Source organism: Streptomyces sp. NPDC003635 (genome assembly GCF_053587635.1).
In genome coordinates, this window is record NZ_JBSFOK010000012.1 from 114,702 (window position 1) to 171,043 (window position 56,342).

General features: G+C 71.4%; 51 protein-coding genes and 1 riboswitch. Of the genes, 35 read left to right on the forward strand and 16 right to left on the reverse strand.

Annotated elements, in window-relative coordinates; all coding sequences use genetic code 11:
* Positions 1-128: 128 nt before the first annotated feature.
* Positions 129-650 carry a DUF6082 family protein gene (locus ACWDRW_RS14405; RefSeq protein WP_451723103.1) on the reverse strand — a complete coding sequence of 174 codons (522 nt, stop codon included), beginning with the start codon at positions 648-650 and terminating at the stop codon, positions 129-131.
* 323 nt (positions 651-973) lie between these two features.
* Here ACWDRW_RS14405 and ACWDRW_RS14410 point away from each other — a divergent pair, with 323 nt between their 5' ends.
* Positions 974-2,020 carry a CobW family GTP-binding protein gene (locus tag ACWDRW_RS14410; protein WP_451723105.1) on the forward strand — a complete coding sequence of 349 codons (1,047 nt, stop codon included), beginning with the start codon at positions 974-976 and terminating at the stop codon, positions 2,018-2,020.
* On the opposite strand, the gene ACWDRW_RS14415 is transcribed toward ACWDRW_RS14410, so the two are convergent.
* Positions 2,017-4,473, reverse strand: coding sequence for a DNA gyrase/topoisomerase IV subunit A (locus tag ACWDRW_RS14415; protein ID WP_451723107.1), 2,457 nt, complete (start codon positions 4,471-4,473; stop codon positions 2,017-2,019). The two genes, ACWDRW_RS14410 and ACWDRW_RS14415, sit on opposite strands and share 4 nt — an antisense overlap.
* 284 nt (positions 4,474-4,757) lie before the next feature.
* Between ACWDRW_RS14415 and ACWDRW_RS14420 the strand changes: the two genes are divergently transcribed.
* The 4 genes from ACWDRW_RS14420 (at position 4,758) to ACWDRW_RS14435 (ending at position 9,563) form a co-directional block, all read left to right on the forward strand.
* A complete protein-coding gene (locus ACWDRW_RS14420) occupies positions 4,758-6,149 on the forward strand; it encodes a M16 family metallopeptidase (protein WP_451723109.1) in 1,392 nt (463 codons plus the stop codon).
* Positions 6,146-7,534, forward strand: coding sequence for a M16 family metallopeptidase (locus ACWDRW_RS14425; protein WP_451723110.1), 1,389 nt, complete (start codon positions 6,146-6,148; stop codon positions 7,532-7,534). The genes ACWDRW_RS14420 and ACWDRW_RS14425 overlap by 4 nt, the downstream gene beginning before the upstream one ends.
* A 214-nt stretch (positions 7,535-7,748) precedes the next feature.
* A riboswitch (cyclic di-AMP (ydaO/yuaA leader) is annotated at positions 7,749-7,910 on the forward strand.
* A 13-nt stretch (positions 7,911-7,923) separates the two neighbouring features.
* Positions 7,924-8,688: a M23 family metallopeptidase gene (locus tag ACWDRW_RS14430; protein WP_451723112.1), complete on the forward strand. Its 765-nt coding sequence runs from the start codon at positions 7,924-7,926 to the stop codon at positions 8,686-8,688.
* Between the two features lie 188 nt (positions 8,689-8,876).
* Entirely contained in the window at positions 8,877-9,563 is a 687-nt protein-coding gene (locus ACWDRW_RS14435; RefSeq protein WP_451723113.1) for a GntR family transcriptional regulator, read from the forward strand.
* Positions 9,564-9,701: 138 nt separating this feature from the next.
* Here ACWDRW_RS14435 and ACWDRW_RS14440 read toward each other — a convergent pair whose 3' ends face one another.
* The gene (locus tag ACWDRW_RS14440) at positions 9,702-9,983 is read right to left on the reverse strand and encodes an HPr family phosphocarrier protein (protein WP_030021209.1); all 282 of its coding nucleotides are present in this window, start codon (positions 9,981-9,983) and stop codon (positions 9,702-9,704) included.
* Between the two features lie 177 nt (positions 9,984-10,160).
* Here ACWDRW_RS14440 and ACWDRW_RS14445 point away from each other — a divergent pair, with 177 nt between their 5' ends.
* The 4 genes from ACWDRW_RS14445 (at position 10,161) to ACWDRW_RS14460 (ending at position 16,172) form a co-directional block, all read left to right on the forward strand.
* Positions 10,161-13,592, forward strand: coding sequence for a bifunctional acetate--CoA ligase family protein/GNAT family N-acetyltransferase (locus ACWDRW_RS14445; RefSeq protein WP_451723114.1), 3,432 nt, complete (start codon positions 10,161-10,163; stop codon positions 13,590-13,592).
* Between the two features lie 111 nt (positions 13,593-13,703).
* Positions 13,704-14,291: a DUF5998 family protein gene (locus ACWDRW_RS14450; protein ID WP_451723115.1), complete on the forward strand. Its 588-nt coding sequence runs from the start codon at positions 13,704-13,706 to the stop codon at positions 14,289-14,291.
* Entirely contained in the window at positions 14,291-15,487 is a 1,197-nt protein-coding gene (locus ACWDRW_RS14455) for an alkaline phosphatase family protein (protein ID WP_451723116.1), read from the forward strand. Before ACWDRW_RS14450 ends, ACWDRW_RS14455 begins: the two co-directional genes overlap by 1 nt.
* A gap of 43 nt (positions 15,488-15,530) precedes the next feature.
* A complete protein-coding gene (locus ACWDRW_RS14460) occupies positions 15,531-16,172 on the forward strand; it encodes a thymidine kinase (RefSeq protein WP_451723117.1) in 642 nt (213 codons plus the stop codon).
* Between the two features lie 17 nt (positions 16,173-16,189).
* On the opposite strand, the gene ACWDRW_RS14465 is transcribed toward ACWDRW_RS14460, so the two are convergent.
* Complete coding sequence (locus tag ACWDRW_RS14465; protein ID WP_451723118.1) at positions 16,190-16,993, reverse strand: VOC family protein; 804 nt, start codon at positions 16,991-16,993, stop codon at positions 16,190-16,192.
* 295 nt (positions 16,994-17,288) lie between these two features.
* On the opposite strand from ACWDRW_RS14465, the gene ACWDRW_RS14470 reads away from it, so the two are divergent.
* On the forward strand, positions 17,289-18,140 hold the full coding sequence (locus tag ACWDRW_RS14470; protein WP_451723120.1) for a sulfurtransferase: 852 nt from the start codon (positions 17,289-17,291) through the stop codon (positions 18,138-18,140).
* 142 nt (positions 18,141-18,282) lie between these two features.
* Here the strand turns inward: ACWDRW_RS14470 and sepH are convergent, their stop codons facing one another.
* The 3 genes from sepH to ACWDRW_RS14485 form a co-directional block, all read right to left on the reverse strand.
* A complete protein-coding gene (gene sepH / locus ACWDRW_RS14475; protein WP_451723121.1) occupies positions 18,283-19,329 on the reverse strand; it encodes a septation protein SepH in 1,047 nt (348 codons plus the stop codon).
* Between the two features lie 603 nt (positions 19,330-19,932).
* On the reverse strand, positions 19,933-21,252 hold the full coding sequence (locus ACWDRW_RS14480) for a D-arabinono-1,4-lactone oxidase (protein WP_451723122.1): 1,320 nt from the start codon (positions 21,250-21,252) through the stop codon (positions 19,933-19,935).
* Complete coding sequence (locus tag ACWDRW_RS14485; RefSeq protein ID WP_451723123.1) at positions 21,212-22,456, reverse strand: MFS transporter; 1,245 nt, start codon at positions 22,454-22,456, stop codon at positions 21,212-21,214. The genes ACWDRW_RS14480 and ACWDRW_RS14485 overlap by 41 nt, the downstream gene beginning before the upstream one ends.
* 173 nt (positions 22,457-22,629) lie before the next feature.
* On the opposite strand from ACWDRW_RS14485, the gene ACWDRW_RS14490 reads away from it, so the two are divergent.
* Positions 22,630-23,751: a ferrochelatase gene (locus ACWDRW_RS14490; RefSeq protein WP_451723125.1), complete on the forward strand. Its 1,122-nt coding sequence runs from the start codon at positions 22,630-22,632 to the stop codon at positions 23,749-23,751.
* A gap of 359 nt (positions 23,752-24,110) precedes the next feature.
* Positions 24,111-24,926, forward strand: coding sequence for an inositol monophosphatase family protein (locus ACWDRW_RS14495; protein ID WP_451723127.1), 816 nt, complete (start codon positions 24,111-24,113; stop codon positions 24,924-24,926).
* Between the two features lie 97 nt (positions 24,927-25,023).
* Here ACWDRW_RS14495 and ACWDRW_RS14500 read toward each other — a convergent pair whose 3' ends face one another.
* On the reverse strand, positions 25,024-25,197 hold the full coding sequence (locus ACWDRW_RS14500) for a hypothetical protein (protein ID WP_210576912.1): 174 nt from the start codon (positions 25,195-25,197) through the stop codon (positions 25,024-25,026).
* A 362-nt stretch (positions 25,198-25,559) separates the two neighbouring features.
* Between ACWDRW_RS14500 and ACWDRW_RS14505 the strand changes: the two genes are divergently transcribed.
* From ACWDRW_RS14505 to ACWDRW_RS14520, 4 genes are all read left to right on the forward strand, one after another.
* Positions 25,560-26,213, forward strand: coding sequence for a response regulator transcription factor (locus ACWDRW_RS14505; protein ID WP_007385219.1), 654 nt, complete (start codon positions 25,560-25,562; stop codon positions 26,211-26,213).
* Positions 26,214-26,219: 6 nt separating this feature from the next.
* Positions 26,220-27,455, forward strand: a complete 1,236-nt coding sequence (locus ACWDRW_RS14510) for a sensor histidine kinase (protein ID WP_451723128.1) — start codon at positions 26,220-26,222, stop codon at positions 27,453-27,455.
* 394 nt (positions 27,456-27,849) lie between these two features.
* The gene (locus ACWDRW_RS14515; protein WP_005481602.1) at positions 27,850-28,146 is read left to right on the forward strand and encodes a DUF4193 domain-containing protein; all 297 of its coding nucleotides are present in this window, start codon (positions 27,850-27,852) and stop codon (positions 28,144-28,146) included.
* Positions 28,147-28,159: 13 nt separating this feature from the next.
* A complete protein-coding gene (locus ACWDRW_RS14520) occupies positions 28,160-29,134 on the forward strand; it encodes a hypothetical protein (RefSeq protein WP_451723131.1) in 975 nt (324 codons plus the stop codon).
* Between the two features lie 49 nt (positions 29,135-29,183).
* Here the strand turns inward: ACWDRW_RS14520 and ACWDRW_RS14525 are convergent, their stop codons facing one another.
* Positions 29,184-29,642 (reverse strand): DUF3093 domain-containing protein, encoded by a 459-nt coding sequence (locus ACWDRW_RS14525; protein WP_451723133.1) that lies wholly within the window; start codon positions 29,640-29,642, stop codon positions 29,184-29,186.
* A gap of 58 nt (positions 29,643-29,700) precedes the next feature.
* Between ACWDRW_RS14525 and ACWDRW_RS14530 the strand changes: the two genes are divergently transcribed.
* The 6 genes from ACWDRW_RS14530 (at position 29,701) to ACWDRW_RS14555 (ending at position 36,255) form a co-directional block, all read left to right on the forward strand.
* Complete coding sequence (locus ACWDRW_RS14530; RefSeq protein ID WP_451723134.1) at positions 29,701-30,285, forward strand: PaaI family thioesterase; 585 nt, start codon at positions 29,701-29,703, stop codon at positions 30,283-30,285.
* On the forward strand, positions 30,282-30,833 hold the full coding sequence (gene dut / locus ACWDRW_RS14535) for a dUTP diphosphatase (RefSeq protein WP_451723136.1): 552 nt from the start codon (positions 30,282-30,284) through the stop codon (positions 30,831-30,833). The genes ACWDRW_RS14530 and dut overlap by 4 nt, the downstream gene beginning before the upstream one ends.
* A 1-nt stretch (position 30,834) precedes the next feature.
* On the forward strand, positions 30,835-31,596 hold the full coding sequence (locus ACWDRW_RS14540) for a DUF3710 domain-containing protein (RefSeq protein WP_451723137.1): 762 nt from the start codon (positions 30,835-30,837) through the stop codon (positions 31,594-31,596).
* A 136-nt stretch (positions 31,597-31,732) separates the two neighbouring features.
* A complete protein-coding gene (locus tag ACWDRW_RS14545; RefSeq protein WP_451723138.1) occupies positions 31,733-32,929 on the forward strand; it encodes an alginate lyase family protein in 1,197 nt (398 codons plus the stop codon).
* Positions 32,930-33,037: 108 nt separating this feature from the next.
* Positions 33,038-35,575, forward strand: coding sequence for a DUF4118 domain-containing protein (locus ACWDRW_RS14550; RefSeq protein ID WP_451723140.1), 2,538 nt, complete (start codon positions 33,038-33,040; stop codon positions 35,573-35,575).
* Complete coding sequence (locus tag ACWDRW_RS14555) at positions 35,572-36,255, forward strand: response regulator (protein ID WP_451723142.1); 684 nt, start codon at positions 35,572-35,574, stop codon at positions 36,253-36,255. Before ACWDRW_RS14550 ends, ACWDRW_RS14555 begins: the two co-directional genes overlap by 4 nt.
* Here ACWDRW_RS14555 and ACWDRW_RS14560 read toward each other — a convergent pair.
* Together ACWDRW_RS14560 and ACWDRW_RS14565 are read right to left on the reverse strand one after the other, a co-directional pair.
* Positions 36,252-37,391 (reverse strand): GDSL-type esterase/lipase family protein, encoded by a 1,140-nt coding sequence (locus ACWDRW_RS14560; RefSeq protein WP_451723143.1) that lies wholly within the window; start codon positions 37,389-37,391, stop codon positions 36,252-36,254. The genes ACWDRW_RS14555 and ACWDRW_RS14560 overlap by 4 nt on opposite strands.
* An 11-nt stretch (positions 37,392-37,402) precedes the next feature.
* A complete protein-coding gene (locus ACWDRW_RS14565; protein ID WP_451723145.1) occupies positions 37,403-37,972 on the reverse strand; it encodes a TetR/AcrR family transcriptional regulator in 570 nt (189 codons plus the stop codon).
* Positions 37,973-38,108: 136 nt separating this feature from the next.
* On the opposite strand from ACWDRW_RS14565, the gene ACWDRW_RS14570 reads away from it, so the two are divergent.
* Positions 38,109-38,507, forward strand: a complete 399-nt coding sequence (locus ACWDRW_RS14570; RefSeq protein WP_315882050.1) for an OB-fold nucleic acid binding domain-containing protein — start codon at positions 38,109-38,111, stop codon at positions 38,505-38,507.
* 3 nt (positions 38,508-38,510) lie between these two features.
* Positions 38,511-39,236 carry a DUF3159 domain-containing protein gene (locus ACWDRW_RS14575; protein ID WP_451723147.1) on the forward strand — a complete coding sequence of 242 codons (726 nt, stop codon included), beginning with the start codon at positions 38,511-38,513 and terminating at the stop codon, positions 39,234-39,236.
* A gap of 67 nt (positions 39,237-39,303) precedes the next feature.
* On the opposite strand, the gene ACWDRW_RS14580 is transcribed toward ACWDRW_RS14575, so the two are convergent.
* The gene (locus ACWDRW_RS14580; protein ID WP_451723148.1) at positions 39,304-39,981 is read right to left on the reverse strand and encodes a potassium channel family protein; all 678 of its coding nucleotides are present in this window, start codon (positions 39,979-39,981) and stop codon (positions 39,304-39,306) included.
* Positions 39,981-40,652 (reverse strand): potassium channel family protein, encoded by a 672-nt coding sequence (locus ACWDRW_RS14585; RefSeq protein WP_451723150.1) that lies wholly within the window; start codon positions 40,650-40,652, stop codon positions 39,981-39,983. Before ACWDRW_RS14585 ends, ACWDRW_RS14580 begins: the two co-directional genes overlap by 1 nt.
* A gap of 406 nt (positions 40,653-41,058) precedes the next feature.
* Between ACWDRW_RS14585 and ACWDRW_RS14590 the strand changes: the two genes are divergently transcribed.
* The 11 genes from ACWDRW_RS14590 to ACWDRW_RS14640 all read left to right on the forward strand — a co-directional run bounded on the left by ACWDRW_RS14590 (position 41,059) and on the right by ACWDRW_RS14640 (position 53,505).
* Positions 41,059-43,107, forward strand: a complete 2,049-nt coding sequence (locus ACWDRW_RS14590) for an APC family permease (RefSeq protein WP_451723152.1) — start codon at positions 41,059-41,061, stop codon at positions 43,105-43,107.
* 54 nt (positions 43,108-43,161) lie between these two features.
* A complete protein-coding gene (locus tag ACWDRW_RS14595; RefSeq protein WP_451723154.1) occupies positions 43,162-44,493 on the forward strand; it encodes a class I SAM-dependent RNA methyltransferase in 1,332 nt (443 codons plus the stop codon).
* 16 nt (positions 44,494-44,509) lie between these two features.
* Entirely contained in the window at positions 44,510-44,923 is a 414-nt protein-coding gene (locus ACWDRW_RS14600) for a DUF3592 domain-containing protein (RefSeq protein ID WP_451723156.1), read from the forward strand.
* The gene (locus tag ACWDRW_RS14605; RefSeq protein ID WP_451723158.1) at positions 44,920-45,798 is read left to right on the forward strand and encodes an endo alpha-1,4 polygalactosaminidase; all 879 of its coding nucleotides are present in this window, start codon (positions 44,920-44,922) and stop codon (positions 45,796-45,798) included. Before ACWDRW_RS14600 ends, ACWDRW_RS14605 begins: the two co-directional genes overlap by 4 nt.
* 664 nt (positions 45,799-46,462) lie before the next feature.
* Entirely contained in the window at positions 46,463-48,175 is a 1,713-nt protein-coding gene (locus ACWDRW_RS14610; RefSeq protein WP_451723159.1) for a fatty acyl-AMP ligase, read from the forward strand.
* 134 nt (positions 48,176-48,309) lie between these two features.
* Positions 48,310-49,140 carry an AfsR/SARP family transcriptional regulator gene (locus ACWDRW_RS14615; RefSeq protein ID WP_399497419.1) on the forward strand — a complete coding sequence of 277 codons (831 nt, stop codon included), beginning with the start codon at positions 48,310-48,312 and terminating at the stop codon, positions 49,138-49,140.
* A 7-nt stretch (positions 49,141-49,147) separates the two neighbouring features.
* A complete protein-coding gene (locus tag ACWDRW_RS14620) occupies positions 49,148-50,164 on the forward strand; it encodes an acyltransferase domain-containing protein (RefSeq protein WP_451723161.1) in 1,017 nt (338 codons plus the stop codon).
* 171 nt (positions 50,165-50,335) lie between these two features.
* A complete protein-coding gene (locus ACWDRW_RS14625; protein ID WP_451723162.1) occupies positions 50,336-52,009 on the forward strand; it encodes an acyl-CoA dehydrogenase in 1,674 nt (557 codons plus the stop codon).
* A gap of 17 nt (positions 52,010-52,026) precedes the next feature.
* Entirely contained in the window at positions 52,027-52,323 is a 297-nt protein-coding gene (locus tag ACWDRW_RS14630; protein WP_451723164.1) for an acyl carrier protein, read from the forward strand.
* Positions 52,323-53,141: a 4'-phosphopantetheinyl transferase family protein gene (locus ACWDRW_RS14635; protein WP_451723165.1), complete on the forward strand. Its 819-nt coding sequence runs from the start codon at positions 52,323-52,325 to the stop codon at positions 53,139-53,141. The genes ACWDRW_RS14630 and ACWDRW_RS14635 overlap by 1 nt, the downstream gene beginning before the upstream one ends.
* A 91-nt stretch (positions 53,142-53,232) precedes the next feature.
* Positions 53,233-53,505, forward strand: a complete 273-nt coding sequence (locus tag ACWDRW_RS14640) for an acyl carrier protein (protein ID WP_451723167.1) — start codon at positions 53,233-53,235, stop codon at positions 53,503-53,505.
* Between the two features lie 179 nt (positions 53,506-53,684).
* Here the strand turns inward: ACWDRW_RS14640 and ACWDRW_RS14645 are convergent, their stop codons facing one another.
* The 3 genes from ACWDRW_RS14645 to ACWDRW_RS14655 form a co-directional block, all read right to left on the reverse strand.
* Positions 53,685-55,028: an NAD(P)/FAD-dependent oxidoreductase gene (locus ACWDRW_RS14645; RefSeq protein WP_451723168.1), complete on the reverse strand. Its 1,344-nt coding sequence runs from the start codon at positions 55,026-55,028 to the stop codon at positions 53,685-53,687.
* A gap of 25 nt (positions 55,029-55,053) precedes the next feature.
* Positions 55,054-55,329 (reverse strand): acyl carrier protein, encoded by a 276-nt coding sequence (locus ACWDRW_RS14650; RefSeq protein ID WP_451723170.1) that lies wholly within the window; start codon positions 55,327-55,329, stop codon positions 55,054-55,056.
* An 80-nt stretch (positions 55,330-55,409) separates the two neighbouring features.
* Positions 55,410-56,171, reverse strand: coding sequence for a thioesterase II family protein (locus ACWDRW_RS14655; protein ID WP_451723171.1), 762 nt, complete (start codon positions 56,169-56,171; stop codon positions 55,410-55,412).
* Positions 56,172-56,342: the final 171 nt, after the last annotated feature.

A 56,342-nucleotide genomic window follows, 5' to 3' on the forward strand; every position in this document is an offset into this window, starting at 1 on the left:
GGTTCAGCAGCCCTACGCAGCACGATGGGGGAGCCTGTAAGGGATGTTTACCGAGCGCAGGCTGAGCGTAGATTAACCGCTCGGGGGCCGATGCGCTGCGCCCACACGCGGAGTTGAGGGGTGGCTGATCACTTGGAGGGCGGCTGCCCCACCACCCACCACTCCTCATGCTCCTCGTTGGCGCGCTCCTGGCTCACCCGATCCATTTCCTGGACGAGATCATCCATCATCCGGCCGAGCTCAGCCTCCTCCGATGAGTCCGCGAGGCTCTGTCGATGGTGGCGAGTGTCCGCCCAGTACTCCCGGAACAACTTGTTCCTGCACATCACTCGAAGGTGCCCGTAGAGCTCTGTGAGGCTCCACGCCCCTATGCGGTGGTAATAGAGGGCGTTGACGTACAGCGCGTTGGCGAACAGGTACTGGCGTTGCCTCTCCGGAGGGATGTCGTCCTCGAATGTGTCCAGCACTGCGGCCAGGGCGGGGTCATCCATGGCCTTGCAGAGCAGATCGAAATGGAGCCGATGCTGTTCGGTCAGCACTGCCCTCCTGTGGTTGCGCAAGCCCGGCGCCGCGATGGAACGGGCAACGGCTGCACACCCTGATGCCGCAGCCGAGACGATCCTCCGTACGCCAGAACTCTGTGTGGCCATGTCAACCCCCGAATCAGGCGGCCGTCCGCCGGTCGTCGGGGTGCGGGTCGACTGTAGGGGACCGGCGAGCGGTGGGCGGCGCTTGCCGTCTCCCAGGGTGCCGAGCGGCTCTGATCGGCGGGGAGGCGGAGAGGAGGCGCACGGAGGGAAGCGAGGGTCGCACAGTCCGACGCCATGCCCAACGTCTGCCCCGCAAGTGCTGCTAACAATCGTTCACTTCGCGCGGTTTCTTGCGGCTCGTATCCTGGACCGGCATTCATTCTCCGTACCCACGCCGCGACGCGAGCCGGTGCACGCGTCGGCGGAAGAGAGGTCGCTCGTCCGTGCAGAGCCGCAACCCCCAGCAGATCCCGGTCGTCGTTCTCGCCGGCTTCCTCGGCTCCGGCAAGACCACGCTCCTCAACCACCTCCTCCACCGCAGCGGAGGCAGCCGAATCGGAGCGATCGTCAACGACTTCGGGGCCATCGAGATCGACGCGATGGCGGTGGCCGGCGCGCTCGGCGACTCCACCGTGTCGCTCGGGAACGGATGCCTGTGCTGTGCCGTCGACGCCAGTGAGCTCGATGTCTACCTGGAACGGCTCGCACGGCCCGCCGCGGGCATCGACGTCATCGTCATCGAGGCCAGCGGGCTCGCCGAGCCGCAGGAACTCGTGCGCATGGTGCTGGCCAGCGAGCATCCCGGCATCGTCTACGGCGGGCTCGTCGAGGTCGTCGACGCCGCCGAGTTCGACGGCACCCGCGCCCGGCACCCGGAGATCGACCGGCATCTCGCCCTCGCCGACCTCGTCGTCGTCAACAAGACCGACCGGGCCGACGAGCCGGGGCGAGTCCTCTCCCTGGTGCGTGAGCTCGCCGGGCGCGCCGCCGTCGTGCCCGCCACCTACGGCCGCGTCGACCCCGCGTTCCTCTTCGACTGCCGGCCCGGCGAGGAGCGGATCGGGCAGCTCTCCTTCGACGATCTGCATCGGCACCGCGACCATGACACGCATCTGCACACCGCCTACGACAGCGCTTCCTTCGTCTCCGGGCGGCCCCTCGATCCCCGGCGGCTCATGAGCTTCCTCGACAGCCGCCCCGACGGGCTCTACCGGATCAAGGGGTACGTCGACTTCGGGCCCTACGACACCCGGAACCGGTACTCCGTGCACGCCGTCGGGCGGTTCCTGCGGTTCTATCCCGAGCCCTGGGCGGCGGCCGAGGAGCGGCTCAGCCTGCTCGTCCTCATCGGTACCGGGATCGACGCGCCCGCCCTCGTCAAGGAACTCCAGGCGTGCGAGAGCGACGCCCCGCACACCGACGAGCACGGCATGTGGGGCGTCCTGCGCTACGTACAGGGCTCCGAGGAGGAGCCCTGCGATCCGGCCTAGACCGGGCCCGCCACCACCGACACCGTCTTCGGCAGGGAAACGCCCGAGCCGTCCCGGCGCGGGTCCATCTCCGGCAGGTCGGCCGGCATGCCGTTCTTCTGCGCCGCCTTCGCCGGGGCGGGGCCCGCCCACGCCAGGGACAGACAGTCCTCGCCCTTCAGGAACCGCTGGCAGCGGACCCCGCCGGTGGCGCGGCCCTTGCGCGGGTACTGGTCGAAGGGGGTCAGCTTGGCCGTCGTCTGTACGGAGTCGTCGAGGGTGCCGCGGGAGCCCGCGACCGTGAAGACCACCGCGTCTGCCGCCGGATCCACCGCGGTGAAGGAGATCACCTTCGCGCCGTCCGTCAGCTTGATGCCCGCCATACCGCCCGCCGGCCGGCCCTGGGGGCGCACCTGCGCGGCCTGGTAGCGCAGCAACTGGGCGTCGTCGGTGATGAAGACCAGGTCCTCCTCGCCCGTGCGCAGCTCCACCGCGCCGACGATCCGGTCGCCCTCCTTGAGGGTGATGACCTCCAACTCCTCCTTGTTCGACGGGTAGTCGGGCACCACGCGCTTGACCACGCCCTGCTCGGTGCCGATCGCCAGGCCCGGCGAGGACTCGTCGAGCGTCGTCAGGCAGATCAGCGTCTCGTCATTCTGGAGGGAGACGAACTCCGACAGCGGCGCGCCGCCCGCGAGGTTCGGCCGCGACGCCGTCTCGGGCAGCGTCGGCAGGTCGACGACGTTGATCCGCAGCAGCCGGCCCGAGGAGGTCACCGCGCCCACCTCGCCGCGCGCCGTGGCCGGCACCGCCGAGACGATCACGTCGTGCTTGGAGCGCTTGGCGTCCTCGTCCTCCGCGAAGGGGTCGCCGTTCGCCGTACGGGCCAGCAGGCCCGTGGAGGACAGCAGCACCCGGCACGGGTCGTCCGCCACCTGGAGCGGCACCGTCGCCGCCGGGGCGCCCGCCGACTCCAGCAGGACGGTGCGCCGCTCGGTGCCGAACTTCTTGGCCACCGAGGCCAGTTCGGCGGAGACCAGCTTGCGCAGCTCCGCGTCCGACTCCAGGATCCGGGTCAGCTCGGCGATCTCCTCGTTGAGCCGGTCCTTCTCCGCCTCCAGCTCGATGCGGTCGTACTTGGTGAGCCGGCGCAGCGGGGTGTCCAGGATGTACTGCGTCTGGACCTCCGACAGCGAGAAGCGCTCCATCAGGCGCTCCTTGGCCTGCGCGCTGTTCTCGCTGGAGCGGATCAGCCGGATGACCTCGTCGATGTCGACGAGGGCGGTCAGCAGGCCCTCCACCAGGTGCAGCCGGTCGCGCCGCTTGGTACGGCGGAACTCGCTGCGGCGCCGGACGACCTCGAAGCGGTGGTCGAGGTAGACCTCCAGCAGCTCCTTCAGGCCCAGGGTGAGGGGCTGGCCGTCGACCAGGGCGACGTTGTTGATGCCGAAGGACTCCTCCATCGGCGTCAGCTTGTACAGCTGCTCCAGGACCGCCTCCGGCACGAAGCCGTTCTTGATCTCGATGACCAGGCGCAGGCCGTGCGCGCGGTCGGTGAGGTCCTTGACGTCGGCGATGCCCTGGAGCTTCTTCGAGCCGACCAGGTCCTTGATCTTGGCGATGACCTTCTCGGGGCCGACCGTGAAGGGCAGCTCGGTGACGACCAGGCCCTTGCGGCGCGCCGTCACGTTCTCCACGGCCACGGTGGCGCGGATCTTGAAGGTTCCGCGGCCCGTCTCGTAGGCGTCCCGGATGCCGGTCAGGCCGACGATCCGGCCGCCGGTGGGCAGGTCGGGGCCCGGGACGTGGCGCATCAGGGCGTCCAGGTCCGCGTTCGGGTGGCGGATCAGGTGACGGGCGGCCGCGATGACCTCGGAGAGGTTGTGCGGCGGCATGTTGGTGGCCATGCCGACCGCGATCCCGGAGGCGCCGTTGACCAGGAGGTTCGGGAACGCGGCGGGCAGCGCCACCGGCTCCTGCTCCTGGCCGTCGTAGTTGGGGGCGAAGTCGACCGTGTCCTCGTCGATCGACTCCGTCATCAGGCTCGTCGCCTGCGCCTGCCGGCACTCGGTGTACCGCATGGCGGCCGGCGGGTCGTCGTTGCCCAGCGAGCCGAAGTTGCCGTGGCCGTCGACCAGCGGCACCCGCATCGAGAAGGGCTGGGCCATGCGCACCAGCGCGTCGTAGATCGACGCGTCGCCGTGCGGGTGCAACTTACCCATGACCTCGCCGACCACGCGCGCGCACTTCACATAGCCGCGGTCGGGGCGCAGGCCCATCTCGTTCATCTGGTAGACGATGCGGCGGTGCACCGGCTTGAGGCCGTCACGGGCGTCCGGCAGGGCGCGGGAGTAGATGACCGAGTACGCGTACTCGAGGAAGGAGCCCTGCATCTCGTCGACGACGTCGATGTCGAGGATCTTCTCCTCGTACGAGTCGTCGGGCGGCGGGGTCTTCGTGCTGCGGCGGGCCATCGCTGCCTGGGCTCCTTGCTAGACGCGTGAACTGGATCTGACGCGGACCATTGTGGACCGCGGCACTGACAACCCGGACCAGGACCCGGTGTCGGCCCTCCGGCCCGGCGCGGAGGGGCTCCTCCGCTCACGGCTGCCCGCAGGCTACGCGATCCGCCGCCGGCATCAGCCCTCGGCGTACGCGGCCCGGGAACTTCGCCGAGCCCTCGCACGCTTGCATACAGTGGCAGGACCGGCAGGAAAACCGCGGTTTCCAGACCGCGTCCGCGATCGGAAGGACGTACATGCCCATGGGTCACACGGCCACAACCCAGGCAGGCTCCGGCGGCCTGACAGCGACCGAGCACCGCCTGGCCAACGGCCTGCGCGTGGTGCTGTCCGAGGACCACCTGACCCCGGTCGCGGCGGTGTGCCTCTGGTACGACGTCGGCTCCCGCCACGAGGTCAAGGGGCGTACCGGCCTTGCTCACCTTTTCGAGCACCTGATGTTCCAGGGCTCCGGTCAGGTCAAGGGCAACGGCCACTTCGAGCTGGTGCAGGGCGCCGGTGGCTCGCTGAACGGCACCACCAGTTTCGAGCGCACCAACTACTTCGAGACCATGCCCGCCCACCAGCTGGAGCTCGCCCTCTGGCTGGAGGCCGACCGCATGGGCTCGCTGCTGGCAGCCCTGGACGACGAGTCGATGGAGAACCAGCGCGACGTCGTCAAGAACGAGCGCCGCCAGCGCTACGACAACGTCCCCTACGGCACGGCCTTCGAGAAGCTCACCGCCCTCGCCTACCCGGAGGGCCACCCCTACCACCACACGCCGATCGGCTCCATGGCCGACCTGGACGCGGCCACCCTCGAGGACGCGCGGGCGTTCTTCCGTACGTACTACGCCCCGAACAACGCCGTGCTGTCGGTCGTCGGCGACATCGACCCGGAGCAGACGCTCGCCTGGGTCGAGAAGTACTTCGGCTCCATCCCCGCCCACGACGGCAAGCCCACCCCGCGCGACGGCTCGCTGCCCGAGATCATCGGCGAGCAACTGCGCGAGGTCGTCGAGGAGGAGGTTCCCGCGCGGGCGTTGATGGCCGCCTACCGCCTCCCGGAGGACGGCACGCGCGCGTGCGACGCGGTCGACCTGGCCCTGACCGTCCTCGGCGGCGGCGAGTCCTCCCGCCTCTACAACCGTCTCGTACGCCGCGACCGCACGGCCGTCGCCGCCGGGTTCGGCCTGCTGCGGCTGGCCGGAGCCCCCTCCCTGGGCTGGCTGGACGTGAAGACCTCCGGTGACGTCGAGGTCCCGGTGATCGAGGCCGCCATCGACGAGGAGCTCGCCCGGTTCGCCGCGGAGGGCCCGACGGCCGAGGAAATGGAGCGCGCCCAGGCCCAGTTGGAGCGCGAGTGGCTGGACCGACTCGGCACCGTCGCGGGCCGCGCCGACGAACTGTGCCGCTACGCCGTCCTGTTCGGCGACCCCCAGCTCGCCCTCACCGCCGTCGGGCGCGTGCTGGAGGTGACGGCCGAGGAGGTCCAGGAGGTCGCCAAGGCCCGGCTGCGCCCCGACAACCGCGCGGTGCTGGTCTACGAGCCGACGGTCCCCACGGAAACCGTCGAGGAACCCACCGAGGACCTCGAGTCCCAGGCCACCGTGGAAGCAAGCGACAAGAACGAGGAGACGGCCAAGTGACCGAGCTCGCCCCGATGGAGTTCCACCCCCAGCCGCAGGCGGGCGAGCCGAAGGTCTGGGCCTTCCCGGCGCCCACGCGCGGGACCCTCGACAACGGCCTGACCGTGCTGCGCTGCCACCGCCCCGGACAGCAGGTCGTCGCCGTCGAGGTGCTCCTGGACGCCCCCCTGGACGCCGAACCGGCCGGCCTCGACGGCGTCGCCACGATCATGGCGCGCGCCTTCTCCGAGGGCACCGACAAGCACACCGCCGAGGAGTTCGCCGCCGAACTGGAGCGCTGCGGCGCCACCCTCGACGCGCACGCCGACCACCCCGGCGTACGCCTCTCCCTCGAAGTGCCGGTCTCCCGCCTGCCGAAGGCGCTCGGCCTGCTCGCCGACGCCCTCAGAGCGCCCGCGTTCGCCGACAGCGAGGTCGAGCGGCTGGTCCGCAACCGCCTGGACGAGATCCCGCACGAGCTGGCCAACCCCTCCCGGCGCGCCGCCAAGGAGCTGTCCAAGCAGCTCTTCCCGGCCACCTCGCGCATGTCGCGCCCGCGTCAGGGCACCGAGGAGACCGTCACCGCCATCGACTCCCCGGCCGTACGCGCCTTCTACGAGCGGCACGTGCGCCCCGCCACGGCCACCGCCGTGATCGTCGGCGACCTCACCGGAGTCGACCTCGACGCGCTGCTCGCCGACACCCTGGGCTCCTGGACCGGCTCCCCGGCCGAGCCGCGGCCCGTGCCCCCGGTCACCGCCGACGACACCGGCCGCGTCGTCATCGTGGACCGCCCCGGCGCCGTCCAGACGCAGCTGCTGATCGGCCGCGTCGGCTCCGACCGGCACGACCGCGTCTGGCCCGCCCAGGTCCTCGGCACGTACTGCCTCGGCGGCACCCTCACCTCCCGCCTGGACCGCGTCCTGCGCGAGGAGAAGGGCTACACCTACGGCGTGCGGTCCTTCGGGCAGGTCCTGCGCTCCGCCCCGGACGGCACCGGCGCCTCGATGCTCGCCATCAGCGGTTCCGTCGACACCCCCAACACCGGTCCCGCCCTCCAGGACCTGTGGACGGTGCTGCGCACCCTCGCCGAGGGCGGGCTCACCGACGCCGAGCGGGACGTCGCCGTACAGAACCTCGTCGGGGTGGCGCCGCTGAAGTACGAGACGGCCGCCGCCGTGGCCGGCACCCTGGCCGACCAGGTGGAGCAGCATCTGCCCGACGACTACCAGGCCACGCTGTACCGCCAGCTGGCCGCGACCGGCACGGTGGAGGCCACCGCGGCGGTCGTGAACGCCTTCCCGGTGGACCGTCTGGTGACGGTTCTGGTCGGGGACGCAGCACAGATCAAGGAGGCCGTCGAGGCCCTCGGGATCGGTGAAGTCACCGTCGTGACGGCCGAGTAGACACACCCTCGGTTGTGAACGCGCTGAGACGCGCGTGTGGGGCCCTGGTGACGGAAGCGTCACCAGGGCCCCTTTATGTCCGAATTGGGGGAGAGGTTGCCTGTCTGACCTGTGGCATGCGCTACAAAAGCCGTGATCCGTTTGGGGATTGAAAGTTGCCCCGTTTAGCGTCATCCGGGCTGTCCGTCAGGCAGTGCGCCGCGACCGCGGCACCGGACAGTCATCGCCGAGTCCCCGTACGGCGCGAGCCAGGGGAGCCGGGGACCCACCGTAGTCCCTGGGGTGAATCGGACGCCCGCGCAGAGCGAGGGGGTCCGTAGGAGACCTTCCTGCTCCGAACCCGTCAGCTAACCCGGTAGGCGAGAAGGAAGGAAAGGACCAGCCACTTCATGGCGTTCACCCGCGCCACCGGGAAGCATCGTCGTCCCAGCCGGATGCAGCGCACCACCGCCCGCGCGGCGGGCGTCGCGGCGCTCGCCACCACCGGCGTCGTCGGCACCCTCGCCGCCCCGGCCCTCGCCGCCGAGGCGTCCCCCGAGCAGACCGGCATCACCCCCGTCATCACCATCGGCGACTCGATCGCCGACGAGATCGACGCCCAGGCCGCCGCCCAGCAGCAGGCCGCCGAGGAGGCCGCGGCGAAGAAGAAGGCCGAGGAGGCCGCCCGCAAGCGCGCCGCCGAGGCCGCCAAGGAGGCCCGCGAGGCCAAGGAGCGCGCCGCCCGCGAGGCCGAGCGCAAGCGCCTGAACACCTTCGTCTCGCCGATCTCCGGCTCCTACGTCTCCACCGGCTACAAGGCCGGCGGCGCCGTCTGGTCCTCCGGCAGCCACACCGGCGTCGACTTCCACGCCGCCAGCGGCACCTCCGTCGTCTCGGTCGGCACGGGCACGGTCGTCGAGGCCGGCTGGGGCGGGGCGTACGGCAACCAGATCGTCATCAAGATGCACGACGGCACGTACACCCAGTACGGCCACCTGTCCTCCATCGGTGTCTCGGTGGGCCAGACCGTCACCCCGGGCCAGCAGATCGGCCTCTCCGGGGCGACGGGCAACGTCACCGGGGCGCACCTGCACTTCGAGGCCCGCACGACCATGGAGTACGGCTCGGACATCGACCCCGTCGCCTACCTCCGCTCGCACGGCGTGAACGTCTGACCGCACCCGCGACCGCATCCCGGAACCCCGGCTCCCCGAGCCGGGGTTTTCGGCGTTTTTGGGCCCCCGCTGACCAAAAAATATCCATGGATTCCGGCCCGCCTTCGGAAATTCGGAGTCGTTGGAATAGAGTCGCTGAACACGCGTCAGTCGTCGACGTTTCACGGGGATTAAAGCGGAGGTCGGTCATGCGTATTCCGGCGCACTCGGTATGCACGGCGATCCGGGACGACATCGTCGCCGGTGTCCACGAGCGCGGCAGCCGGCTCACCGAGGAACTGCTCGCACGGCGCTACGGCGTCTCGCGCGTCCCCGTCCGGGAGGCGCTGCGCACGCTGGAGGCGGAGGGCTTCGTGGTGACCCGGCGGCACGCGGGCGCCTGCGTCGCCGAGCCCACCGAGCAGGAGGCGGCCGACCTGCTGGAGATGCGCACGCTGCTGGAGCCGCTGGGTGCCGCCCGGGCCGCCCAGCGGCGCACCGAGGCGCACCTGAAGGTGCTGCGCGGCCTGGTGAGGCTCGGTCAGGAGCGGGCCAGGAGGGGCAACAGCGAGGATCTGCGCTCGCTGGGCGGCTGGTTCCACGAGACGCTCGCCCAGGCCTCCGGCAGCCCCGCGCTGACCTCGGTACTGACCCAGCTGCGGCACAAGATCGCCTGGATGTACGCGGTGGAGGCGCCGGTCAGCCCGGTGGAGACCTGGGCGGAGCACGGGGCGATCGTGGACGCGGTGGCGCGCGGCGACAGCGACCGCGCGCGGGCCGTCACGGCGGTGCACACGGAGCGGTCCAGCGGCAGGCACCGACTCAGGCTCCCGGGCGCGGGTGAGCGTGTGAGGAATTCGCAACATCCCGTAAACATGTCGGGCCCGCCGCATTAACATACGCACCGTATACAAAGAGCAGGTAATTCGTGGGGGATTATTTCTGCTGCCCGCGGTCGCGAAATGCGAAGGGCCCGCCCGGTAATTCGGGCGAGCCCTTCAAAGGGTGCGGCGAGTGCCGCGTCCGCTGAATGGTCAGACGGTCTCGGGGAGTTCCTCGAGGCCCTCGGCGACCAGCTTCGCCAGACGGTCCAGGGCGGCGTCCGCGCCCTCGGCGTCGGACGCGAGCACGATCTCCTCGCCGCCCTGGGCGCCCAGGCCCAGGACCGCCAGCATGGAGGCCGCGTTGACGGGGTTGCCGTCGGCCTTGGCGATCGTCACCGGGACGCCTGCGGCCGTGGCGGCTCGGACGAAGATGGAGGCGGGGCGGGCGTGGAGGCCCTCGGCCCAGCCGACGTTGACGCGGCGCTCAGCCATGTGATGCTGCCCTTCAGGTTCTCAGGTTGTCTAGACCAGTGTTCCACAACGTGAAGCGTGCCCGGTACGGACCCGTGTCCTGTTCCGTGTGGTCGCCGGACCGCGGCCTCGATCCGACACCCGTCCTCCACAGACTGCCTCGCGCCGTTGTCGTACGCGAGCCGTACTCTGGGCCCCATGCAGAGCGCGCCGGACCGGCACGAGTACCCCGCCCACTGGGAAGCCGACGTGGTGCTGCGCGACGGCGGCACCGCGCGCGTCCGCCCCATCACCGTTGATGACGCCGAGCGTCTGGTCAGCTTCTACGAGCAGGTCTCGGACGAGTCGAAGTACTACCGCTTCTTCGCGCCCTACCCGCGTCTGTCCGCCAAGGACGTCCACCGCTTCACGCACCACGACTTTGTGGACAGGGTGGGACTCGCGGCCACGATCGGCGGCGAGTTCATCGCCACCGTACGCTACGACCGCATCGGCGCCGACGGTCTGCCCGCCTCCGCGCCCGCCGACGAGGCCGAGGTCGCCTTCCTCGTCCAGGACGCGCACCAGGGACGTGGTGTCGCCTCCGCGTTGCTCGAACACATCGGCGCGGTCGCGCGGGAGCGCGGGATCCGCCGGTTCGCCGCCGAGGTGCTGCCCGCCAACACCAAGATGATCAAGGTGTTCACGGACGCCGGGTACACCCAGAAGCGCAGCTTCGAGGACGGCGTCGTCCGGCTGGAGTTCGACCTGGAGCCCACCGACCGCTCGCTCGCCGTGCAGTACGCGCGCGAGCAGCGCGCCGAGGCACGGTCGGTGCAACGGCTGCTGGTGCCGGGATCGGTGGCCGTCATCGGCGCAGGCCGGACGCCGGGCGGGGTCGGCCGCGGCGTCCTGGACAACATCCGGGAGGGCGGGTTCCGCGGTCCGCTGTACGCCGTGAACCAGGCGTTCCCCGAGGAGCTGAAGGAGCTCGCCGGGGTGCCCGCGTACCGCTCGGTGCGCGACGTCGACGGACATGTCGACCTCGCGGTGGTCGCCGTGCCGGCCGACCAGGTTCCCGAGGTCGTCACCGAGTGCGGTGAGCACGGGGTGCAGGGGCTGGTCGTGGTCTCCGCGGGCTACGCCGAGAGCGGGCCCGAGGGCAGGGAGCGCCAGCGCGAACTCGTCCGGCACGCGCGCGCGTACGGCATGCGGATCATCGGTCCGAACGCCTTCGGGGTCATCAACACCGCGTCGGACGTACGGCTGAACGCCTCGCTCGCGCCCGAGATGCCGAGGCCGGGACGGATAGGGCTGTTCGCGCAGTCCGGCGCCATCGGCATCGCGCTGCTGTCCCGGCTGCACCGCCGGGGCGGGGGCGTCACCGGCGTCACCGGTGTGTCGACCTTCGTCTCCTCAGGGAACCGGGCCGACGTGTCCGGCAACGACGTCCTTCAGTACTGGTACGACGATCCGGACACCGACGTCGCCCTCATGTACCTGGAGTCCATCGGGAACCCGCGCAAGTTCACCCGGCTCGCCCGGCGGACGGCGGCGGCGAAGCCGCTGGTCGTGGTCCAGGGCGCGCGGCACGGCGGGGCCGCGCCGCAGGGGCATGCGGTACGGGCGACGCGGTTGCCGCACGCCACGGTGTCGGCGCTGCTCCGGCAGGCCGGGGTGATCCGGGTGGACACCATCACCGAGCTGGTCGACGCGGGGCTGCTGCTCGCGCGCCAGCCGCTGCCGGCCGGGCCGCGGGTGGCGATCCTCGGGAACTCCGAGTCGCTGGGGCTGCTGACGTACGACGCCTGCCTGGCCGAAGGGCTCCGGCCGTTGCCCCCGCTGGACCTGACGACCGGGGCGACGGCTGCGGACTTCCGCCGGGCGCTGTCGCGGGCGCTCGCCGACGACACGTGCGACTCCGTCGTGGTGACCGCGATTCCGGCGATCGGGGAGACGTCGCCGGGCGAGGAGGTGCTGGCGGAGGCCCTGCGCTCGGCGGCGGAGGAGGCCCCGGGCAAGCCGGTCCTGGTGGTGCACGTCGAACTGGGCGGACTGGCGGAGGCGCTGTCCGCCGCGGCGAGCACGGCACCGAGGCTCGCGACCGCTGGAACCGAGGCGCCTGCGAACCCGCCCGGCGCTGGGGGCGGCCCGGCTTCGGACGTGCTTGGTGCTGGGGGCGGTCCGGCTTCCGGCGCGCTGGGCGCTGGGGGCGGTTCGGCTTCCGAGGCGCTGGGCGCTGGGGGCGGTCCGGCTTCCGAGGCGCTGGGCGCTGGAGGCGGCCCGGCTTCCGACGCGCCTGGCGCTGAGGGCGAGCTGGCTTCCGATCCGCCCCATGCTGGGGGTGAGTCGGCTTCCGACGCGCTTGGTGCTGGGGGCGGTCCGGCTTCGGACGCGCCTGGCGCTGGAGGCGAGCTGGCTTCCGGTTCGCCCGGTGCTGGGGGCGAGCCCGCTTCCGGCGCGCCTGGCGTTGGGGGTGAGGCCGGGTCGGACGGGCGGCCCGGCGTTGACGGGGGGCCGCCCTCCGCGGCCGCGGGGGCCGGCCCGGGCGGCGCGACCGCCCGCGGCTTGGGCGACGGGGCTGCCGACGGCTCGGCCGGCGATGAAGCGGTGGCTGCTAGCGGCCTGGCGGCTCCGATCGGCCGCGCGCGCGCCGAAGGGGCTGACCACGGTGCCCCCGAGACGGCGGCTGCTCGTGGCCTGGCGACACCGGCCGGCCGCGCGCCTGCGGAAGAGACTGACCACGGTGCCCCCGAGACGGCGGCCGCCGGGACGGCCCCGCACGAGTCCCGGCTCATCCCCGCCTACCCCGCCGCCGAGCGCGCCGTCCGGGCTCTCGCCGAAGCCGTGAAATACGCGCAGTGGCGGCGGGAGGCCGCTGAGCCCGGCCGGGTGCCTGAGTACGAGGACATCGACGAGCGCGGGGCCGCCGGGCTCATCGACGGGCTGTTGACCAGGGGGCAGGGGCTCACTCTCGGCGCCGAGGAGACCTGTGAGCTGCTCGGCATGTACGGCATCCATGTGCGCCGGGCCCTTCCCGCGCCCACCCCCGACGCCGCCGCCGAGGCCGCCCACGCCGTCGGCTACCCCGTCGCCCTCAAGGCCACCGCGCCGCACCTGCGACACCGGGCCGACCTGGGCGGCGTACGGCTGGATCTCGCGGACGAGGAGCAACTGCGGCGGGCGTACGCCGAGTTGGTCGAGCTGTTCGGCGGGCCCGAGGAGCTGCGGCCGGTCGTGCAGGCGATGGCCCCGCGCGGGGTCGACACCGTCGTACGGGCCGTGATCGACCCGGCGGCCGGCGCCGTACTGTCGTTCGCCCTCGCCGGAGCCGCCTCACAGCTGCTCGGCGACATGGCCCACCGGCTGATCCCGGTCACCGACCGGGAGGCGACCTCGCTGATCCGGTCGATCCGGACCGCGCCGCTCCTGTTCGGTTGGCGCGGTTCGACCCCCGTCGACACGCCCGCCCTGGAGGAACTGCTGCTCCGGGTGTCGCGCCTGGTCCACGACCACCCGGAAGTCGTCGCGGTCACCCTGGAGCCGGTCGTCGTCGCCCCGCACGGCCTGACCGTGCTCGGCGCCACCGTACGGCTGGCCCCGCCGCCCGCCCGCGACGACCTGGGCCCCCGTACGCTCCCGGCGTACTGAGGCCCAGGCCCGTCCGGACTCCCCGGGAGTCCGGGCCGTCGCTCGTTACCCCCGCCACGGACCGGTCCGAGCGGTCCCTCGCAGTCAGTGGTCCCCCGTAGGATGGGGGCCATGGCCAAGACCAGTACGACGACCCAGGGGCTGCGAGCGGCGATCGAGCGCAGCGGCTACTACCCGGCCCTCGTGGCCGAGGCGGTGGAGGCCGCCGTGGGCGGCGAGCCCATCCGGTCGTACCTGGTCCACCAGGAGACCACGTTCGACCAGAACGAGGTGCGGCGGCACGTCACCGTGCTGGTCCTCACCGACAACCGCTTCATCGTCAGCCACACCGACGAGCAGGCCGCGGACACCACCTCCCCGACGCCGTACGCCACGACCTCCACGGAGTCGGTGAAGATCGGCCGGATCTCGTCGGTCGTCGTCAGCCGAGTCGTCGCCAACCCGGAGTCGTACACCCCGGGCACCCTGCCCCGCGAGGTCGTGCTGACCATCGGCTGGGGCGCGGTCTCCCGGATCGACCTGGAGCCGGCGGCCTGCGGCGACCCCAATTGCGAGGCGGACCACGGCTACACGGGCAACTCCACGGCCGACGACCTCAGCCTGCGCGTCAGCGAGGCCGGCGACGGTCCGGAGACGGTGCGCCAGGCGCTGGCCTTCGCGCAGGCGCTCTCCGAGGCGACCGCGGATCTGACCAAGTAATGGCCCAGCCCGCCTGGGAGCACGACCCGCAGCCGCTGCCCCTCGACTCCGCCCCCCTCCCCGAGTACGGCAGCGGCTCGCTCGCGGATCTGCTGCCCACCCTGGCCGCCGGCATGGACGTACCCGGAATGACCGCCGCGATCAGCGAGCTGGCCCCGGCCGACCGGAACTGCGTGTTCCTGATCGACGGCCTCGGCTGGGAGCAGCTGAAGGCGCACCCCGAGGACGCGCCGTTCATGACGTCGCTGCTCGCCAGCTCCCGCGGCGGCACGGGCCGCCCGCTCACCACCGGCTACCCGGCGACCACCGCCACCTCGCTGGCCTCCGTCGGTACCGGCCTGCCGCCCGGCGCGCACGGACTGCCCGGCTACACCGTGCGCAACCCGGAGACCGGCGAGCTGATGAATCAGCTGCGCTGGCAGCCCTGGACCGCGCCGGGGCCCTGGCAGCCGTACCCCACGGTCTTCCAGCTCGCCCACGAGGCGGGTGTGCACGCGGCGCAGGTGTCGTCGCCGACCTTCCAGAACACCCCGCTGACCAAGGTGGCGCTGAGCGGCGGCACCTTCCACGGACGGCTGAGCGGCGAGGAGCGGATGGATCTCGCCGCCGAGCAACTGGCCGCCGGGGACCGCTCCTTGGTCTACACGTACTACGCCGAGGTGGACGGCGCGGGACACCGGTTCGGCGTCGACTCCGACACCTGGCGCGGCCAGTTGATGTACGTCGACCGCCTGGTCCAGCGCCTGGCCGAACAGCTCCCGCCGCGCTCCGCCCTCTACGTCACCGCCGACCACGGCATGGTCGACGTGCCCTTCGACGAGCAGCACCGCATCGACTTCGACGAGGACTGGGAGCTGCGCGCCGGGGTCGCCCTGCTGGGCGGCGAGGGCCGGGCGCGGCACGTGTACGCGGTGCCGGGCGCCGCGAACGACGTACTGACCTGCTGGCGCGAGGTGCTCGGCGAACAGTTCTGGGTGGCCTCGCGGGAGGAGGCGCTCGCGGCCGGCTGGTTCGGGCAGCCCGGTGAGTGCGACGATCGGGTGTACGGCCGCATCGGCGACGTGGTCGCCGCCGCGCGGGACGACGTGCTGATCATCGCCTCCGAGCGGGAGCCGAAGGAGTCCGCGATGGTCGGCAACCACGGCTCGATGACCCCGGCGGAGCAGCTGATCCCGCTGCTCGAAGTACGCTCCTGACGCACGCCCTGTCCCCGTCTCGCCGAAAGGTGCTCAACCTCCCATGCCCGAGCTGGTGTTCTTCTCCGGAACGATGGACTGCGGGAAGTCGACGCTGGCTCTCCAGATCGAGCACAACCGCTCGGCGCGCGGCCTGGTCGGTGTGATCTTCACCCGTGACGACCGCGCCGGCGAGGGCAAGCTGTCCTCCCGCCTGGGCCTGGTCACGGACGCGGTGGAGGTGTCGGACGGCCAGGACCTGTACGCCTACCTGGTCGACCACCTGTCCCAGGGCGGCCGCGCGGACTACGTCATCGCGGACGAGGCGCAGTTCCTCGCCCCGGAGCAGATCGACCAACTCGCTCGCGTGGTGGACGACCTGGGCCTGGACGTCTACGCCTTCGGCATCACCACCGACTTCCGCTCCAAGCTGTTCCCCGGCTCCCAGCGCCTGGTGGAACTCGCCGACCGCGTCGAGGTCCTCCAGGTCGAGGCCCTGTGCTGGTGCGGCGCCCGCGCCACCCACAACGCCCGCACGATAGGCGGCGAGATGGTGGTCGAGGGCGCCCAGGTGGTGGTGGGCGACGTCAACCAGTCGGACGCGATCGGCTACGAGGTCCTCTGCCGCCGCCACCACCGCCGGCGGATGACAGCGGCAACGGCGAGGGCGGCGGCCCTCTCCCCGGACGTGCTGCCGGTGCCGTAGGCCCGCGGGATCGCCCCTCAGGGCCTGCTCTGGAGCAGGGAGAAGCGGGCGCCTTCCGGGTCCGTGACGGTGGACATGCGGCCCAGGGCGCTGTCGTGCGGCGGCTGGACGACGGTGCCGCCCAGGGTGACGGCCCGAGCGGTGGCCTCGTCCGTGTCGGCCACCTCGAAGAACGTCATCCAGTGGGGACCCCGGTCGCGGGGCAGGGAGTGCCCGAGGCCCAGGACCGCCGCGATCGTGCGGCCGCCCAGGTGCAGGGTGACGTAGTCGAAATCCGCTGAGGCGACGGCCTGCCGCTCATGGCCGAAGACCGTCTCGTAGAACTTGGTCACGCTCGCCGTCTCGAAGGTCAGCAGTTCGTTCCAGACCGGTGTGCCGGGGACGCCGGAGAGGGCGATGCCGAGGTGGGCCGCCGCCTGCCAGACGCCGAAGACCGCGCCGGCCGGATCGGAGCAGATCGCCAGCCGGCCGGCGTCGTCGGCGTCCAGGGGACCCACGCCCACGGTGCCGCCGCACAGCCGTACCGTCTCGGCCGTCAGGTCCACGTCCGTCGAGGCGAAGTAGGGCGTCCAGGCGATGGGCAGATGCCGGTCCGGCGGCAACTGGCCGATTCCGGCCACCTCCTTGCCGTCCAGCAGCGCCCGAGCGTACGGGCCGAGCTGCCGCGGGCCGGGCCGGAACTCCCAGCCGAACAGATCGCCGTAGAACTCCTGGGTCGCGGCCGGCCCGTGCACCATCAGGCTCACCCAACAGGGCGAGCCGGGCGCGTGCCGGGCGTGCGCGTCGCCGTTCAGGCCGGCCGACCCCCGTGCCTCGGTCATCGTCACTCTCTCCTCGGCCCCTCGCGGTGGCCGCGTCGATTCCGCTCTCCGCACCCTTGCGCCGATGCTCGCACCACCCGTGGTGCCACGCGGCCCGGGCGCGCCGCCGAATCGCCCGCTGTGCCCGGAGGTTGCCCGGTGGGCGTCTCTCGTCCGTATCCGTGCGATGCTCACGGGTGTCGATCGGCTGTACAGCTTGTGCCCGATCCCGTACGCCTCGTGATCGGGGCTGTCCGGCCGAGCAGAGTAGCCGGACCTGGACGTAGCGGCCACCCCGTGAGCGAGGATGGGGGCCATGAACGCCATCATCTCCGCAACCGAACTGGCCGGCGACCTGGCAGGACCGCGTCCGCCGGTGCTCCTGGACGTCCGCTGGCAGTTGAGCGTGGCTCGAGCGGCGGGCGAGCCGCCCTTCGACGGACGGGCCGAGTACGCGGCCGGACACCTCCCCGGCGCGGTCTTCGTCGACCTCGACGAGGAGCTCGCCTCGACCCCCGGTACGGCGGGACGGCATCCGCTGCCGGACATCGCCGGGTTCGGCGCCGCGATGCGCCGGGCGGGGGTCTGCGCCGGGCGTCCCGTGGTCGTGTACGACGGCGGCCAGGGCTGGGCGGCCGCCCGCGCGTGGTGGCTGCTGCGCTGGACGGGTCACCCGGACGTGCGGGTCCTCGACGGGGGGTTGCCGGCCTGGGGAGGACCGCTGGAGACGGAGGTGCCGACTCCGGCGGAGGGCGATTTCCGGCCAACTCCGGAGGCGGCGGGTCTGCTCGACGCGGACGGCGCGGCGGCGCTGGCCCGGTCGGGGTTGCTGCTGGACGCCCGCGCGGGGGAGCGGTACCGGGGTGAGGTGGAGCCGATCGACCGCGTCGGCGGACACATCCCGGGCGCGGTGTCCGCGCCGACGAACGAGAACGTCGCCGCCGACGGCCGTTTCCTGCCCGCCGAGGATCTGCACGCCCGCTTCAAGGCGCTCGGCGCCACGGACGGCACGGCGGTCGGTGTCTACTGCGGCTCGGGCGTCTCCGGGGCACACGAGGTGCTGGCGCTGGCGGTGGCGGGAATTCCGGCGGCGCTGTACGTGGGGTCCTGGTCGGAGTGGTCCTCGGACCCGTCGCGGCCGGTGGCGGTGGGGCCGGATCCGCAGTAGGCCGGGGTCGGCGGGGGGCGTCGGGCCTGCGCCCCTGGCCCCCACCGGCCGAAGGCCCGACACCACCCGGGGCGGCACGGCAAAGAGGTACGGCAAAGGGCCGCGCTCGACATCAGCGCGGCCCTCACCGTCGTACGTCCGACTACTCCTGCTTCTTCCGCCGCGTCCCGAAGACGATCTCGTCCCAGCTCGGGACCGCCGCTCGGCGGCCCGGGCGGACGCCGTCGGCCTCGGCCTGGCGGTCGGTCGCGCCGATCAGGCGGTCGCGGTGGGCGCTCACGGAGCGGGGCATCAGGACGTCCGCGTAGGCGGAACCGGCGGAGGCCGCGGGGGCCGGGGGCTCCTCGGGCACCGGCTCGGCAGCCGGGGGCTGCTCCTCGGGCGCGGGGGTCTCCGACGGGCGCTCGGGGACGACGAGGTCGCCGCGGAAGCTCGGGACGGCTTCCAACAGGCTGGTCAGCGAGTCCCGTTCGGGCGCGACCTCCTCGGCCGGTTCGGGCGCGGGCGCCGGCAGGCCGGGCCGCTCCCGGTCGAGGGAACGGTCCAGCGGACGGTCGCGCGGCAACCGGGCGATACGCGGCACGAACGGAAAGCTGGGCTCCGGCGCGGCGAGGTCCTCGGACTCGCCGATCAGCGAGCGCGCCTCCTCGTCGACGGCCTGGACGAGCCGCCGGGGCGGGTCGTACGTCCAGCTCGCCGAGTGGGGTTCGCCCGCCACGCGGTAGACCAGCAGGACTTCCCAGGTGCCGTCGTCGCGGCGCCAGGAGTCCCACTGCACGGTGTCCTTCTCGGCGCCGCGCAGCAGCAGCCGCTCCTGGACGGCCTCGCCGAGCTGGGGTCCGGCGGCGTTCTCACCGGGCCGACGGACGGGCGTCTTGCGGGCCCGCTCGGCCATGAAGGCACGCTCGGCCAGCACGGGGCCCTCGAAGCGACGGACGCGGTCGACGGGAATGCCCGCCATCTGCGCGACTTCCTCCGCCGTGGCACCCGCGCGTATACGCGCCTGGATGTCTCGGGGGCGGAGATGGCTCTCCACCTCGATCTCGATCTGGCCGAGGCGGGGACGGTCGCCGCGCACGGCGGCGCGGAGCCGTTCGTCAATCGGAAGCGTGTACTCCGTGCTGTCCGCAGCCTTCAGCACCAGCCGTGTGCCGTCATTGGAGACGGCCACGACACGCAGTTCGGGCATGGGGACCTCCCGGGTGGTGCCTGCCGACGTCACGTGCGTCGCTGCTTCCGCTAGTCGAGTGTGGCCTGCCCGGGTGCAGCCTGCCACAACCTTGCCGAGTTGCCCGGCGTGTCGGGCACGGGCCCTGGATCGCCGTTATGGCACGGTTATCTATTCGCAACGCTAAGTGACCAACTCCGTCACCCTGTGCAACTAGCCCCCTCATGGCGGTCCTTGAAGGCCACGGACGCCCTGGCGGGAGACCGGACCCAGGGCTCGCAACAGTACTCCATTTGGGCCACGTGCGTGGATTGGCGCGCCGCCCAAGTTGGCGCAAGGAGTCGTAGTTGGCCGTGGCGCAAGGGAGTTGGGGGATCTTAAACGTGGCGTACTTCACGTAATCGCTGGAAACGGAACTATCGGTGACCGGCAGTCCAGGCTCGCGTACACCCGGGAATACGAGGCGAGTTCGACGGCCGCCACCGCGGCGATCGTGCCGGGCCGTCACGGTCGACCGCGTCGCCGGGCAAGCGCCGCCCGTTCCGGGCCAGTTCACGGAAGGCACGTCCGGATCCCGCGCCCCCGCGCCCTCAGCGAGCGCGAGCCTCGGGCCCGGCGCCTGCGCTACGACCCCAGGACCCTCCGCAAGTAGTCGTTCTGGAACAGCCGATCCGGATCGAGCCGATCCCGCAGCGCCGTGAACTCGCCGAAGCGCGGGTAGATTCCGGCGAAGTAGTCGGCGTCCCGGGTGTGCAGCTTGCCCCAGTGCGGGCGGCCCTCGTGCGCGGTGAAGATCCGCTCGGCGGCGGTGAAGTACCGGTGGTACGGCGTCCCCTTGGCCATGTGGACGGCGATGTACGCGCTGTCCCGTCCGGAGGCGGTGGACAGGGTGATGTCGTCGGCCGGCGCGGTGCGCACCTCCACCGGGAAGCTGACCTTGAGGTCGGAGCCGTCCACCAGCGCCTTCAGCTCGCGCAGCGCCTCGACGACCGCCCCGCGCGGGAGGGCGTACTCCATCTCCACGAAGCGCACCCTGCGCGGCGAGGTGAAGACCTTGTAGGGAATGTCCGTGTACGTCCGCGCGGAGAGAGCCTTGCTGGAGACCTGGGCGATGCCCGGGATCGCGGCGGGCACCGCGCGGCCCACCCACTGTGCGGTCTGGAAGACGCCGTTGGAGAGGAACTCGTCCTCGAACCAGGCCTTGAGCCGGCCCACCGGGCGCTCCGGGCCCGCGCTGCGGTTGTTGCGCTTGGTGTTGGCGTTCCCGGTGTGCGGGAACCAGTAGAACTCGAAGTGCTCGTTCTCGGCCCACAGTTGGTCGAACTCGCGGGTGACCCGGTCGAAGGTCATCGGCTCCTCGCGAGCCGTCAGCAGGAAGACCGGCTCCACGGCGAAGGTGATCGCGGTGACGACGCCGAGCGCGCCGAGGCCGATCCGGGCGGCCGCGAAGACCTCCGCGTTCTCCTTGGCGGAGCAGGTGAGGACCGAGCCGTCGGCGGTGACCAGCTCCAGGGCCGTGATCTGGGCGGCTATCGAGCCGGACTCGCGACCCGTGCCGTGGGTGCCCGTGCTGGTGGCCCCGGAGACCGTCTGCTCCATGATGTCGCCCATGTTGGTCAGCGACAGACCCTCGCGGGCCAGGGCCAGGTTGAGCCGCTTGAGCGGGGTGCCGGCCTCCACCGTGACGGTCATGGCGTCCCGGTCAATGGTGCGGATACCGGTCAGCAGCCGAGGGCGGATCAGCACACCGTCGGTGGCGGCGATCGAGGTGAAGGAGTGCCCGGTGCCGACGGCCTTGACCTTCAGACCGTCCTCGGCCGCCTTGCGCACGGCAGCCGCCAGCTCCTCGACCGAGGCGGGTTCGACCTCCCGCGCGGGGCGGGCGGAGACGTTTCCGCCCCAGTTACGCCACGTTCCGTTCTTCCCGCTCGCTGTGCTGCTCAACGGTGCCTCCCCGACGCGGATCCGGCTTGCTGAGCCGGCGGTACCCGAGGAAACCGACCGCGACCGCGACGGCTCCGGAAACCGCCGGAACCCCGTACCCGGCCCGCGCACCGGCCGCGTCGATCACCCAGCCGGCCGCGGAGGAGCCGAGCGCGACGCCGACCGCGAGCCCGGTGCTCACCCAGGTCATGCCCTCGGTCAGTTGCGCGCGTGGTACGTGCTGCTCGATGAGGGACATCGTCGTGATCATCGTGGGAGCGATGCAGAGTCCCGCAAGGAACAGCGCCACGGCCAGAAACGGCAAGTTTCCGACCAGTAGGAGGGGGATCATACTCACGGCCATCGCGCATATGCCCAGCAGCCAGCGAGGTTCGGGGGCTCCCTTGAGGTGCAGCAGCCCGAAGACGGCGCCCGCCGCACAGGAACCCGCCGCGTACAGGGCGAGGACGACACTCGCGGCGCCCTTGTGGCCCTGTTCCTCGGCGAAGGCCACGGTGACCACGTCGACCGCCCCGAAGATCGCGCCGGTCGCAACGAAGGTGGCCACCAGGACCTGGAGCCCGGCGGAGCGCAGGGCGCTGTCACCGCGCCCCTCGTGCCGCTCGCGCGGGTGCGGCTCGGGCTCGGTGGCGCGCTGGGCGGTCAGCCAGAAGACACCGGCCGCCAGGAAGCAGCCGGCGAGCAGCGGGCCGGCCTCCGGGAACCAGGCCGTGGACAGGCCGATGGAGATGATCGGCCCGAAGATAAAGCAGACCTCGTCCACCACGGACTCGAAGGAGTACGCGGTGTGCAGCTGCGGAGTGCCCCGGTAGAGCGCCGCCCAGCGGGCCCGGACCATCGCGCCGACGCTCGGCACGCAGCCGATGCCCGCGCTGAACACGAACAGCGTCCAGTCCGGCCAGCCGTAGTGCGCGGCGAACAGCAGCCCGGCCCCCGCGACGAGTGAGACCAGCGTCGCCGGGCGCAGCACCCGCCGCTGGCCGTACTGGTCGACCCAGCGCGAGACCTGCGGGCCGGCCACCGCCGCGGCGAGCGCGATCGTGGCCGACAGGGCGCCCGCCAGGCCGTAGCGGCCGGTCAGCTGGGACACCATCGTCACCACGCCGATGCCCATCATCGACAGCGGCATGCGGCCGAGGAAGCCCGCGGCGGAGAAGCCCTTGGAGCCTGGGGCGGCGAACAGGGCGCGGTAGGGGCTGGGCACAGGCTCTCCGGTCACGGGGAAGGCGGCGCGCGAGGCGTCGGGGCGTAAGGCGTGTAGATGGCCGATACAGCTTACGAGTGAGGTGACCCTAATGCACCCGATCGGCCGGTCGGGAACCGGGTCGCCACCCCGCCGTTTCCCGGCTGTCAGTGCCGGGTGGCAGGATCGGTGGCATGCCAGACGCGCTCGATGCCAGCCCTTACGACGCCCTGCTCCTGCTCTCCTTCGGCGGCCCGGAGGGCCCGGACGACGTGGTTCCGTTCCTGGAGAACGTGACGCGAGGCCGCGGCATCCCCAAAGAACGCCTGAAGGAAGTCGGACAGCACTACTTCCTCTTCGGCGGGGTCAGCCCCATCAACGACCAGAACCGCGCGCTCCTCGACGCCCTGCGCAAGGACTTCGCCGACCACGGCCTGGACCTGCCGGTGTACTGGGGCAACCGCAACTGGGCGCCCTATCTCACGGACACCCTGCGGGAGATGGCGCGCGACGGCCGGCGCCGGGTCCTCGTCCTCGCCACCAGCGCCTACGCCTCGTACTCGGGCTGCCGCCAGTACCGCGAGAACCTCGCCGACTCGCTCGCCGCGCTCGAGACGGAGGGCCTCGAGCCGCCGAGGATCGACAAGCTGCGGCACTACTTCAACCACCCGGGCTTCGTGGAGCCCATGATCGACGGTGTGCTGCGCTCGCTGGCCGATCTGCCCGAGGAGGTCCGGGCCGACGCCGAGATCGCCTTCACCACCCACTCCATCCCGGACTCCGCGGCGGACACCTCCGGACCGGTCGAGGGCCACGGCGACGGCGGCGCGTACGTGAAGCAGCACCTGGACGTGGCGCGGCTGATCGCCGACGCGGTCCGCGAGCGCACCGGGGTCGACCACGACTGGCGGCTCGTCTACCAGTCCCGCTCCGGCGCCCCGCACATCCCGTGGCTCGAGCCCGACATCTGCGATCACCTGGAGGAGCGGCACGCCTCCGGCGTCCCGGCGGTCGTCATGGCCCCCATCGGTTTCGTCTCGGACCACATGGAGGTCCTGTACGACCTCGACACCGAGGCCACGGCCAAGGCGGAGGAGCTGGGGCTGCCGGTGCGCCGCTCGGCCACGGTCGGCGCCGACCCGAGATTCGCCGCCGCGGTCCGCGAGCTCGTCCTGGAGCGGGCCGCCGCGGAGAGCGGGCGGGCGGTCACGCCGTGCGCCCTCGGCGCGCTCGGCCCGAGCCACAACCTCTGCCCGGTCGGTTGCTGCCCTGCCCGCGCCCCCCGTCCCGCCGCCGCGGGCGCGGACAGCCCGTAGGCCTGACCGGCCGGAGCGGCACGCGGCGGCCCGGCCCGCTCGCCCCCGCACGTGAGGGGGCGGCCCGAATACCTGTACGGACACTCGGACCGCCCCCCCCTCGCACCCGAGCCCAACCGTTCCCACGTCCGCCGGGCAGAGCCGCCCCGGGCGGAGCCCTCGGCCCACGCCCGGGTCCGTCCCGGTCCGCGCCGCGACCGTACGCACACCCGGACCGCCCCCTCACACCCGAGCCAAGCCGATACGCCCCCGTCCACCGGGCAGAGCCGACGCGGGCGCAGCCCCGCCGCGAAGGCTGCCCCGGTCCGCGCCCCGACCGCCCCGAGTCGACGCCCGACGCCCGACACCCGAGGAGCCCCGTGACCGACCCCCTGCACTCGGACCTGCTCCGTCTCGCCCAGGAGGCCGCGCGGCGCGCGGGCGACCTGTTGCGGGACGGCCGCCCGGCCGACCTCGCGGTGGCCAGGACCAAGTCGAGCCCGATCGACGTGGTCACCGAGATGGACATCGCGGCCGAGAAGCTGATCACCGACCTGATCTCCGACCACCGCCCCGACGACGGCTTCCTCGGCGAGGAGGGCGCCTCCACCGACGGCACCAGCGGAATCCGCTGGGTCGTCGACCCCCTCGACGGCACGGTCAACTACCTGTACGGCCTGCCGACTTGGGCGGTCTCCATCGCCGCCGAGCAGGACGGCGAGACGGTCGTCGCAGTCGTCGCCGCCCCGATGCGCCGGGAGACGTACCACGCGGTCCGCGGCGCCGGCGCCTGGGCCACGGGCGCCTGGGACGGCGAGCGCCCGCTGACCTGCCGCCCGGCGCCGCCCCTGGAGCAGGCGCTGGTCTCCACGGGCTTCAACTACGTCACCCAGGTCCGCCTCCACCAGGCCGAGGTCGCCCACCGGCTGATCCCGCTCCTGCGCGACATCCGGCGCTCGGGTTCGGCCGCGGTCGACCTGTGCGACGTGGCGGTGGGCCGGCTGGACGGCTACTACGAGCGGGGTCTGCACCCCTGGGACCTCGCGGCGGGCGACCTGATCGCCCGGGAAGCGGGCGCGCTGACCGGTGGGCGCCCCGGAGAGCGCCCGTCGAACGATCTGGCGGTGGCGGCCACCCCGGGCGTCTTCGAGCCCCTCCAGCGGCTGCTGGAGGACTTCGGCGCCTGGCACGACTGAGCGGCGACCCCGAGCAAGCGAAAGCACCCCGGCGCTGGATTCGCCGGGGTGCTTCTCGTTGCTCAAGCTGTTGCTCACGCGGGTGCTGACACGCTGATCAGACGCTGGCTGCGCCGACTTCCACACCGTGCTCGGCGGCGAGGCGGCGCAGGTCGTCGAGCTCGCCCTGCTCCACCTCGACGAGGAAGTCGTCGCCCTCGTCACGGGCCCGCGTCAGGTCGGACTCGGTCGCCCTTATGCGCTGCAGAAGCCCTGCGGTGAATGCGTCCATGCTGTGCCCCCTCGTCCTGGGTCGTGGGTCGGTGGCACGGGGGTGTGCCGTTCGGAAGGGGCGATCACGTCGACCGCTCTGCGGAAAGCGGATTGCCTTGTACCGCATGGTGGTGCGGCACAAGCAGAGCGTGATCGCGGGGTGTAAAGCCGTCCTCCCCCCGCTCCCATTCACGGAAACCTCAACCCACGGAGAAAATCTGGCATTCCCGGGCCTCACACCCGCCCTGCATGCGTCACTCACCCGTCTTACCGCCGACTTATGGCCGAAAAGGGCAGGATGGAGGCCAACACACCCCAGCAGACCCCTGCCCGCGCGCCCGAGCGGCGCTACGCGGGTGGACATCAGGAAGGAACAGCGACGTGCGCGTACTCGTCGTCGAGGACGAGCAGCTGCTCGCCGATGCGGTGGCCACCGGACTGCGCCGGGAGGCCATGGCCGTCGACGTCGTGTACGACGGTGCGGCCGCCCTGGAGCGCATCGGCGTCAACGACTACGACGTGGTCGTCCTCGACCGCGACCTCCCGCTCGTGCACGGCGACGACGTCTGTCGCAAGATCGTCGAACTCGGCATGCCCACCCGCGTGCTGATGCTCACCGCCTCCGGCGACGTCAGCGACCGGGTCGAGGGCCTGGAGATCGGCGCCGACGACTACCTCCCCAAGCCCTTCGCCTTCAGCGAGCTCACGGCACGCGTGCGTGCCCTCGGCCGACGTACGAGCGTCCCGCTGCCCCCGGTGCTGGAGCGCGCCGGGATCAAGCTCGACCCCAACCGCCGCGAGGTCTTCCGCGACGGCAAGGAGGTCCAGCTCGCGCCCAAGGAGTTCGCCGTGCTGGAGGTGCTGATGCGCTCCGAGGGCGCCGTCGTCTCCGCGGAGCAGCTGCTGGAGAAGGCCTGGGACGAGAACACCGACCCGTTCACCAACGTCGTCCGGGTCACCGTCATGACGCTGCGCCGCAAGCTCGGCGAGCCCCCCGTCATCGTCACCGTCCCCGGCTCCGGCTACCGGATCTGATCCCCCATGGCAGCGACCCCCGCACCGCCCCAGGCGCCCCCGAAACCGACCTGGGACCCGAGAAAGCAGGTGCAGCCCTTCCCCTGGCTGCGCCCCACCATCCGTATACGGCTCACCCTGCTCTACGGCGGCATGTTCCTGATCGCCGGCATCCTGCTGCTGTCGATCATCTACCTGCTCGCCGCGAGCGCGCTGAACGTCGGCAGTGATCTGCCCTTCCGGATCCTGTCCGGTTCCGTGTCCAGCGACATGTGCAACATGCGTGCCACCAGCCTCCCCGCGGACGAGCTCAACCGCGCGCTGAACGAGTGCGTGAACGAACAGCGCCAGCACGCTCTGGACACCCTGCTCAGCCGCTCCCTGCTGGCCCTCCTCGGCCTCGCCGTGATCGCCTTCGCCTTCGGCTACGCGATGGCCGGACGCGTCCTGTCGCCGCTCGGCCGGATCACCCGCACCGCCCGCGCGGTGGCCGGCTCCGACCTCTCCCGGCGGATCGAGCTGGACGGCCCGGACGACGAGCTGAAGGAGCTCGCGGACACCTTCGACGACATGCTGGAGCGGCTCCAGCGGGCCTTCACCGCGCAGCAGCGCTTCGTCGGCAACGCCTCGCACGAGCTGCGCACCCCGCTGGCGATCAACCGCACGCTCCTGGAGGTGCACCTGTCCGACCCGGAGGCGCCGGTGGAGCTCCAGCAGCTCGGCAAGACCCTGCTGGCCACCAACGAGCGCAGTGAGCAGCTGGTGGAGGGCCTGCTGCTGCTCGCTCGCAGCGACAACCAGATCGTCGAGCGCAAACCCGTCGACCTCGCGGAGGTCGCCGAGCAGGCCGTGGACCAGGTGCACGGCGAGGCGGCGGCCAAGGGCGTGGAGATCCGCGGCAAGCGCGACCCCGCGGTGGTCCAGGGCAACGGCGTGCTGCTGGAGCGGATCGCCCTGAACCTGGTGCAGAACGCCGTGCGGTACAACATCCCCGAGGGCGGCTGGGTGGAGGTCACCACCGAGCTCCAGCACGGCCAGGCGCTGCTCGTCGTGACGAACACCGGCCCCGTCGTCCCGGCGTACGAGATCGACAACCTGTTCGAGCCCTTCCGGCGGCTGCGGACGGAGCGCACGGGCAGCGACAAGGGCGTCGGGCTCGGCCTGTCCATCGCGCGGTCCGTGGCCCGCGCGCACGGCGGGCACATCGCGGCACAGCCGCGCGAAGGGGGCGGGCTGGTGATGAGGGTTGCCCTGCCCGTCTGAGATCGTTGCCGTGCACACACGGGGATGTTCGCTTTGCGCGGAATTTTCCGAGGGCGGGATGAGCGGTACCGTGTGTGATCGATCACAAGGGCGAATTTCCGGCCATCTACTCTCCGTGATCATGCGCCCCGCCGGAAAGCCGGGAAAATCCGGGTTTTCGGGGGTCTTGATCACGGGAAGTACACGGTGAGACGCCTTTGAAGTGCGGCATTGGGACCGTGTACGGTCCGCATCGCCATCCAAGCCGATCACTCTTGAGGAGTCCGGTTGGGTGTCGATTGAGTAACAGACCTTGATGTGAGGCAAAATCTCCGCCTCGGGTCGGGCACAAGTCCGGCCTCTCACGCGTTACGTGCGCTGGAGACACCGCAGACACCCAGAGGGGGAGAGCGACATGGCAACGGATTACGACACCCCACGCAAGACCGACGACGACGTCGACTCGGACAGCCTTGAAGAGCTCAAGGCCCGGCGGAACGACAAGTCGACCTCCGCAGTGGACGTCGACGAGTTCGAGGCCGCGGAAGGCCTGGAGCTGCCCGGAGCGGACCTCTCGAACGAGGAGCTGGCCGTCCGGGTGCTGCCCAAGCAGCAGGACGAGTTCACCTGCATGAGCTGCTTCCTGGTGCACCACCGCAGCCAGCTGGCCCGGGAGAAGAACGGTCAGCCGATCTGCCGCGACTGCGACTGAGGGCGGGTCGGGCATGACCGGCTCGACCCCTCCCTGGAAGCGCCGCTTCCCCTCGCGGGGAGCGGACCAAGGGCCGTCCGACGGCCCGCACGGCGCGCGTGACGACGAGCGAGGCTCATCCGGTACGGGATCGGCCTCGCTCGAAGCTGCGGCCGGCCCTGGCCATGTGCCGGTGCCGGCGCAGTCTCCCGCGCCCGTCGCCCGGCGGCGGGCCGCGGTGATCGGTGAGAAGGCCCGGGAAGGCGTCCGCAAGGGCGGCAGCCGCGCGAAGGCGGGGCTCGCCTACCTGGCTGACCGGATCATCGAGAACGCCCCGCGAGTGCCCGTACGCGACCTCGCGACCCTGCGCAGACAGTTCCCGGGGCTCGGCCCCGAGCAGCTCGCCGACAAGCTCGTCGCGGGCGCCATGACGGCGACGTCGACGGTCGGCGCGGGCGTCGGCGCGGCGGCGATGCTGCCCGTGCCGCCGGCGATGCCGACGGAGCTGGCCGCGGAGATCACCGGGGTCGCCGCGATCGAGCTGAAACTGATCGCCGAGCTGCACGAGGTCTACGGCGTACGGCCGCCGGGGAACCTGAAGCAGCGCTCCACCGCGTACCTGGACTCCTGGTCCGGCGAGCGCGGGGTCGACGTGACCAAACCGTCGACGGTGAGCGTGGCGCTGAACTCCCAGATGAAGCACCAGTTGCGGCAGCAGATCATGAAGCGGATGGTGCGCAATCTGCCGAACCTGATGCCGTTCATGGTCGGCGCGGCCGTGGGCGCGCTGATGAACCGAAGAGACACCAAGAAGCTTGCGGACCGGATCCGCGCGGACCTGCGCAGGATCCAGGTGCCGTGGGACGCGCTGGCGGCCCTTCCGCCACTGGAGACCCCGGCCGATCCGCTGACCATGGGCGACATCACCCGGGAAGTCGGCCGCAGACGCTTCGGCGGTTTCGGGAAGGGCGGCGGTTTCGGCAAGAGCGGCGAGTCGGGGAAGAACTGAGAGCCGCGGGCGCCGGGTCCCCGTTCCGGGGACCCCTCGACCCTGTGTGCTAGGCGGCCTTCGCCGCGCTGATCGCCTCGGCCAGGCCCTCCGGGTCGCGCGTCGACAGGTACAGGTACGGCGTCGGGTCCTCGGGGTCCGTGACCTCCACCCGCAGGGCGCGCGGGATGTAGGCGCGCAGCAGCAGGAAGGCGCGGGTGTCGGCCTTGTGGGTGCGCCAGGCCCGGGCCTCCTCCGGGTCCAGGACCTCCGCCTCGCCCAGCGCCGTGACCGGGATCTTCGCGTCGCCGGCGATCAGCGAGCCGCCCACCACCCGGATGCGGACGGCGCCGTAGGAACTGGCCACCACGGCCGCCGCCGCGGTGCCGCCGACCAGCCCGCCGAGCATCGGCAGGGTGCCGAACGGCAGCAGGATCAGCGCCAGGGAGACGCCGACCAGGACCGACATCAGCCACCACGAGCGGGGGGCGGTGAGGCGTTCTTCGTACGGGGTGGCGGAGAGCTGCATGGAGCCAAGCTTGGCACGGTGTCCGGAACGTGCCGACGCGCGGGTAAGGTCAGCGGCTGTGAGTGGTACATCCGCAAGCCTTCAGCCCCCGGCCGACGCCGTGACACCGGTGCGACACCGTGATGCTCCCGCGCCGGGTGAGCTGCTCGGTGCGCACTACGGCCAGTGTTTCGGTTGTGGCGGTGAGCAGCCGCACGGGCTGCACCTCCAGGCACGGGCGGGCGAAGGGGTCTCCCTCACCGCCGAGTTCACCGTGCGCCCCGAGCACCAGGGCGCCCCGGGCCTCGCGCACGGAGGCGTCCTCGCGACCGCGCTCGACGAGACCCTCGGCTCGCTGAACTGGCTGCTGCGGACCATCGCCGTGACCGGCCGGCTCGAGACCGACTTCCGGCGGCCGGTGCCGGTGGGCACCACGCTGCACCTGGAGGCCGAGGTGACCGCGGTGGCCGGGCGGAAGATCTACTCCACCGCCACCGGACGCGTCGGCGGCCCCGACGGCCCGGTCGCCGTCCGCGCCGACGCGCTCTTCATCGAGGTCAAGGTCGACCACTTCATCGACAACGGCCGCCAGGAGGAGATCCAGGCCGCCATGAGCGATCCGGACCAGGTGCGGCGGGCCCGCGCCTTCGAGGTGAACCCGTGAGCCGTGACCCGCTGAACGTGCTGATTCGCCGCGTCGATCCGGACGTACCGCTTCCGTCGTACGCGCACCCCGGCGACGCCGGAGCGGATCTGCGCACGACCGAGCCCTGCGAACTGAAGCCCGGGGAACGGGCCGTACTGCCGACGGGGGTGTCTGTGGCGCTGCCGGAGGGGTACGCGGCCTTCGTGCACCCACGTTCCGGACTGGCCGCCCGCTGCGGTGTCGCCCTGGTGAATGCCCCAGGGACGGTTGATGCCGGGTACCGTGGGGAGATCAAGGTGATCGTGGTGAATCTCGACCCGCGCGAGTCCGTGCGGTTCGAGCGCTTCGACCGGATTGCCCAACTGGTCGTCCAGCAGGTCGAGAGGGTCCGCTTCCAGGAGGTCGCGGAGCTTCCCGACTCGGCGCGGGCCGAGGGGGGCTTCGGGTCCACCGGTGGGCACGCCGCCGTGGACGGCGGGCGCGGCACAAGCGGTCAGGCCGCCGAGGGCGGCACGACGGGTGGGACTAGATACGCTTCGGTCGTATCCGACCGGGAAGGACAGTGACGTGTTCGGACGTCGCAAGAAGAAGGGTGCCGCCGAGGACGCGGCCGGCGAGCCCGAGCAGGTCGTCGACGGCGTCGACACCGAGGCGGACGACGAAGGCACGCGCGAGCGCGTGCGCCTGGAGCCGGAGCCGCGGCCCGACGGACCGTGGGACAGCACCGAGGTGCGGGAGCCCGGCGAGGGCCGGGTGGACCTGGGCGGGCTCTTCGTGCCCGGCGTCGACGGCATGGAGCTGCGGGTCGAGGTCGCGGGCGACGCGATCGTCGCGGCGACCGTCGTGCTGCGCGACAGCGCCATCCAGCTGCAGGCCTTCGCGGCGCCCAAGCGCGAGGGCATCTGGGGCGAGGTGCGCGAGGAGATCGGCGCCGGCATCACCCAGCAGGGCGGCATCATCGACGAGGTCGAGGGTCCCCTCGGCTGGGAGCTGCGCGCGCAGGTCCCGGTCCAGCTGCCGGACGGCACGGGCGGTTTCCAGGTCGTGCGGTTCGTCGGTGTGGACGGTCCGCGCTGGTTCCTGCGCGGTGTGATCTCCGGCCAGGGCGCGGTGCAGCCGCAGGCGGCCGGGCTGCTGGAGCAGATCTTCCGCGACACGGTCGTGGTCCGCGGCGAGGGCCCGATGGCGCCCCGCGACCCGATCGTCCTGAAGCTGCCGAACGACGCCCAGATGGTCCCCGAGGGGGTCCAGCAGGAGGAGGGCGGCTCCCGCTTCTCCGGTGGCATGGGTCAGCTGCAGCGCGGACCGGAGATCACCGAAGTCCGCTAGCCGCTCCGCGCGGTCGAGCGAATCAAGGGCCGTACCCCGGGCGGGGTGCGGCCCTTAGTCGTGCGCGCACCCTTGACGGGTGATTGGTCTGGACCTAACGTCGCGTCACTCGCATTCAACAGAGTGCCCCGTGTTCATGTATGAGAACGGAGCCGTCGTGCGTCGAACCCCCCTCCTGGCGACCGTCACCGCCCTCCTGCTCAGCCTCAGCGGTGTCCTCGCGCAGCCCTCCAGCGCAGCCCCCGCCACCTTCGTCCACCCCGGAGTCACCGTCTCCAAGGGCCAGTTGGACTTCACCCGCAGCAAGGTCCTGGCCGGCGCCCAGCCCTGGAAGGGCGCCTACGACCAGATGATGGCGAGCAAGTACGCCGACCTGAACCGCACCCCCAGGCCCCGCGCGGTCGTGGAGTGCGGCTCGTACTCCAACCCCAACTACGGCTGCACCGACGAGCGCGAGGACGCCATAGCCGCGTACACCAACGCCCTCGCCTGGTACATCACGCGGGACGCGCGCTATGCCCAGAAGTCCATCCAGCTCATGGACGCCTGGTCCGCCGTCATCACCGACCACACCAACAGCAACGCCCCGCTCCAGACCGGCTGGGCCGGCTCCTCCTGGCCCAAGGCCGCCGAGATCATCAAGTACACGTACACCGGAGGCTGGCCGAACTCCGGCCGCTTCTCGACCATGCTCCGCGACGTCTACCTCCCCGAGATCATCAACGGCTCCAACTCCAACGGGAACTGGGAGCTGTCGATGATGGAGGCGGCCATCGGCATCTCGGTCTTCCTCGAGGACAAGACGTCGTACGACAAGGCCATGGCGAAGTTCCGCACGCGCACCGCCGCCTACGTCTACCTCGCCTCCGACGGCGAGCTGCCGAGGACCGTGCCGAGCCAGAACCTCGACACCCGCGACAAGGTCGTGCGGTACTGGCAGGGCCAATCCACCTTCGTCACCGGACTCACCCAGGAGACCTGCCGCGACCTCACGCACACCGGCTACGGCATCTCCGCGATCTCCCATGTCGCCGAGACCAGCCGGATCCAGGGCCAGGACCTGTACGGCACCGACGTCGGCGAGCGGCTGCGGCACGCGCTCGGCTTCCAGGCCAAGTACGAACTCGGTACGGCCGTACCGAGCTGGCTGTGCGGCGGCTCCCTGCACCTGGGGCTCGGCCCGGTCACCGAGGTCGGCTACAACGCCCTGCACAACCGGCTCGGCATCGCCATGACCAACACCGGGACGCTGACCGAGCGGGGCCGCCCGGCGGGCAGCAACAACCTCTTCGTCGCCTGGGAGACCCTCACCCACGGGGACAACCCCTCCTGAGCGGGGCGGACGGGCGCCGGGTGCGGACGCGTCAGGGTTGCGTCAAAAGCCACCCGGCGGCCACACCCGGTGCCGTATGTCCGGTTTGCTCGCCGTAAAGTCAACGCTGTGGCACGCGGCAGGCTTCGGATCTACCTCGGTGCGGCACCGGGCGTCGGCAAGACGTACGCGATGCTCTCCGAGGCGCACCGGCGTATCGAGCGGGGCACGGACTGCGTGGTCGCGTTCGTGGAGCACCACGGCCGGCCGCGCACCGAGGTGATGCTGCACGGTCTGGAGCAGATCCCGCGCCGGGAGCTGGCGTACCGGGGCGGTGTCTTCACCGAGATGGACGTCGACGCCGTGCTGGCCCGGCGGCCCGAAGTGGCCCTCGTCGACGAGCTGGCGCACACGAACGTGCCCGGCTCGCGCAACACCAAGCGCTGGCAGGACGTCGAGGAGCTGCTGGCGGCCGGGATCGACGTCATATCGACCGTCAACATCCAGCACCTGGAGTCGCTGGGGGACGTCGTCGAGTCGATCACCGGCGTACGGCAGCAGGAGACCGTGCCGGACGAGGTGGTGCGGCGGGCGGACCAGATCGAGCTGGTCGACATGTCGCCGCAGGCGCTGCGGCGGCGGATGGCGCACGGCAACGTCTACCGGCCCGACAAGGTCGACGCGGCGCTGTCGAACTACTTCCGGCCGGGCAATCTGACCGCCCTGCGGGAGCTGGCCCTGCTGTGGGTGGCCGACCGGGTCGACGAGTACCTGCGGGAGTACCGCGGCGAGCACCGGGTGTCGAGGATCTGGGGCTCGCGGGAGCGGATCGTGGTCGGGCTGACCGGCGGCCCGGAGGGGCGCACGCTGATCCGGCGGGCCGCCCGACTGGCGGAGAAGGGCGCCGGGGGCGAGGTGCTCGCCGTGTACATCGCCCGCAGCGACGGGCTGACCTCCGCCTCGCCGAAGGAACTCGCCGTCCAGCGCACCCTGGTCGAGGATCTCGGCGGCACCTTCCACCATGTCGTGGGCGACGACATCCCAGCGGCCCTGCTGGCCTTCGCGCGCGGGGTGAACGCCACCCAGATCGTGCTCGGCTCCTCGCGCCGCAAGGCCTGGCAGTACGTCTTCGGCCCCGGCGTCGGCGCGACCGTCGCCCGGGAGTCGGGGCCCGATCTCGACGTGCACATCGTCACCCACGAAGAGGCCGCCAAGGGGCGCGGGCTGCCCGTCGCCCGGGGGGCGCGGCTCGGGCGGGTCCGGATCATCTGGGGCTGGCTGGTCGGGCTCGGCCTCCCGGTGGCCCTCGCGGTGCTGCTGAACGCCGTGGACCTGGGTCTGGCCAACACCATGCTGCTGTTCCTGACGGCGGTCGTGGCGGCGGCGTTGCTCGGCGGACTCTTCCCGGCGCTCGCCTCGGCCGCCGTCGGGTCGCTGCTGATGAACTACTTCTTCACCCCGCCCCTGCACCGGTTCACCATCGCCGACCCGAAGAACATCGTCGCCATCGCGATCTTCGTCGGGGTGGGGGTGTCGGTCGCCTCCGTCGTCGACCTCGCCGCCCGCCGCACCCACCAGGCCGCCCGGCTGCGCGCCGAGTCGGAGATCCTCTCCTTCCTCGCGGGCGACGTGCTGCGCGGCGAGACCAGCCTGGAGGCGCTGCTGGAACGGGTCCGCGAGACCTTCGGGATGGAGTCGGCGGCCCTGCTGGAGCGGACCGGCGACCGCGAACCGTGGACCTGCGCGGGCAGCGTGGGCCTCGGCCGGCCCGTGGAGCGCCCGGAGGACGCCGACGTCGACATGCCGGTCGGGGACCACATGGCGCTGGCGCTGACCGGGCGGGTGCTGCCCGCCGAGGACCGCCGGGTGCTGGCCGCGTTCGCCGCGCAGGCCGCCGTCGTGCTGGACCGGCGCCGCCTTCGGGAGGAGGCCGACCGGTCCCGCGCGCTGGCCGAGGGCAACCGCATCCGTACGGCGCTGCTGGCCGCCGTCAGCCACGATCTGCGCACCCCGCTCGCCGGGATCAAGGCGGCCGTGAGCAGCCTGCGCTCGGACGACGTGGCCTGGTCGGCCGAGGACGAGGCGGAGCTGCTGGCCGGTATCGAGGAGGGCGCCGACCGCCTCGACCACCTGGTGGGCAACCTGCTCGACATGTCCCGCCTGCAGACCGGCACGGTCAGCGCGATCGTCCGTGAGATCGACCTCGACGAGGTGGTGCCGATGGCGCTCGGCGGGGTGCCCGAGGACAGCGTGGAGCTGGACGTCCCGGAGACCCTGCCGATGGTCGCCGTCGACCCCGGGCTGCTGGAGCGCACGGTCGCCAACGTCGTGGAGAACGCCGTGAAGTACAGCCCGCCCGGCACCCCCGTCCTGGTCGGCGCCAGCTCCCTCGCCGACCGGGTCGAGGTGCGGGTCGTGGACCGCGGTCCGGGCGTCCCGGACGAGGCGAAGGAGCGGATCTTCGCGCCCTTCCAGCGGTACGGTGACGCTCCACGCGGCGCCGGGGTGGGGCTCGGACTCGCGGTCGCGCGAGGCTTCGCCGAGGCGATGGGCGGGACGCTGAGCGCGGAGGACACCCCGGGAGGCGGCCTCACCATGGTGCTCACGCTCCGCGCGGCGGCGGCGCTCTCCCCGGTAGTCCAGGAACCCGAAAGGCAGGCCACATGACCAGGGTGCTCGTGATCGACGACGAGCCGCAGATCGTGCGCGCCCTTGTGATCAACCTCAAGGCCCGCAAGTACGAGGTCGACGCCGCGCACGACGGCGCCACCGCGCTCCAGCTCGCCGCCGCCCGCCACCCCGACGTGGTGGTCCTCGACCTCGGTCTGCCCGACATGGACGGCGTCGAGGTGATCCGGGGCCTGCGCGGCTGGACCCGGGTGCCGATCCTGGTGCTCTCCGCCCGGCATTCCTCCGACGAGAAGGTGGAGGCCCTGGACGCGGGCGCGGACGACTACGTGACGAAGCCGTTCGGCATGGACGAGCTGCTGGCCCGGCTGCGGGCGGCGGTCCGGCGCGCCGAGCCCGTCGGGGGCGGCGAGGAGGATGTCCTCGTCGAGACCGGCACGTTCACGGTCGACCTGGCCGCCAAGAAGGTCCGGCGCGACGGCGCGGACGTCCGGCTGACCCCGACGGAGTGGCACCTGCTGGAGGTGCTGGTGCGCAACTCCGGGCGGCTGGTGAGTCAGAAGCAGCTGCTGCAGGAGGTCTGGGGGCCGTCGTACGGGACGGAGACGAACTATCTGCGCGTGTACATGGCCCAGCTGCGAAGGAAGCTGGAGGCGGATCCTTCGCACCCGAAGCACTTCATCACCGAACCCGGGATGGGGTACCGGTTCGAGCGCTAGCCCGCGGTCAGGAGCCGCGCGAAGCGCTCGCCCATCAGGCGGTGCGTCGCGGCGTCCGGGTGGAGTTCGTCGGGGAGCGGCAGCTCGGCGTAGTCCGTTTCGCCGTAGAGGTCGCGGCCGTCGACGTAGCGCAGGTTCGGGTCATCGGGCCCGCGCTGCTCCACGACGCGGGACAGCTCCTCGCGGATCACCGTGAGCGTCAGTTTCCCGGCCGCCGTCTCCTCGGGGTCGCCGGTGGCCCAGAAGCGCAGCTTTCCCTCGCCGAGCGCGGAGAGGTCGAAGGCGCCCGGCCCCGGGGTGTCCTCGTGGATGGGGCACAGGATGGGGGAGACGACGAGCAGCGGGGTCTCGGGGTGGCCCTCGCGGATGGTGTCCAGGAAGCCGTGGACGGCCGGGACGAAGGCGCGCAGGCGCATCAGGTCCAGGTTGACCAGGTTGATGCCGATCTTGACGCTGATCAGGTCGGCCGGGGTGTCCCGGATGGCGCGGGCGGTGAACGGGTCGAGGAGGGCGCTGCCGCCGAAGCCCAGGTTGATCAGCTCCACGCCCGCCAGGGCCGCGGCGCGGGCGGGCCAGATGCCGGTGGGGCTCGCCGCGTCGGAGCCGTGGCTGATGGAGCTGCCGTGGTGCAGCCAGACCCTGCGGCCCCGGTCGGGCAGGGGCTCGACGGGGGCGTCGGCGCGCAGGGCGACCAGTTCGGTCATCTCGTTGTGCGGCAGCCAGATCTCCACGTCCTTCTCCCGCCCGGGCAGGCCGGTGAAGCGCAGGCCGGCGACCGGGCCGGGCCGCAGCTGGGGTTCGCCGGTGGCCGGGTCGACGGTGACGGTGTTGCCGCCGGCCGCCACCGCCTGGTCGGTGAGGACTCCGTCGACGAGCAGGTCGTAGACACCGTCCGGGCGGGGCGGGGCGCCGACGTAGGACCGCTTCGTGGGCAGGGTGTCCAGCTCCACCGTGGTGGCCCGGGTGCGGAAGGCCAGCCGTACGCCGGAGGGCTGGGCCTCCGCCATGGCCAGCTGCGGGTCGGCGCACTGGACGCGGGCCCGCGTGGGGAGCCGGTGCGGCAGCAGGCCGTGTGGGGTCCGCTCCAGGTCGAGGGCGCCGCGGACGAGGTCGGGGGTGAGGGGGATCGTGTCCATGGTGGGGGCTTTCAGGCTGAGGGCCAGTTGCGCAGAGTGGCGTCCAGGGCGTCCAGGATCCGGGTCCAGGAGGTCTCGCTGTCGGGGGAGCTGTGGCTGAAGCCGCCCGCCAGCTCCAGCTCGACGTAGCCGTGGAAAACGCTGCCCAGCAGGCGGACGGCGTGGGTCTGGTCGGGCTCGGTCAGGTCGTAGCCGCGCAGGATGGCGCGGGTCATCTGGGCGTGCCGTACGCCCGCGCTCCTGGCCGCCGTCTCCGGGTCGAGACGGAAGCGGGCGGCGGCGTAGCGGCCGGGGTGGCCGCGGGCGTAGTCGCGGTAGACGTCGGCGAACGCGGTCAGGGCGTCCTTGCCGGCCCGGCCGGCCAGTGCGTCGGCGGCCCGGTCGGCGAGCTCCTCGAGGGCCAGCAGGGCGATCCGGACCTTGAGGTCATGGGAGTTCTTCAGGTGCGAGTACAGGCTCGCGACCTTGACGTCGAACCGCCGGGCCAGCGCCGAGACGGTCACCCGGTCGAAGCCGACCTCGTCGGCCAGCTCCGCCCCGGCCCGGGTCAGCAGCTCGGGGGTGAGTCCTGCGCGCGCCATGACCGTCCTTTCGTTCACCGAAAGCAATCATGCAATTTCCTAAATGCTTTAGGCAAGTCGCGAGACACTCACCGGTGGTTCGAGAGCCTCCTCACGCGGGTACGTAGCTGTCGGTGCACCCCGGTACGCTTCAGACATGAGTTCTGTTCCTCGTTCCGAGAAGCCGGTGGGCCGGTTCCGGCGCATGCTTGACCGGCTCTCCTCGTCGCAGGAGGACCTGGAGTCCGAGGAACTGCGCGAGGACGCCGAGACGGCCGGCTGCACACGCATCGGTGACTGCCGTGACCGACAGATAGTCACCGTTACTGGTACCTTGCGCACGGTCACTCTGCGGCCGCGTGCCGGAGTGCCGGCCCTGGAGGCCGAACTCTTCGACGGCTCCGCCGCGCTGGACGTGGTGTGGCTCGGCAGACGCTCCATCGTGGGCATAGAGCCGGGGCGCAAGCTGATCGCGTCGGGCCGGATCTCGATGAGCCGGGGCCGCCGGGTGCTGTTCAACCCGAAATACGAACTGAGACCGCTCGGACGGGAGTAGCCGGTGACGTCGCTCGACAAGCCGACCGAAGACACCACCGCAGCAGGCGAGCACGACTCCCGGGCGGTGACCCAGGACGCGCTGTTCGAGGCCTTCGGCGGCATGCGCGGCATGGTCGAGACGGTGTTGCCCGGACTGCTGTTCGTCACCATCTACACCATCAACAAGGACCTGCACCTGTCGGCGATCGCGGCCCTCGGGGTGTCCCTGCTGCTCGTCGCCGTCCGGCTGGTGATGAGGGACACCGTCAAGCACGCCTTCAGCGGCGTCTTCGGTGTCGCGTTCGGTGTCGTCTTCGCGATGATGACCGGCAACGCCAAGGACTTCTACCTGCCCGGCATGCTGTACACACTGGGCCTGGGCCTGGCGTACATCATCACCACTCTGTGCGGCGTCCCGCTGATCGGTCTGATCCTCGGCCCGGTGTTCAAGGAGAACCTCTCCTGGCGCACCCGCAACCCGGGCCGCAAGAAGGCCTACGCCAAGGCGAGTTACGCCTGGGGCGCGATCCTGCTCGCCAAGTGCGCGATCCTCTTCCCGCTGTACTGGTGGGCCGACACCGAGCAACTGGGCTGGGTCCTGGTCGCCCTGAAGATCCCGCCCTTCCTGCTGGCCGTCTGGCTGACCTGGGTCTTCCTCGCCAAGGCGCCCGCTCCGATCGACGTGTTCGCGGAGATGGAGGCGGCGGAGAAGGCCGAGAAGGAGAAGCAGGCCGCGCGGTCCGACTGAGCAGGCCGAGCAGTCAGCGCGAAGGGCGCCCCGGGAGATCCCGTGGCGCCCTTCGTCGTCGTCACCGCTACTCGGCCGTCTCCTCGCGGCGCACCGACAGCAGGTCCTCCAGCTGTTCCTCGCGGGCCTGCGCGGCCACGAACAGCAGCTCGTCGCCCGCCTCCAGGGAGTCGTCCCTGGTCGGGGTGAGCACCCGCGTGCCGCGGATGATCGTCACCAGCGAGGTGTCCTGCGGCCACTCCACATCGCCGACCTGGGTGCCGGCCAGGGCCGACTCCTCGGGCAGGGTCAGCTCGACGAGGTTGGCGTCGCCGTGGCTGAAGCGCAGCAGGCGGACCAGATCGCCGACGCTCACCGCCTCCTCGACCAGGGCGGACATCAGGCGGGGGGTGGAGACGGCGACGTCGACGCCCCAGGACTCGTTGAAGAGCCACTCGTTCTTGGGGTTGTTGACGCGGGCGACGACGCGCGGGACGCCGTACTCCGTCTTCGCCAGCAGGGAGACGACCAGGTTCACCTTGTCGTCGCCGGTCGCGGCGATCACGACGTTGCAGCGCTGGAGCGCCGCCTCGTCCAGGGACGTGATCTCGCAGGCGTCGGCCAGCAGCCACTCCGCCTGCGGGACGCGCTCGACCGAGATGGCGGTCGGCGCCTTGTCGATCAGCAGGACCTCGTGGCCGTTCTCCAGCAGCTCGCCCGCGATCGAGCGGCCGACGGCGCCGGCACCGGCAATGGCGACCCTCATCAGTGACCGCCCTCCTCTTCGGGACCCTTGGCGAACGCCGCCTCGACCGTGTCGACCTCGTCGGTGCGCATCATCACGTGCACCAGGTCGCCTTCCTGCAACACCGTCTGCGAACTGGGCAGGATGGCCTCGCCGAGCCGGGTCAGGAACGCCACGCGGACGCCGGTCTCCTCCTGGAGCCTGCTGATCTTGTGGCCCACCCAGGCCGGGGAGGTGTGCACCTCGGCGAGCTGCACGCCACCGGTGGGGTCGCGCCACAGCGGCTCGGCGCCCGAGGGGAGCAGCCGGCGCAGCATCTGGTCGGCGGTCCAGCGGACGGTCGCCACCGTCGGAATGCCGAGGCGCTGGTAGACCTCGGCCCGCCGGGGGTCGTAGATACGCGCCGCGACGTTCTCCACGCCGAACATCTCGCGGGCCACGCGGGCGGAGATGATGTTGGAGTTGTCGCCGCTGGAGACGGCGGCGAAGGCGCCGGCCTCCTCGATGCCCGCCTCGCGCAGGGTGTCCTGGTCGAAGCCGATGCCGGTGACCCGGCGGCCGCCGAAACCGGGACCGAGGCGGCGGAAGGCGGTGGGGTCCTGATCGATCACAGCGACCGTGTGCCCCTGTTGCTCCAGGGTCTGGGCGAGAGCGGAACCCACTCTTCCGCAGCCCATGATGACGATGTGCACGACCGTCCTTCCACGTGTCAAGAGTTACTGCTCGGCCAGATCAGGGTCTCAGATCGACGCCCAAGCTACACACGCGCGGTAGGACGTCGGCACCCCTGTGCACGGTTGCCGCGAGTTCGCAACGATCAGCGCCGGCTGATGCTGCGCACGCTCGCGAGTGTCAGGATTCCGAGGAGGACGAGCGCGGCGGCGGCGCCGATCAACTGGGCGGTGGTGTCCATGGGGACCTCCGAGAGGCGGCAACGGCGGCGGAAAACCGGCGGGTTCAGTCATATAGGCATGCCGATCTCGTGAGCTGCGGAATCCGCAGCCGAGCCGCCCTCGATTTCACCCGGAGAGCAGGGGCGGGGCTCGAGTGGGGTGGCGGGTGGGCGGCAGCCCGTTCGAACGCCTACGATCCTCTGTTGTGTCCAAACTGACCGACGTGCCCAAACGGATCCTGATCGGGCGCGCACTGCGCAGTGACCGGCTGGGCGAAACGCTCCTGCCGAAGCGCATCGCACTCCCCGTCTTCGCCTCCGACCCGCTGTCCTCCGTGGCGTACGCGCCCGGCGAGGTCCTGCTGGTCCTGTCCATCGCGGGTGTGTCGGCGTACCACTTCAGCCCCTGGATCGCCGTCGCCGTCGTTGTCCTGATGTTCACGGTGGTCGCCTCCTACCGGCAGAACGTGCACGCCTACCCGAGCGGCGGCGGAGACTACGAGGTCGCGAACACCAACCTGGGCCCGAAGGCCGGCCTCACCGTGGCCAGCGCGCTGCTCGTGGACTACGTCCTGACCGTGGCCGTGTCCATCTCCTCCGGGGTGGAGAACCTCGGCTCCGCGATCCCCTTCGTCGTCGAGCACAAGGTGCTGTGCGCCGTCGGCATCATCGTGCTGCTGACACTGATGAACCTGCGCGGGGTGAAGGAGTCCGGCAGCCTCTTCGCGATCCCGACGTACGTCTTTGTCGCCGGTGTCTTCATCATGATCGCGTGGGGCGCGTTCCGGGGCCTGGTTCTCGACGAGACCATGTCCGCCCCGACCGCCGACTTCGAGATCAAGCCCGAGCACGAAGGGCTGGCCGGCTTCGCCCTGGTCTTTCTGCTGCTGCGCGCCTTCTCCTCCGGCTGCGCGGCGCTCACCGGCGTCGAGGCGATCAGCAACGGCGTCCCCGCCTTCCGCAAGCCCAAGTCGAAGAACGCGGCGACCACCCTCGCCCTCATGGGCGGCCTCGCGGTCACCATGTTCTGCGGCATCATCGGGCTCGCCATGGCCACCGATGTGCACATGGCGGAGAACCCGGCCAAGGACCTCATCGAGGACGGCGTCCCGGTCGGCTCCGACTACGTCCAGAACCCGGTGATCTCGCAGGTCGCGGCAGCCGTCTTCGGCGACGGCACCTTCTTCTTCGTGCTGCTCGCCGCCGCCACGGCCCTGGTCCTCTTCCTCGCGGCGAACACGGCGTACAACGGCTTCCCGCTGCTCGGTTCGATCCTCGCCCAGGACCGCTACCTGCCCCGCCAGCTCCACACCCGCGGCGACCGCCTCGCCTTCTCCAACGGCATCGTGCTCCTCGCCGGCGCCGCCGCCCTGCTGGTGTGGATCTACGGCGCCGACTCCACGCGGCTGATCCAGCTGTACATCGTCGGCGTGTTCGTCTCCTTCACGCTCAGCCAGACCGGCATGGTCCGGCACTGGAACCGCCATCTGCGCACCGAGACGGACCAGGCCAAGCGGCGCCACATGATCCGGTCCCGGGCGATCAACACCTTCGGCGCCTTCTTCACCGGCCTGGTGCTGGTCGTCGTCCTCGTCACCAAGTTCTCGCACGGCGCCTGGGTCGCCCTGCTCGGCATGGTGATCTTCTACGTGACCATGAGCGCGATCCGGAAGCACTACGACCGGGTCTCCGAGGAGATCGCCGCCCCCGACGGCCCGAGCGACGACAGCGTCCGCCCCTCCCGGGTGCACTCCGTGGTCCTGGTCTCCAAGATCCACCGGCCGACGCTGCGCGCCCTCGCGTACGCCAAGCTGATGCGCACCGACACCCTCGAGGCACTCAGCGTCAACGTCGACCCCGTCGAGACCAAGGCCCTCAAGGCCGAGTGGGAGCGGCGCGGCATCGACGTCCCGCTGAAGGTCCTGGACTCGCCGTACCGCGAGATCACCCGGCCGATCATCGAGTACGTCAAGAACCTGCGCCGGGAGTCGCCGCGCGACGCCGTGTCCGTGATCATCCCCGAGTACGTCGTGGGCCACTGGTACGAGCATCTGCTGCACAACCAGAGCGCGCTGCGGCTGAAGGGCCGGCTGCTGTTCACGCCGGGTGTGATGGTGACGTCGGTGCCCTACCAGCTCCAGTCCTCCGAGGTCGCCAAGAAGCGGGCCCGCAAGCGGCAGGAGTGGAACGCGCCGGGTTCGGTACGGCGTGGTCCGGCGGAGACACGGGCGAAGGAGTCCTCGAAACAGTCGTAGACTGGTGGGCTGTTGTCCCGGCCTTTCCCCTGACGTATCTGGAGTCACCCCGCCATGCAGGCAGAACCGAAGAAGTCGCTGGTGGGGGAGGCGTACGAGGTCGAGGTCGGCCCGGTCGCCCACGGTGGCCACTGCATCGCCCGCACGGACGAGGGCCAGGTGCTGTTCGTACGGCACGCGCTGCCCGGTGAGCGGGTCGTCGCCCGGGTCACCGAGGGCGAGGAGGGGGCCCGCTTCCTGCGCGCGGACGCGGTCGAGGTGCTGTCGGCGTCCAAGGACCGCGTCGAGGCGCCCTGCCCGTACGCCGGTCCCGGCCGCTGCGGCGGCTGCGACTGGCAGCACGCCAAGCCGGGCGCGCAGCGGCGGTTGAAGGGCGAGGTCGTCGCGGAGCAGCTCAAGCGGCTCGCCGGGCTGACGCCCGAGGAGGCCGGCTGGGACGGCACGGTGATGCCCGCCGAGGGCGACAAGCTGCCCGCCGGGCAGGTCCCGCAGTGGCGCACGCGCGTGCAGTACGCGGTGGAGGCCGAGTCCGGCCGGGCGGGTCTGCGCCGGCACCGCTCGCACGAGGTCGAGCCCATCGAGCACTGCATGATCGCGGCCGAGGGCGTGAGCGAACTCGGCATCGAGCAGCGGAACTGGGCGGGGATGGAGTCGGTCGAGGCGATCGCGGCGACCGGTTCGCAGGACCGCCAGGTGATCCTGACGCCCCGCCCGGGCGCCCGCCTGCCGATCGTCGAGCTGGACAAGCCGGTGTCGGTGATGCGGGTGGAGGAGAAGGACGGCGGTGTCCACCGCGTCCACGGCCGCACCTTTGTCCGCGAACGCGCCGACGGCCGTACCCACCGGGTCGGCAGCGGCGGCTTCTGGCAGGTCCACCCGAAGGCGGCGGACACGCTGGTGACGGCGGTGATGCAGGGGCTGCTGCCGCGCAAGGGCGAAATGGCGCTCGACCTGTACTGCGGAGTGGGCCTGTTCGCGGGCGCGCTGGCCGACCGCCTCGGTGACGAGGGCGCGGTGCTGGGCATCGAGTCCGGCAAGCGCGCGGTGGAGGACGCCCGGCACAACCTCGCCGACTTCGACCGGGTCCGCATCGAGCAGGGCAAGGTCGAGTCGGTGCTGCCGCGCACCGGGATCACCGAGGTCGACCTGGTCGTCCTGGACCCGCCGCGCGCGGGAGCGGGCCGCAGGACGGTGGAACACCTCTCGTCCCTGGGCGCCCGCCGCATCGCCTACGTGGCCTGCGACCCCGCCGCGCTGGCCCGGGACCTCGCGTACTTCCGGGACGGCGGGTACCGGGTGCGGACGCTGCGGGTGTTCGATCTGTTCCCGATGACGCATCACGTGGAGTGCGTGGCGATTCTGGAGCCCGCCGCGAAGGGTCGCTGACCGGGACGGGGGGACCGTGGCGGTGAAAGTGCTGGTGGGGGCGCTGCTGTGTGCCGGCGCCTCCCTGCTGTTGTTCGGGGCCGCCTGGCGGGACGCGCTGCTGGCGCGGCGGTTGCGGCGGGCCGGAGTGCGGGTCCGGGGTTGGGTGGTCGCCAACAAGCGGGTCCATGACGAGGACCAGCACTACTGGGTGCCGGTCATCGCCTTCCGCGACGACTCCGGCACCCGCCAGACGTTCTCGCCCCGGATGCGCGGAACCGGCCTCGCCCTCGCGACCGGGCGGGAGGTTCCGGTCGTGTACCTGGAGCGGCGCCCCGAGACGGCACGGCTGGACCTGTGGTGGCACATGACCGGGATGTGGGTGCTCCTGCTGGCCGGCGGGGCGGTCTTTCTCTGCGCCGGCGTGCTGATCGTCGTCCTCGCGTCATGACCACCCGCCCCCTCGCGACCGGAGCACCGACCATGCGCCACCGAGCCCTGCCCCGCCGCCTCGCCGTGGCGGTCGCCGTCGCCACCTGTCTCGCGCTCGCGGGTTGTACCGCGGACGACTCGGCCTCGGACGGGGCGCCGCCCTCGCCCACGACCGTGACACCGCCGCCCGTGAGCGCCGGGTTCGACTATCAGCTCCAGGCTCCTTATGAGCCTCCGGCCGGGGTGTCCGTCGTCGCCCGTGACCATACGGCGGCGCCCGCGCGCGGGCTCTACAACATCTGTTACGTCAACGCCTTCCAGGCACAGCCGGGCGCGGAGCGGGAGTGGGACCCCGATCTGCTCCTCCGCGACAAGGCGGGTGCCGTCGTCATGGACGCGGACTGGGGGGAGGCGATGCTGGACATCCGCACCGAGGCCAAGCGGGAGCGGATCGCCCGGAAGGTGAACTCCTGGATCGACGCGTGCGCGGCCAAGGGGTACCGGGCCGTCGAGCCGGACAACTACGACAGCTACACCCGCGCCCCGCGCGGGCTGCTGACCGCGCGGGACGCGAAGGCGTTCCTCTCCCTCCTCGCCCGGCACGCGCACGAGAAGGGGCTGGCCATCGCCCAGAAGAACACCCTGGAGCTGGCCCCGGACCGCGAGGAGGTCGGCGTCGACTTCGCGGTGGTGGAGGAGTGCGGGCAGTACGACGAATGCGGGGAGTACGCGGCGGAGTTCGGCCGACACATGATTGTGATCGAGTACACCGACCGGGGCATGGAGAAGGCCTGCCAGGGCTGGGCGGACGAGATCAGCATCGTCCGGCGGGACCTGGATCTCGCGCCCGCCGGGGGGGAGGACCACGTCCGAGAGACCTGCGACAGCTACTGAACGAGCCGGCCGCCCCCTGCGCGGTCGGGTCGTGGTCACCGCGGTGGCGGTCGCGGCGGACGCCGAGCCGCACCCCTGGATCGATCAGAAACGCGCCTTCGCGGCGAGTTGCCGCCCGAGTGAGCGCCGGGGACCGGCACCGGACCGGATGGTCTCGTTCTGGTGGCCCCGCACCTTGCTCAAGAGTTCAACTCGCGCGGGTTTCAGAGTGGTTGATACGGCAATGATTTGGTTCCCGAACGCGGTGCGGGTCCTCGGTCACGGCCCGGTGGACCCCCGCACTGAAGGGGCGCTCAGTCGGATCTCGGGCCCAAACCGCCCCTCGGTGGAGATCGAAGAGGGGTTCGATCGCGCCCAAGTCGCGAGTTTCGGGCTTCCGTTCTGATCCGGACGGGGAGACTCCGAGCGATACTTGCCAAGTTCAGCGCGGGTGCGGTGGGGAATCGCGGACAGGATCCGACCGGATCGATTCCTCAACACGTCATGAATTACCCGTACCGCCGGGCCATTGTCCCTCGTTATGATGCGTCTCACGCGTCCGACACCCGTCCGGGAGTCGAGGAGCGGTCATGCGTTTCTTGAGCATCGGCCGTTAGCTTCGCGCCATTGAGTCGAACGGGGGCGGTTCGAAATGGGTGGTTTTCTTGGCGCATTACGGCGTCGTATGGAGGCGGCGGATCCCAGCCGTGAGGCCTTCAGCTTCGTCGGTGCCGAGTCAACCGCGCCCGCCCAGGAGGAACCCGGCTCTCCGGTCCGGAATCTGACGTACGGCGAACTCGACCGTCAGGCACGCCAGTTGGCGGCCTGGGTGCAGTCGCGGGGCGGCGCGAACCAACGGGTCCTGCTGCCCAGCTGTGAGGGTCCGCTGCAGATTGCCGCGCTGCTCGGCTGTTTCTACGCCGGTGCGACCGCGGTGCCCTGTCCGTCCCCGCTGGACGGCGGGCGCAATGTCCGCCGGCTGACCGCCATCGCCAAGGACGCCGATGTGGCGCTGGCGCTCGCCGACTCCGCCGTGGCGGCCGAGCTGTCCCGGCTCTTCGCGGGCAGCGACCTGGTGTGCCTCGCGGCGGACCGGGCCGCGCTGCCGGACCCGGAGGACTGGCGGCCGACGGTGGCGGCGGACGACGACCCCGCCCTCATCCAGTACACCTCCGGATCGGTGACCCAGGTCAAGGGCGTCCTGCTCAGCCAGCGCAATCTGCTGGCCGGACAGGAGGCCATCACCCGGGCCCTCGGGACGGACGAGCACTCGGTGATCGGCGGCTGGCTGCCGCCGTACCACGACATGGGTCTGGTGGGGCAGTTGATGCACCCGCTCCACCTCGGCGCCCGCGGTGTGCTCATGCCGGCCGCCACCTTCGCCATCCGGCCGCTCAGTTGGCTGCGGATGATCGACGCGTACGGCGTCACCGTGTCCGGCGGACCGGACTACGCGTACGACATGTGCGTGCGGGCGGCGACGGACGAGGAGGTGGAGCGGCTCGACCTGTCCTCCTGGCGGGTCGCCGTCAACGGCGCCGAACCCGTGCGGGAGGCCACCATGGCCGCCTTCGCGGAGCGGTTCGCCCCGGCCGGCTTCCGGCCCGAGGCGTTCTACCCCGCGTACGGCCTGGCCGAGGCGACCCTGCTGGTGACCGGCGGCAGTCCCGGGCAGCCGCCCGCGGAACGAGCGGTGGATCCCGTCGCGCTCGCCGCCGGGCGCATGACCGCACCACGGAACGGCTCCCGGAGCCGGACCCTGGTCGGCGTGGGGCGGCCGTACGGAGTGCAGATACGTATCGTCGATCCGGAGACCCGGCAGGTGCTGGAGCCGGGGCGGGTGGGCGAGATCTGGATCCGGGGCGAGAGTGTCGCCTCGGGCTACTGGCGGCGCCGCGCCGAGACCGAGGAGAGTTTCGGAGCGGTCACGTCCGCGCACGATGGATCGTTTTTGCGTAGCGGCGACCTGGGTGCCGTGGACGATCACGGCGAGCTGTTCGTGATCGGCCGGCTCAAGGAGGGTGTCGTCGTCAACGGGGTGGATGTCGCGCCGGAGGACATCGAGACCTCGGTCCAAGGCCTGAACCCCTTGTTCGGGGTCACGGCGGCAGTGACCACGGGGCCGGAACGCGACCGGCTCATCGTGATACAGGAAGTGCGCGAGAACGGCCTCCTCGACGGCGAACTGCCGTCGCTCGCCGAGGCCGTACAGACCTATCTCGACGGGGAGTTCGGAATCCCCGACGCCGTGATCCTGCTCGTCCGGCCGGGCGTGGTACGGCGCACCACCAGTGGCAAGCTTCAGCGCTCGGCCATGCGAGGGCTCCTCCGGAGCGGCGGCATCCGGCCGCTGTATCCCCGAGTACCCGCCTTCCAGGCCGACTTCAGTCCGAGTTGAGCACACCTCCGGTTGCTCGCCGGACCATCACGTGACCGGTCACGCGGGGCATCGCGCGACCGGCACCTCATCCAGTGTTTCCCCATGCTGCGGAACTTCAGCAGTGGAATGCACAGGCAACAGAGAGGATGCCGATGGACATCGAAGTGCTCGGCGCATGCAGAGTGATGCAGACCGGCAAGTCTGTGGTGCCTTCCGCGGTCAAGCCACGCAAGGTTCTCGCAGTACTGGCCCTCAACCCTGACCGTCCCGTCTCCGTCGGGATGCTGGTGGAGGAGGTCTGGGGCGAGACCCCACCGCCCAGCGTGGCAACAACCCTGCAGACGTACATACTTCAACTTCGGAACCTTATCACCTCCGCCATCGGAGGCCCATCACCGGATATGCCTCTGGGCGCGAAAAGTGTGCTCGTGACCCAGCCCGGCGGCTATCTGCTGGAGACCCAGGGCGGTTCCGTCGACGTCCGGGAGTACGAGCGGCTCTCCGGCGGCGGTCATCGGGCCCTGGAGAAGGGGGACTACGAGGCGGCGGCGGACCTGTTCCGCAAGGCGCTGTCGCTGTGGCGCGGCCCCGCCCTCGCCGACGTGGAGTGCGGCCGGGTGCTGGACGTCGAGGTGACCCGCCTCGAGGAGTCCCGCATGGGCATACTGTGCCGCCGTATCGAGGCGGATCTGCTCCTCGGACGCCACCACGAGATCATCGGCGAGCTGTTCGGGCTCGCGGCGCGGCACCCCCTCCACGAGGGCATCCATCTGCAGTTGATGCTCGCCCTGTACCGGGCCGGGCGGCGCACCACGGCGCTGGAGGTCTACCAGCGGCTGCGCGATGTGCTCGCCGGGGAGCTCGGGCTCGACCCGAGCTATGAACTGCAGTCGCTCCAGGGGGCGTTGCTCGACTCCTCCTCCGAACTACGGCTGGACCAGCCGCTCTCGCTCTTCAGAGTGCGGGCGCCGGGCCGGTACTGACGCATCCGTGCCGCCGGTTGCGCTGCTCCTGCCCGGTGCGGGAGCCCAGTACCCAGCGATGGCCTACGGCCTGTACCGGTACGAGCCCGCGTTCACCACGGCCATGGACACGGTCCTGGGGCTGCTGGGCGAGGCCGGGGAACGGTTGTACCGACTGTGGTCCTCCGGTGCGCGGCTGCGCACCGTGGCCGAGGTGCATCCGCTGCTGTTCGCGGTCTGCCACGCGCTCAGCGAGACGGTCCGGGACCGAGGGCTGCGCCCCGGCGCGGTCCTCGGCCAGAGTGTCGGCGAGATGGTCGCCGCCGTCCAGGCCGGAGTGCTTCCGCTGACCGACGCGGTGCGGCTGGTCTCGGTGCAGTCCGAGGCGCTCGCCGGGGCACCGGCCGGCGGGGCGCTCGCCGTCGCCGCGGCGCCGCCCGCGGTGACACCCCTGCTGCGCGGCGGGGCGGTGGTCGCCGCGTGCAACGGGCCGGGCCAGACGCTCGTCTCCGGTTCGGAGTTCGGGCTCGCCGCCACCCGACGGGCCCTGGAGGAGGCGGGGTTGACGTGGATGCGGGTGCAGGTGCCCGCGGGACTGCACGGTCCGCTGGTCGCCGAGGCGTGCCTCGACACCCTGCCGGAGTTCCAGGCGTCCGCGTTCACCCTTCCGCATACGCCGTTGCTGTCCGGGAGCGTGGGCGGCCGGCCCGAGCCCGAGCGGGCCGTGGATCCCGAGTTCTGGGCGCTGCAGCCGTCCCGTCCGGTGCTGCTGGACGCGGCGCTCGATCAACTGGCCACGCTCGGCTCGCTGTTGTGCGCCGAGGTGGGGCCGGGGCATGGCCTCTCCGTGCAGGCCCGACGGCACGGTCTTCGGGCGGTGTCCCTGCTGGACGGCTGCGCCGGGGCTCCGCACGAGGAGCGGGAACGGCTGCGGCAGGCCCTGGACGCACTGGTGCTCGGTGATCCCGTGGAACGGGTCGCCGACACCCGCGGCGCGAGGGTGGCGTGGTTACGGCCGCCGGGCGGGGGGTCGGCACGGGGCTGAGCCGTCCGGGGCCGCCGGACGGGGAATCTGAGCTGGGCATATGCCCGTGCGGAGGTGAAGGTGCAGTCCACCAGGGCTTGAGCGGTGCGGCGGAGGCTTGGTTCGTTCTCGTGCGGGTGGGGGCCCGCGCGAGGGCGGATCGGACCTACGGACCGCGAGGAGTGACATCCGGTGGAGCGAGCTGCGCATGCGACCACGGCCGAGGGACGGATCCGGAGCCGGACGGACGAACTGGAGCGGGCCCTCGCTCCGTTCGGGGACCGGGTGATCGGTCCGGAGGAGATCGTCCGCGCCGAACGCGTCCTCGACGACTGTGAGTTCGGTGCCGAGTTCGTGCCCGCCGAGTTCGGCGGCCGGCTCGAGCGGATCGACGGACTCGGCCGGGTCGTACGGCCCGCCTGCCGGCAGGACATCTCGCTCGGCTTCGGCTACGGGCTCAACTGCTTCTTCGCCTCCACCCCCGTCTGGACGGCCGGAGACACCGGGCAGCGCGAGTGGGCCGCCGCGCTGCTGCTCGGCGGTGGCCGCATCGCGGTCGCCCGCCCCGCCGTCACGCACGCCAACGACTTCGTGCGCGACGAGTTCACGCTGCGCCGGACCGAGGGCCGGCGACGGCTCGACGGCTCCAAGACCGCCGTGTGCAACTACGCCCGGGCCCGCGGGCTCACCGTCATCGCGGGATGTGAGGACGGCACGCACGAGATCGTGCTGATCGACCGCGAGATCCTGCCCGAGGGCGCGCTGCGCACCCTCCACCGCTACCGGACCGTCGGCCTCGACGGCTGTGAGTTCGGCGGTCTGGAGTTCTCCGACTGCCCCGTCCCGGACGAGGCCGTGGTGGGCGCCGCGGGCCAGGGCATGGAACTGGCCGTCCGGTGCTCGGTCGTCACCCGGGCGCTGCTGCCCTCCGTGCTGATCGCCGCCGGTGACACCATGCTGCGCACGGCCATGCGGTTCGCCGCGGAACACCGCGCCGATGACCCCTACGGTCCGCTCCGGTCGTCGTACGGGCGTGAGGTGCTGACCGGCGCCCTGCTGGACCTGCTGATCAGCGACAGCATCGCCCTGGCCGCCGCCCGTGGCATCCATCTGCTCCCCGACCGGGTGAGCGCCTGCGCCGCGGCCGCCGCCTACACCGTGCCCAAGCTGCTCCAGGACTCCGCGCACGATCTGTCCACCGTGCTGGGCGAGGCGTACTTCGACGCCAAGGGCCGCTACGGCGCCTTCGGGCGGATGGTGCGCGATCTGCCGCTGCTCGTCCAGGGCCACGCCGGCACCGCCGCCCGCCAGGCCATGCTCGTCGCCCAACTGCCGCATCTGGCCCGCAACTCCTGGCTCCAGGACGAGGCGCCGCCGGCCGCACTGCTGCGGCCCTGGGAGGACCTGCCGCCCGCCGACCTCGGCGCGCTCACCCCGGCCGGCGTCTCCGACCCGATCGTCCCGGTCCTCGGCGCCTGCGCCGACCTCGACGGCGACCTGGGCGAACTGGTCACCGCCTTCCTCGGGGAGCTGCGCGAGCTGCGCAAGCGGTTCGCCAGGATCACCCCGGGCGACGGCCTCTCCACCCCCGACACCCTCGCCCTCACCGACCGCTACGCGCTGGTCTGCGCCGCCGCGGCCAGTCTCGGCGTCTGGCGCGAGCACCACCAAGCCCGGCCGGGCACCTTCCTGGCCGACCCGGCGTGGATCACCGGCGCCCTGCACCGCCTGGGCGTCCTGCTGGGACTCGACGTACCGAAGGCTCCGCAGGAGGTCGTCGAGAAGCGTCTCTTCGACGCGGTCCTCGAACGCTACGAGCAGCACCGCTCCTACGACCTGTACGAGACGCATCTCGCAAAGTCCTGACCGGAAGGAAACGGCCCATGACTGCGCACGCCGACGACACACACGCCGCCGAGCAGGCAGGCGATCTGATCTCCGCGGTGGTCCAGGCGGTGCGGCGGGTCATCGACGACCCGGTGGCCGAAGTGGGCACGGACTCGCTGCTGCGGGAGGACCTGGGCTTCGACTCGGTCCTGATCATGCAGCTGAAGTACCGCGTCGAGCAGGCCGTTCCGGAGCTGGGCGAGCTGTCCCTGCCGGACATGATCGACAGCATGACGTCCGTGGGATCCCTCGTCGCCTATCTGCGCGACCGCCTGGTGAAGGCGGCCGTCTGATGGCCGCTCCCGCCGCCGGAGCCCCCGTGCTCGTGACCGGACCCGACGGTCAGTGGGACGAGGTCCTGCGCCCGCTGGCCACCCGCGGCACCGTCGTGACCTACGGCAGAGTCGCCGACTGGCTTCCGGAGGACACAGGAGAAAGGGTTCTGCGCCCGTTGCTCGGCCCCCGTGACTGGGGCCGCTTCCAACGGCTGAGCCACCGCCGGGTCCGCGAGGGCTTCCTCGCCTCCCGGCTGCTGCTGAAGCACACCGCGGCCAAGGTGCTGGCCAGCCGCCCCGAGGCGGTGGACCTGGCGTACAAACCCGGTGGCCGGCCGTACCTGCGCGGCTGCGACCAGATCGACATCAGCCTCAGTCACACCGAGGAGGTCATGGTCGTCGGGGTCACCCGGCGCGGACTGCTCGGCGTGGACGTGGAGCGCGCCGAGCGCCCGATGGTCGGCACCGGTGTCGAGTTCCAGGCCTGCACGCCGCACGAGCGGGCGCTGCTGGACTCGGTGCCCGAGCAGACCCGCAACAGCGCCCTGGTCCGGCTCTGGACGCTGAAGGAGGCGTACAGCAAGGCCATCGGCCAGGGACTGCGCTTCCGCTTCACCGAGTTCGGCTTCACCCTGGACGACGCGCGCATCCGGCTGCAGCGCCCGGACGGCTCCCCGGGCACCGGCCCGGAGTGGAGCTTCGGCACCTACGCCCTGGAGTCCGACTACGTGGTGAGCGCCGCCCTGCGCGACGAGGGCTTCGGCGCCGCGGCCGACACGGCCGCCGACACCACGCTCGACCAGAGCCTGCTCGGTGTGCTGCTGGGCCGGCTCTGAGCCGTCGGCTCGCCGCGCACCACGTGCCCTCGCGGCACCCCCCGTACCGCCCCCCTTCACCGTTCACCGCATCCCAAGGAGGCACCCACCCATGACCACAGCGGACCCCAACGACCGCTTCACCCTCTCCGAGCTGCTCCGGCTCCTGGCGGACAGCGCCGGCGTCCCGGAGGGCGTCGACCTGGAGGCCGAGGACGTCGTCGACACACCGTTCTACCGGCTCGGATACGACTCACTGGCACTGCTCCAGGTCACGGGGCGGCTCAAGCGCGAGTACGGGCTCATGCTGCCCGACACGATCGTCGCCGACGCTCCCACCCCGCGAGCCCTGCTCACCGTCATCGCACACGCACGTGCGGCCTGAAGCGGCGCGCGCCTTGTGCGCGCGCCGCTTTCGCGGCTTTGGCCGTTGCGGCCCCGGCCCTCGCGGTCCGGACAAAGCAGTACCGGCCGCGTACCTCCCCGGAAGTTCCGGAGAAGGTACGCGGCCGGTTCGTGCGCTCCAGCTCTGGCACTCTCCCGGCTGGGGGAGGGCCGGGAAGATCAGAAGCTGGGCGCGGCGGTGGGCGACCTCAGCTGGCCCAGGTAGGGGTGCCACAGGTGGGTCGGGTCGTTCTCCACGGCCTCGATGATCTCCCACATCGCGGAGAGGGCCTTCGGCTCCTGGTCGTCGTAGACGTCGCCCTGGAGCATCTTGAGGATGTCCAGCCGGTAGCGGTCGTCCTGCACGAAGGCCGTGAACAGGATGTTGAGGCGGTAGTAGGCCTCGATGAAGCGGTGCCAGTAGCCCACCGCCTTGCGGAGCTTGTTCTCGTAGGCGGCGAAGCGCTCGTGCTTGAAGTCGCCGGCCTCGGCGGCGGCGATGATGTCCTTCGCCGCGAGCCGGGCGCTGTTGAGCGCCACGGAGACACCGGAGGAGAAGATCGGGTCCACGAAGCGGGCGGCGTCGCCGATGAGGACGTAGTTGTCGCCGGCGATCTGCTTCATGCCGTAGCTGTAGTCCCCCTCCGTCTTCATCGGCTTGACCTGGTCGCAGTTCTTCAGCACGTCGAGCAGCTCCGGGCGGGAGGCCACGGTCTCCCAGAAGTACTTCTCGCGGTCGCCGCCGTACTCCTGGAACCGCTTCTTCTGGCTGACGACACCGATCGAGGTGATGGTGTCGGTGATCGGGATCTGCCACACCCAGGTGTCGAGCAGGGGGAGGAAGTGGATGAAGATGTAGTCGGCCTGGTCCTTGTTGACGGCGAGGGCCTTGCGGTCCAGACCGTCGAACCACGTGTGCACGGCGTACTGGTTGAAGACCGGGTCCGGGATCTTGTGCTTGAGCTGGTTGCCCAGACGGGTCTGGCGGCCGCTCGCGTCCACGATCATCTTCGCCGTGATGAGCGTCGACGAGGAGCCGACCTTCACCTCCACGGACGGCACTTCGCCGTCGAAGTCGACCTTGCCGACCCGGACGCCCTGGAAGACCTTGGCGCCCAGCTCCTCGGCGTGCTTGAGGAGGATGTGGTCGAACTTGCTGCGGTCGACGTGGAAGGTGTGGTCGCGGTCCACGCCGTCCTGATCGCGCTCGCTGAACAGGACCTCGGCGGCGCGGAAGTCGTGGTTCAGGCCGCGGAAGCCGTTGTGGTTGATGTCGCGGTCCTCGGCGGAGGTCCAGGCGGCGCCGAACTTCTTCGGGAAGCCGGCCGCCTCGATCTTGTCCATGGCCCCGATCTCCAGGAGCACCGGGGTGGTGGCCGGGACCAGGGACTCGCCGACGTGCTCACGAGGAAAGTTCTCCGCCTCGAACACGGCCACAGACAGCCCGGCCTTGGCCAGGTACGAGGCCACGGTCGATCCCGCGGGGCCGCCGCCGATGACTGCGACGTCGAATTGTGCGTCCACGATGCTCTCTCTTCCTTCGGTCGGTTCAGGCAGCGGGCTGCGGAGCCAGGGAGTAGACCATGTCCGTGATGGCCGCCAGGTTTGCGAAGTTCCGGCCGGTGATGTGCGTCGGGGGCACGACGACCCCCAGCTCGGTGCGGATGAACGAGAGCAGCAGGGAGGTGTTCATGGAGGTGAGGACGCTCCACTCCAGCAGCGGGGTGTCGTCCGTCAGCTCCGAAACCTCGCTCTCGCCGAGGAACTGCTGCTCGATGTACTCGCCGATCCTGCGACGGATCTCTTCATGGGACAGCGCCGCCACTGGGGCCTCCTGTTGGTCTCGGACGTGGTCGTGGGGGGAGAGCCGTACAGGCGCCGATGCTGGGCGCTGTCGGTGGAGGTTCACTCGGCAACCGCTCGGGCGACCTCGCCACGGGCGGCGACGAAGCGCCGGGAGCCGGCCGCGAACCGGGTGAGCCGAGCCCCCAGCGCGGCCCTGAACTCGGGCTCCTGGAGGAAGAAATGGCCGCCGGAGACCAGCGTGAAGTCGAAGACCCCGGTGGTGATCCGGGACCACGCGGCCATGGAGGAGGGATCGGTGAGGACGTCCTTGCGCCCGGCGAACGCGGTCACCGGGATCGTCAGCCGCGGACCGGGGGCGTGCGTGTAGGTCTCGACGACCTTCAGGTCGGTCCGGATGGCCGGCAGATAGAACTTCAGCAGCTCCGGCTCGGCGAGCAGTGCCTCGGGCAGTCCGCCGATGCGCTGCAGTCCCTGCACGAAGCCCTCGTCGGGCAGATGGTGGAAGGGTCGGTGCGACAGCGGCTCGGTGGGGCCGTTGCGGCCGGACACCAGCAGCAGCTCCGGCGGAGTGCCCTGGGCCGTCAGCGCCCGCGCGGCCTCGTAGCCGAGCAGGGAGCCGAAGCTGTGCCCGAAGATCGCGTACGGCTCGTGCCGGCGCTCGCCGATCAGCCGTACCGCCTCCTCGGTCAGGGCGGAGAGGCCGTGCAGCAGGGGTTCGCGCACCCGGGTGCCGTGCCCCGGCAGTTCCAGCGGTACGACGGAGACGTGGTCCGGCAGATCGGCCGCGAGCCGGATGTACGGATGCGCGCTGCCGCCCGCGTGGGCGAGACAGAACAGCGTCAGCTGGGGGTCGGTGGTCAACAGAGGGCTTCCTTCCGCGAGCGAGGGACGTCGGCGGTCGTTCGACGGGGATCGCAACAGGGGGCGCTCAAGCTGCCGTCGACACGTGTTCGAGAGGGGAGGGGCAGCGTCCGCCGGTTCTCGCGTGGGTGCTCGGCGGCTTTGTTCGTGGTGTTGGGCGGTTCTCGCCGT

Excerpts from the sequence above, each read along its gene's own strand:
- ACWDRW_RS14445 (WP_451723114.1), top strand. The coding sequence starts at position 10,161 with ATGCAGAGCGCGCCGGACCGGCACGAGTACCCCGCCCACTGGGAAGCC.
- ACWDRW_RS14510 (WP_451723128.1), top strand. The coding sequence starts at position 26,220 with ATGGCAGCGACCCCCGCACCGCCCCAGGCGCCCCCGAAACCGACCTGG.
- ACWDRW_RS14500 (WP_210576912.1), bottom strand. The coding sequence starts at position 25,197 with ATGGACGCATTCACCGCAGGGCTTCTGCAGCGCATAAGGGCGACCGAG.
- ACWDRW_RS14525 (WP_451723133.1), bottom strand. The coding sequence starts at position 29,642 with ATGCAGCTCTCCGCCACCCCGTACGAAGAACGCCTCACCGCCCCCCGC.
- ACWDRW_RS14545 (WP_451723138.1), top strand. The coding sequence starts at position 31,733 with ATGTATGAGAACGGAGCCGTCGTGCGTCGAACCCCCCTCCTGGCGACC.
- ACWDRW_RS14520 (WP_451723131.1), top strand. The coding sequence starts at position 28,160 with ATGACCGGCTCGACCCCTCCCTGGAAGCGCCGCTTCCCCTCGCGGGGA.
- ACWDRW_RS14565 (WP_451723145.1), bottom strand. The coding sequence starts at position 37,972 with ATGGCGCGCGCAGGACTCACCCCCGAGCTGCTGACCCGGGCCGGGGCG.
- ACWDRW_RS14430 (WP_451723112.1), top strand. The coding sequence starts at position 7,924 with ATGGCGTTCACCCGCGCCACCGGGAAGCATCGTCGTCCCAGCCGGATG.
- ACWDRW_RS14595 (WP_451723154.1), top strand. The coding sequence starts at position 43,162 with ATGCAGGCAGAACCGAAGAAGTCGCTGGTGGGGGAGGCGTACGAGGTC.
- ACWDRW_RS14605 (WP_451723158.1), top strand. The coding sequence starts at position 44,920 with ATGACCACCCGCCCCCTCGCGACCGGAGCACCGACCATGCGCCACCGA.
- ACWDRW_RS14460 (WP_451723117.1), top strand. The coding sequence starts at position 15,531 with ATGCCCGAGCTGGTGTTCTTCTCCGGAACGATGGACTGCGGGAAGTCG.
- ACWDRW_RS14415 (WP_451723107.1), bottom strand. The coding sequence starts at position 4,473 with ATGGCCCGCCGCAGCACGAAGACCCCGCCGCCCGACGACTCGTACGAG.
- ACWDRW_RS14580 (WP_451723148.1), bottom strand. The coding sequence starts at position 39,981 with ATGAGGGTCGCCATTGCCGGTGCCGGCGCCGTCGGCCGCTCGATCGCG.
- ACWDRW_RS14630 (WP_451723164.1), top strand. The coding sequence starts at position 52,027 with ATGACTGCGCACGCCGACGACACACACGCCGCCGAGCAGGCAGGCGAT.
- sepH (WP_451723121.1), bottom strand. The coding sequence starts at position 19,329 with ATGCCCGAACTGCGTGTCGTGGCCGTCTCCAATGACGGCACACGGCTG.
- ACWDRW_RS14435 (WP_451723113.1), top strand. The coding sequence starts at position 8,877 with ATGCGTATTCCGGCGCACTCGGTATGCACGGCGATCCGGGACGACATC.
- ACWDRW_RS14640 (WP_451723167.1), top strand. The coding sequence starts at position 53,233 with ATGACCACAGCGGACCCCAACGACCGCTTCACCCTCTCCGAGCTGCTC.
- ACWDRW_RS14440 (WP_030021209.1), bottom strand. The coding sequence starts at position 9,983 with ATGGCTGAGCGCCGCGTCAACGTCGGCTGGGCCGAGGGCCTCCACGCC.
- ACWDRW_RS14555 (WP_451723142.1), top strand. The coding sequence starts at position 35,572 with ATGACCAGGGTGCTCGTGATCGACGACGAGCCGCAGATCGTGCGCGCC.
- ACWDRW_RS14470 (WP_451723120.1), top strand. The coding sequence starts at position 17,289 with ATGAACGCCATCATCTCCGCAACCGAACTGGCCGGCGACCTGGCAGGA.
- ACWDRW_RS14515 (WP_005481602.1), top strand. The coding sequence starts at position 27,850 with ATGGCAACGGATTACGACACCCCACGCAAGACCGACGACGACGTCGAC.
- ACWDRW_RS14455 (WP_451723116.1), top strand. The coding sequence starts at position 14,291 with ATGGCCCAGCCCGCCTGGGAGCACGACCCGCAGCCGCTGCCCCTCGAC.
- ACWDRW_RS14450 (WP_451723115.1), top strand. The coding sequence starts at position 13,704 with ATGGCCAAGACCAGTACGACGACCCAGGGGCTGCGAGCGGCGATCGAG.
- ACWDRW_RS14615 (WP_399497419.1), top strand. The coding sequence starts at position 48,310 with ATGGACATCGAAGTGCTCGGCGCATGCAGAGTGATGCAGACCGGCAAG.
- ACWDRW_RS14490 (WP_451723125.1), top strand. The coding sequence starts at position 22,630 with ATGCCAGACGCGCTCGATGCCAGCCCTTACGACGCCCTGCTCCTGCTC.
- ACWDRW_RS14570 (WP_315882050.1), top strand. The coding sequence starts at position 38,109 with ATGAGTTCTGTTCCTCGTTCCGAGAAGCCGGTGGGCCGGTTCCGGCGC.
- ACWDRW_RS14635 (WP_451723165.1), top strand. The coding sequence starts at position 52,323 with ATGGCCGCTCCCGCCGCCGGAGCCCCCGTGCTCGTGACCGGACCCGAC.
- ACWDRW_RS14560 (WP_451723143.1), bottom strand. The coding sequence starts at position 37,391 with ATGGACACGATCCCCCTCACCCCCGACCTCGTCCGCGGCGCCCTCGAC.
- ACWDRW_RS14610 (WP_451723159.1), top strand. The coding sequence starts at position 46,463 with ATGGAGGCGGCGGATCCCAGCCGTGAGGCCTTCAGCTTCGTCGGTGCC.
- ACWDRW_RS14465 (WP_451723118.1), bottom strand. The coding sequence starts at position 16,993 with ATGACCGAGGCACGGGGGTCGGCCGGCCTGAACGGCGACGCGCACGCC.
- ACWDRW_RS14420 (WP_451723109.1), top strand. The coding sequence starts at position 4,758 with ATGCCCATGGGTCACACGGCCACAACCCAGGCAGGCTCCGGCGGCCTG.
- ACWDRW_RS14405 (WP_451723103.1), bottom strand. The coding sequence starts at position 650 with ATGGCCACACAGAGTTCTGGCGTACGGAGGATCGTCTCGGCTGCGGCA.